This is a genomic window from uncultured Roseivirga sp. (genome assembly GCF_963973945.1).
Classification (GTDB): domain Bacteria; phylum Bacteroidota; class Bacteroidia; order Cytophagales; family Cyclobacteriaceae; genus Roseivirga.
This window is the reverse complement of the sequence record NZ_CAXBBV010000018.1, coordinates 1-57,671: the sequence shown is the minus strand read 5'-3', so window position 1 is coordinate 57,671 and position 57,671 is coordinate 1. Positions and strand designations below refer to the sequence as shown.

Genomic DNA, 57,671 nt, shown 5'->3' with positions numbered 1-57,671 from the left:
TGTCACTTGGCAGGTATAAGTTTGTGTCAATAAATCTTTAACCGGGATAAGACTATAGATCATTTATTCTGAATAGTGAAGAAAATGAGCAATAAGGAAACAGAAACATATTACCCTAAAAGCCGAACAGACTGGCGTAAATGGTTAGAAAAAAATCATGAGTCGGAACAATCTGTTTGGTTGGTTCATTTTAAGTCGTCCACAAAAGTTGCTTCTCTGACTTGGAGCGAAGCTGTGGATGAAGCCCTTTGCTTTGGCTGGATTGACAGCACCAGAAAGACTATAGACGAAGAAAGGTACATGCAGTATTTCAGCAAAAGAAAACCGAATAGCATGTGGTCAAAAATAAACAAAGAAAAGGTAGATCAACTCATCCAAAACAACCAAATGACCCAAGCTGGTTTGGCGAGTGTAGAAATCGCAAAACAGAATGGCTCTTGGACATTCTTAGATGAAGTTGAAGCCCTTGTTATTCCAGAAGACCTAGCAGCAGCATTGGCCGATCACGAAGGCGCTATAGACTACTTTGACGGCCTAAGTAAGTCAGCTAAAAAGATTTTGTTGCACTGGATAATCTCTGCTAAAAGGCCTGAAACCAGACAAAAGAGAGTTTTAGAAATCGCAGAAAACGCTAGTGAAAATTTGAAACCAAAACAGTTTAGGTAAATTATTCAAGAAATAAATGCTATAAACGTAACGTATAGGTAACGCTGGTTAATTCTTAAAAACAACCCGATTAAGATGTTAGAAGTAGAAAACCTAATATATCAATATGATGGTAGACAAAGAGAAGTCATGCTACACTTCCATAGTCTATTCACAAATCATTATAATTTAACATGTAAAATAACTTTCAATAACCCCTGCTACTATGGGAAAAGTTGGGTTTGTTATTTAAAACCAATCAAAGAAAACAAGATAGAGTTGGCCTTTTTTCGTGGAAACGAGTTATCTAATAATCAAGGCCTTTTAAAAAGCAATGGTCGCAAACAATTACTGAGTATCGATATTGAAAACCTTGAGAGTGTTCCGCATCAAACCTTGAATGAAATATTGCATGAAGCGATACTTCTTGATAAAACCAAGCCTTACGAATCAAAGCGAAAACCTACAAAACGATAAAATTATATGAGAAAGATAATTTCATTTATGTACATCTCCCTTGATGGTTTTATAGCAGGCTCTAACGGAGGAATGGACTGAATTATATAGTGGATAGAGAATAACAACAAACAATTGAATGAAATTTGACAAACATCTTCCGACTGAAAGACTGAAACCCTACATCAAATATTTTGTAGTGTCGGAGAATGAATTGGAAAATGAATATAAGATTTTTCCGTCTTCAGGACTTGTTATCGGTTTTCAGTACAAGGGCCAGCTTTCCATTGTGAAAGACAATACGGAAAGCAAACTAACAACAGCAGGAATTACGGGAATTACGGACAGCTTTAAAAGCTTCAAAAACACGGCAGATATCGGAACAGTTTTGGTTTATTTTACCGAAATCGGTTTTACTCATTTCGCTTCAACCCCCGCCAATGAATTGTTTAACTTAAGTTTATCGCTTGACGACATTTTTTACAAAAGCAGTGTGACAAAAGTAGAGGAAAGACTTGCAGTCGCTAGCACAGATAAGCAGCGCGTTCAAATCGTTGAACAGTTTTTAGGGTCGCAATTAAAAGACATTCAAGCTGACAAATTGATTGTTGAAGCGGTTAAACTCATTTACCAAACCAATGGAACCATTCGCATAAAGGAACTGAGTCAAAAATTATTGATTAGTCAAAGTCCTTTTGAAAAGCGTTTTAGAAAGGTAGTTGGAACCACAGCCAAAAAGTTTGCTTCAATTGTCCGCTTCAACGCAGTTCTTGACAATCTAACTCAAACAAAAACGCTGACCGAGATTTGCTATGAAAACAATTTTTTCGACCAAGCTCACTTCATAAAAGACTTCAAACAGTATACGGGCGACACGCCTGAAAATTTCAAACGGTTTTTGTAGAAAAACGATTTTTTACAATTACAGAGGTGCTAAACATTGCAATTTCCCATCGTAATCATAAAGCAAAAGCGATGAAGAAAATAGCCTTAAATCAACTGTCGTTTTCGGATTTGAGCATTATGGTTGCGCTAATTCAAAGAATTGTTTAACCGGCAAAAACTAAGAAAAATGTTTACAGTAGAACAAATCAAAGCGGCTCACAGCAAAGTAAAATCAGGTGCGGACTTCCCTGCTTATATTAAAGAAATCAAGTCATTGGGGGTTACCCATTACGAAGCCTATGTAACAGACGGGCATATTGACTATCACGGAGGCAATGATTATACAGCAAATATTCCTGCAAAGTATGACTCCTTTGTAATTACTGACACCGTAAAGAGCGAAGAATTTAAAGCAGCGTTAATAGCTCATCAACAAGGCAAAACAGATTTTTTGACCTTCATCAAAATGTGTGCGGCAGTTGGTATTGAAAAATGGGCCATCTGTATGAACAAAATGACCTGCACCTATTACGACAAAAAAGGAAATGAAATTTTGGTAGAAGAAATTCCTCAATAAAACTACATGTTACGAAGCAAACAGACTATTTTGATGGCCTAAGTAAGTCGGCCAAAAAGATTTTGTTGCTCTGGGTAATCTCCGCGAAAAGACCGGAGACCAGACAAAAGAGAGTTTTAGAAATCGCAGAAAACGCCAGTGAAAACTTGAAACCAAAACAGTTTAGGTGAGAAACCACATCGCTAATATTATTGGTATGATATAAGGAAGTTTTGATAAATTACGTTGCATATGAATACCATAAGCTAAATCCATAGACAACGTTAATAACAATAAAAAACTAATTATGAAAAACAAGTTAGCAAAGCTCGGAATCTTAGTATTCTTATTTTCCTGTTCATCTACTAAACAAATTTCCAAGAATACACAACAGATATTAAAGGACAACAACACTTTTTTAATTACTGAAATATCTACAGATAAAACTTATGGACTGTCTCCTAAAAACCCTGTGGAAGTTGGAGGTGCTAAAGATTCGGAAGACCCATTAAACGAAAGAAGATATCTAAATTCCCTAACGGGACCAAATGGAGAGTCAATTTCGTATTATCGAGCAGGTAGTTGTTGTCCTGTAAAAAGTAAAAATGGATTTATGGGAAGTGCTATGTTGGATAACTATAGGGTTACGTGGGAGAACTCAAAAGACACTGTTTCAATATATATCAATATGTATGACTCTGGTGAACTGAAAGCCCCTTTTGGCTTTGGATTAAAAAAGTAACTACTACGAATAAATTAGACGACTGTGAGCCTCCTGTCGCAGGTTCTCCGAACCTGTGACTAGCTATTAATCAAGGACTCAGTCCGCTTTCTTTAGCTCCTCCTCTCCAAGCCAACAGACTCTCGCGGTTTCGTTTTTCAAACTCAACCTCAGGGTGACGGTAAGTGATGGGGGCTTGCTGTTTACTCATTCAATCTGTTTTTCTGAAAAAGAGATTCGGAGCTGAGTGACCATAGAGCAAGTTATTTGCACTCTCCTTTTCATCCTTAGTGGTAGCGTGTTCGCAGAAGCTTCAGCGGATGAAAAGCACAGGAATTAGAAACTGTATAGCAAATCGAAAAATTAGATCCTTCGTACCTCAGGAAAAGAAAATAGGCCGTTTACTTCCAAACAATTATTCGCAGTGAAGTAAGAGTAAGCCTCATTGTTTTTTGATTAAATGTTATGCTGTTAAAATTAAGCTCAACTGCAGTTATATGCACCCTGCTTTTCATCCTGAGTGAAGCGAAGGATCTAAAAATAGAATCGTCAATCGGAAGATTGAAAGTTTTTGACCAATTTCATTTATGTCAAACTGGTCGATTTTTGTGTAAATCACTACCAACAAAAGCAAAGAGACCACCTCTCGGTAGTCTCTCTTGGATTAGACAGCAGTCAAACACATCTGACCCAGTCTCTTTAGTGATTTCAGTCTTCTAATTATTCCCTTCAATTATAGCTAAAGTTTGCTCTACCCAGTCTTTGTTGGCATCTAACTTAATCTCCGGGGCAATTCCTTCATTTTCATAGGGAATAAAAGAGGCCTGACGCATATCGGTTGGTGCATAAGTAAACATACCCGATGGCGAAGTGTAGGTTCTACCGTAATTAGTACCATAGCCCAACGCGCCATAAGTGGTTTGCCCTAAATGAACCGTGTTCTTTAATTTTCTTAAGCGTCCTGTGGTGAGTTCTCCGTTACTACCCGTGTAGAAGTTCGTCAGTACATACACCTGCGCTTTGCTCTTCTTTATGGCCTTTATAATCGGCTTAGATATTTTATCCGAGCCACCCACATTGTTTCTCAAATCAACAATTAAGTAAGGCGAGTTTAGTTCGTCTTCGATTTGAGTGATCAATTGATCTCTATTTGTCCGCATGGTGCTTCTATTAAAACTATTCATCCAAACGTATTGCACATCATCATTTAAGCGAGTCAGCTTGAAGCTTTCAGCCTCCTCAGATGTAACATTTACAATATCATAAGCCTCATCGCTTCCTTCTTTTCTCGTAGTAGAAAACAACTGCCCATTTTCGAAAAGCTGTTCTTCAGCGAAAATCAAATTCTTATATAGTTGACCATATAACACAATATTAAAACGTGAAGGCGAATCGGTTTGCTTGATGTAAGCGTAGATCTGCCCAGGCTCCCAAATGCTGATCTGAGATTCTAACACCACTCCTACCAAGCTATCGGCATCGATACGGTAAACACCTAATTTCATCAGGCTACCAGCATTGTAGATGCCTTCAATACCTGCTGCCGGTTTAGACTTCAGTTGGGTTTTCAGTTGCGTTAAATCCAGGTCTACCTTAGGGTGATTTTTGAAGGCATCGCTGGTTCTGTAGCTCTTTATAAATGTAGAATCGAAGATATCGTCCATCGTATAATCCGGTCTCGGCTCGTACACTTCGGCATGCTTATCATTCACAAAATGTTCTAGCTGATTGAGCTTCCAAAAGCAATCCACTTTGGTCATTTCATTGGTCATTTGCCCACGGAGTTTTTGGTATAAATTCTCGAATTCAGTTTTCTTATTTCCTTTTACCTGATGCTTAAATGAGTTCATCTTCTTCATCTGCGCATAGACAAAATCAAGCTCGGGTTTGCAGTCGCAATTGGCTTGTGCCGAAAGGTTAAAACTTAAAGTAATAAGGAAAATTAGGGTCAGTAAATTTTTCATGTCTGTTTGTTTATGTGTTTGACTGGTTCAAACGTACAAACAGAAATCGGCCTTTAAACCTATTTAATAAAGCTTGTGGCGAAATCACACTATTCTGTGGTGGAATTGACGGCTGTTTCTACAGCAGCCTGATAAGTTTTTGAAACAGGTACTTCAAGGTCGCCTGTGAGCATCACATTTACCTTACGGTTTCCGGTTTTCCATTGCCTAAAATGATAAGCATTGATCAAAAAAGAACGGTGGGTTCGGATCAATTCTGGCCGTTGCTCCTCCACGGCTGTCAGCTTATTTCTGATCAGCTGCGTCTTTAAATTCCCTCCTTCGTTAAAAGTCACTTCTACATAATTATCGGACGACTGAATGCAAATAAGGTCGTTCAATTGCAGCCGCAAACTCTCGTAATTTCCAGTGCCTTTGATTTCGATTTTATCGTTCTCTAAGCGCTTCTCTTTATACTTGCCGAAAGACCAACGACCAATGGCCACGATAGGGAAAACGGTGAGTGCCGCAGGCAAATAAATGGCAGTAGCAAAATAGGAAATGGTGTAAGCGTATGGGTCAGAGTTCACCACCAAATAATAGTACACCAAGCGGGTAGCCACAAAACCGATGATGATGACGAAAGACATAAAAGTGAGTTCCGCCCAAACAGGCCACTGCCCTACTTTTTTAAACAGCCAATACTGAAAGGGCAAGCAAATCAGATAACAAATGGAGCCAAAAAGACCGTAGAGCGGCAGATAAGTCAGCTTCTCATTCAAGTAAAGTTGACCTACATCAAGCGGTTCGGTAAAGAACAGAAAAACGAATACCCAAACCGCCAAGCCCAATGCAGTTAGCACATGATGTTTAATGGAAGGGTCGAATGGGTAATGCTGCTTTAACATATCTGGCTTTGGCTTACAATGATATTGGAAAAGCCGCTCTTTTCAAGGTTGAAAAATAGAAAACTATCAAAAATCGGATCAAAAGCCCCTTTTTGGATTAAACATTAGTCAAGCGCATTTGTCCACCCCGTTGATTAATGGCCACTACCTTCAATCCTAATCCGATTTCACATCAAGTGCTCTATCTCCAAAAATGGTTAAAACCATTACCAGATATTAGCACAAGTAGCCCACGGTTTAAACCGTGGGCTATAGAAAACCCAACCAGCATTAACCGTTTTAACGGTTTATTATTCCCTTCTTGTAGACGCTCCTCACCTCCTGTCGCAGGTTCTGCGAACCTGTGACACCCTATGGGCCAAAGGACTCAGTCCGTATTTATTAGGGCCAAGAATTACCGCCATTGATCGCGCTCAACACATACAAATCACCATAAATTTGTTTTTAGACCTTTCCTTCGTCAAGGAAAGAAAAGAGGCAGTTACGGTTGTGGAAGCATTACCAATTGCAAGAAATTTTTCACACACCACATGTCAGAGACACTCCCTTTTGTATTCTAAGTTGAAGCGAGAAACTAATTTATTTTGGTTCACTTTTACAAAAGCCGTAGTATGCTTAAGAAAATAAATTTCAAAAATGCTGTCATATTTTTTAAGGCCTTGTCACTAATATTAATAGACAATGGAAAACTTCGAACATCAGCACAATGCGCCAATGACTTTTGAACAAATACTAGAAAGCAACAAAGAGAAAATCTACAGGATCAGCCGTGTTTATGCCGTTGCTCCTTTAGAGCCGCAAGATTTGTTTCAGGAAGTGATTTATCAAATTTGGAAGTCCTTCTCCACTTTTAAAGGCAATTCAGGCATTGATACTTGGGTCTATAAAATTGCGCTGAATGTTTGTCAGCGATCTAAACTGAAACTAGACAAAGGCAAAGAGAAAACGGTAAGACTAGACTCTTTGCAGTTTGTTCCGGCAGAAGTTGGCCCAGACAAAAGTCAGCAAGAAAGGTACAAGGCACTGCACGACTGCATTGCTACATTAAACGAAGCGGATCAATCCTTATTAGTGCTACTGCTCGAAGGTTTACCTTATAAGCAAATTGCTACCATTACTGGTTTGACTGAAAACCATGTAGCCGTAAAAATGAAACGTATTAGAAAATTATTATTCGACTGTATCACCCCAAAATTGGCATAAGATGACAGAACAAGAACTAAAAGAAATATGGATGAGCTCTTCGCAAGCCGAGAGAATCCAAGTCGATTTATCAAAATTGGTGATGGAACTCAAGAACAAACTGAATCATATTGAAAAGGTAATCAGGAACAGAGATATCCGTGAGATTATAGCTGCATTTATCGGCATCCCAATATTTGTCTATTTTGCTTACGACATTCCATTTCCCATTACCCGAATTGCCAGTATACTCACTGTGGTGTGGTCAGTTTATGTGATTTATCGCTTTAGAAAACTTCAACTCAGTAGAAAAAACGAAGACCTCACACTGCCCTTCAAGGCTCAATTGGAAAACCAAAAAACCAACATGATGGCGCAGCACAGGTTTTTAGATACTGTTTTGTACTGGTATGCTGGCCCTCCTTTTCTACTGAATCTTGCATTTATATTAGGTTTAGGCAATCCAGAAATATTCAATTATTCCTCTGGCTTAAAAGAACATTTACCTTTTGACTCAGGAAGTAAAATCACCTTGATTGTGGGTCTGACGGCCTTCTATACTTTTGTAGTGTGGCTAAATAAACGAGCGGTAAAGAAAACGCTTAACCCACTCATTGCCGATATCCAACGCATTCAAGACCAGCTGGAAACCGAAGAATAAACTTATTTCGAACTCAATTTCACAACACATGAAAAAACTAATCGCATCATTCATCATTCTCAGTATTAGCACTATAGCTTTCGCACAAGGAGAGAAGGAGGTTTCACAAAAAACTTCTTCAGCATTCCAAAAGCATTTCAATCAAAATGAATACAAAGCTATTTTCGAAATGTTTTCTCCCGAAATGAAAACAGCTTTGCCTTTAGATCAGACTTTAACCTTTCTTGAAAATGTAAAGTCACAGGCAGGAACACTCAAAAACTTAGAATTTATTAAATACGAACAAGGTATGGTGGCGCTATACAAAGCTCAATTCGACCGTACTATACTCGGTCTGAATATTTCAACAGATCAAAACTCAAAAATTAACGGCATGCTTTTAAAGCCTTATCAGGACGATAGTCAACCGATATTGGAGCGTAACATTTCGAGTTTAATCCTGCCCTTCAAAGGTGAATGGACAGTTTTCTGGGGAGGCGATACCGAGGCGCTTAATTACCATGTGGCTACGCCTTCTCAAAGAGGTGCTTTTGACTTCTTAATTATGGATGAAAACGGTAAATCATTCAGCGGTGATGGAAGTAAAAACGAAGATTACTTTGCTTTCGGAAAAGAACTTATTGCACCTGCCGCAGGCGAAGTGGTTTTGGCGGTAGATGGAATCAAAGACAACAAACCGGGCATCATGAACCCTGCTTTTGTGACGGGTAATACAGTAATCATTAAAACAACGAATAATGAATACCTCCTTCTCGCTCACTTTAAACAACATTCTATCAAAGTAAAACAAGGAGATAGTGTAACTCAAGGGCAGGTATTGGGACTTAGTGGAAATTCGGGTAATTCTTCTGAGCCGCACCTTCATTTCCACATTCAAAACATGAAAGAAATGAGTCAGGCAACTGGTGCTAAAAGCTATTTCAAAAGCATTAAGGTAAACGGAAAAGTAAAAACAGATTACTCTCCCATTAAAGGTGAACGCATTTCGAATTAAGAGAATTTAACTCGGATTGAGAACGGGGTTTCAGCTTTAGCCAAAACCCCGCTCTCATTGCCAAATAAAATGTTCCTTTCGATTCTTACTTCTTTGCGGGGAAATAATTTGATGGTAACATTTTATATACGCCTTGACTGGAGAAATAACCAAAAGTCATGATGGATAGCGGATCTTTCAATTCACCATTGGGATAAATTAAGGCACTATTCCCTGTCAATTTAATAGAACTCAGTGTTGTTTGTAATTCCTTAGTTTCTGGCCCAACATAAAAAACCTCAATCACACCATCAAAGCGCAATTCAAATAACTTCATCTCTTCATTGTAGATCAAATTAATGTTCGCTTCTGCTTTGTCGGTTGTTTTCACCCGAATAGTACTAGCCCTACTTCCCTTTTTATTGTCAGCAAATCTGGCTAAAAAACCCTCCTCAGCCAGCCGATCGTTTATCAAGCTCATTAAAAAATGTCTTATCGATCCATTATAAGCAAGCGTCCTATTTGCTTCCCATAATTTGGTGACCTCAACACTTTCTGACTCTAACTCTGTAAAAACAGGAAATCCATAAAAAGATTTCCCCATTTTTGCCATATAAAATGAGAAGTTGTAATAGTCAATACTATATCCAAGGAATTGATTAACAAAATTAAGGTCATAGTAGGAGCTGTACAACGCGCTTCCCGAGGTCAAGTCTTTAGTGTCAATAATTTCATCATTAGTCAGATGGACATCTACCTTTTTATAACCATCACCGAGCACCATGGTTAAAAAACTCTCCATTCCTTTACTCCTTAATCGAGATAGCTTACGATCACCTTTCGCTTCTAGTTGAAATGGAGCAAGTTCAACTACTGCATGATTCAGCTTTATTATCAAAGAATCGGGGAGTTCATTGGGTTCATAGACTAAAATTAAGTTCTCATAAGCAATGTGAGAAACTACAATATTGAGTGTTTCATAAGGCATTTTTTTTATCTCAAAAAACCCATCTTGATCCGTTATACTTCCTATTGATGAACCAACCAGAGCTACAGTACAAAAGCTAATGGGATTTCCACTATCCTTCTCAATCACCCTTCCTTTGAGAACTGCTGCCTTTTGCCCAAACCCCATCTGTGCACCTGAAATCAAGCCGCCAACAACCAACATTAAATTGAATATAAATTTAAGCCCTACCATAAGTATTACTTTTCTACTTTACAGCTTTTCACTAAACCACTATCCACTTAAAGTACACATTTTCAACTCATTTTACGACCAGTAAAAACAACGTATAACCTAGTTCAATGTATTGAGTTACAGCATCATTTCAAAACCATAAAACACTTCGATTAGCAAACCACCTTATTAGGATTAAATTTTTTATGACTAAAATCACTTTAACACAAGCCAGATTTTAGCACTAAAGCATACAACCACATTACTTACTAAAAAGTAGAACATATTGAAATTTGTTTCTTATGTTTGTTCTACAATCTAGTAAGTTATGAAAGAAACACGCTTAGGAGACTTTGAAGAAACGCTCCTACTCTTGGTAGGCATTTTAGATAAGGAAGCTTATGCTTTTAAAATTGCCGAAGAGTTTGAGTCGCAAACCACCAGGGCCGTATCCATTGGCGCAGTCCATTCTACCCTCAACCGTCTTACAGAAAAAGGATTTCTAGAATCTGAAATGGGTGAATCTACCGCTGAGCGTGGTGGACGTAGAAAACGAATTTACACCATAACGGCTTCTGGTCAGAGAACGATACAAGAGGCTAGAGATTTTAAAATTGCTTTATGGAATCAGTTTCCGGCTTTTGCTGGGAACCTGAAGTTCAACTTTTGAGCGCCCTGCATCACTTACCGTCATTGCGAGGGAATGGATGTTCGATAGATAAATCCATGACCGAAGCAATCTGACTGACTATAAAGAAGAAGTAGAGGTTGCTTCGTCACAACCTTCTGCTATCGCGAAGTTTTTTTCTCGCAATGACGGTTCATAAACAATGAACAACACAAAAAACCATATCACTCCTCCTCGCTTAGCTGAAAAGCTACTGCTCTGGTTCATTAAAGATGAACTGGCTGAAGAGGTATTGGGTGATTTGGATGAAAAATTCTATACAACATTAAATCAACATTCAATAAGCAAAGCCAAACGCAACTATTGGTTTCAGGTCATCCATTACTTGCGCCCCTTTGCTTTTAAATTCTTTAAAAGAAACTCATTAAACAACAACACTATGATTAAGCACAACTTTAAAGTGAGCTACAGACAAATGCTCAAAAACAAAGGCTACTCTTTCATTAACATTATTGGTCTCGCCATGGGCATAGTAGTAGCAATGCTTATTGGCCTATGGGTTCATGATGAGCTTAATTACAACAAATATCATAAAAACTACACACAGATTGCTCAGGTATTACGAGCCGAAGATGGCGGAGATGGCAGCATCTCAGTAAGCAATTCACTCACCACTGGTATGGGCACGCTAATCCGAGAATCTTTTCCTGACCAAATTGAGCATCTTTTCATGGTCAGGTCGAGGACACAAGCACCAGTAATTGGAAACGGAGAATTGAAGTTTAGACAAATTGGAGCTTTTCTTCAGCCAGAAGGCCCAGAAGTACTAGGGATCGAAATGATTTATGGAACCACTCAAGGGCTCAAAGAGAAACGGTCAATTCTTCTTTCTCAATCCTTATCTGAAAAACTCTTTGGAAAAGAGAACCCTGTTGGACAGAGTGTTCAACTCAATGCTTCTTTCGACTTGCTGGTGGGTGGTGTTTACAAAGATCTCCCTAAAAACTCCAAATTCTCTAACGCCACTTTCTTTTCCCGTCTCTCGTTATTGCTTGGAGAAACCACCGAAGCCTTTAATGTATGGAACAATTACAATATTGATATTTATATAAAGTTAGCAGACAATGTAGATCAAAATCACCTTTCATCTTTAATTGCCGACAAGGTGAAAGGTCATTATAACGATTGGGGCAAAGAATCTGGCCAAACGCTTTTTCTCCACCCTATGAAGGACTGGCACTTAAAGTCGCAATGGAAAGATGGAAAAAACGTATTGAGTAATGAAATGAAATTCGTTCGGCTTTATGGTATAATTGGTGCTTTTGTATTGCTATTGGCCTGCATTAACTTTATGAATTTAAGTACCGCACGGTCTGAAAAAAGGGCCAAAGAAGTGGGCATTAGAAAAACACTAGGTTCTATGAGGAAACAGCTCATTTCTCAATTTTACATTGAGTCTTTCCTTTATACTTTAGCGGCTTTTTTAATTTCTCTCTTGCTACTTAAAATATTACTACCGTGGTTTAACGAGACTTCAGGGAAAGCCATTGCCGCACCTTGGGCTATTTCTGAGTTTTGGTTACTTGGTATTGGCTTTATGCTTTTTACAGCACTTGTTGCTGGCTCCTACCCCGCTGCTTACCTTTCAAGTTTCAAACCATTAATGGCGCTCAAAGGAGGATTAAGGTTTGGGAAGAATGCATCCATTCCACGAAAAGTGCTTGTTGTTTTTCAATTCACCATTTCCATCGCCTTAATTATTGGCACTATCACGGTCAACAATCAAATTCAAGCCGCTAAAGACCGACCAATTGGTTATTCACCCAAAGGCATGATCACACTGGCTCCAGCATCTCCAAACTTTAGAGAGCAGAGAGAATTATTGAAGAAGGAAATCCTAAACACAGGCATGGCTTCGGCTGTTGGTTTTTCTGATTACTCCGTAACCAGTACGCTGGGTTGGAATCATGGCTTCTCTTGGGAAAGCATGGATCCAAATTATGATAAGTCATTCAATACAATCACTATTTCAAATGGTTATGCTGAGGCAGTAGATATGGAGTTTATTGCAGGTCGAGATTTCGACCCTAACTTTAAAACAGATGAAAACTCTATCATCATTAACGAATCTGCCTTAAAAGAAATGAAACTTGAAAATCCGATTGGTACTGTGGTTCGATATAATCCAAGCTGGAGAGAAGCTAAAAGCTATACGATTATTGGTGTAGTTAAAGATATGATTAAAGGGTCACCTTTTCAGCAAACAGATCAATCCATTATGTTTTTAGATCAAGATCAGGACTACATAAACTATATGTATGTCAGACTAAACCCTGATATAAGCGCAAGCCAATCGTTACCAGCCATTGAAAAGGTTTACAAAGAGATTTTGCCCGAAGCACCATTCGACTATCATTTTGCGGATGACGATTACAACAGAAAGTTTGAAGCAGAACTTAGAATTGGAAAACTCGCCAGTTTTTTCACACTATTGGCTATTCTTATCAGTTGCCTAGGCTTGTTTGGGCTATCGGCTTTTCTTGCAGAACAACGCACCAAAGAGATAGGGATAAGAAAGGTACTAGGTGCAAGCGTAGCTAACTTATGGAAGCTTCTTTCTAAAGATTTTGCCTTGCTGGTCGTTGTATCGTGCTTTATTGCCATTCCAGTATCTTATAAGGTACTACAAGGTTGGTTAGATGGCTATGAAGTAAAGACTCAATTATATTGGTGGGTATTCGTCATTGCAGGAGCAGGTGGACTAATTGTTACCTTGATTACAGTTAGTTTTCAAGCTATAAAAGCGGCCATGGCCAATCCAGTAAAGAGTTTAAGGTCAGAATAACCTCATTATCCCTTTTAGTAAAGTTACTTGTGATGATCTAACAAAGATTTCTCCTTCCTGTTATTAATTTTAAATTTGTAACCTTCTAGGCTTGATTTTTGTTTAAGTTAGATAACTTAGATGATCTAAGCTTTTAATTCTTACTTGTTTAACACGGGTAAATAAAGAATATGTTTATGAAAAGTACCTCCTCACTATTTGCTATTGTGGCGGTCTGTTTGTTATTCACTTCTTGTGAAAACGAAGAACCACCTATTTCTTTTGCCTCTAACCCTGGGTTCTTTACCAAATGGGTTCTTTCAAAAGAAGGAGCTACTTGTAATCAAGGCGGCACATACACAGGAAGTAATCAAAATCATAAGACAGAACTAATTATTTTACCAAATTTAACCTATAACTATGTAATAGATGGAGAACTCGTACAAACCGGCAGTTTTTTTGCTCAAAACGGGAATATTACATTCACGCCTTCAATTCACCCTAATGATATTAATCTATATTCAACCTATATCTTAACTGGGCCCAACTTATTCATCACAACCACTGAATTACTCAACTCAGGAAGCAGAGAAATATGCAATGTAAAAAGAGTTTACACCAGAGAGCGTTAACAAGACCAAGACATCAAACAAACCTAATGTAAGTTTATAAATATTGAAAATTACTTGTTAACACGATAGATCTTCCAAAAGCTAAATGGTTCTCCCTCTAAAGTTAGTCCTTGTAAATCGATTAAAAATTCAGAAGCTTCATCACTATTCCAAAACTCTATTTTATTATCTCCATTCTCATTTGTCAAATTCATAACCTTCCAATCTATAACTAATCTTTTATCGACCTGTGTATGTTCAGGTAATTTAACGTCATATTTTGGTGAGTAAAAATCCTTCGATTTACTATACCCATTCTTAAGCATTAAAGTATAAACACCTTTGGCTTTATCCGCCCCCATGGCTACAACTTCCGCACCTGATTTACTATAAAATGCTAAAACTCCACCAGCACCTTGACTACCAAAAACCGCTACAGATGGCCCTTTATAAACCTCAACTCTATCGATACTCGTAGCTGGTAAAGCCGAAATATCTTCAATTCTAACTGGAGAATCATCTAATAAAATCATAGGGGATAATGCTGACAATTCTCCTTTACTACTATCAAAACCAATTGCATCTCTAATATGGATAAATAAAGCTGACCCCACAAGTTCTATCTTGACTCCAGGAATTCGCCCTTGCAAAGCTTGAAATGGATTGTTAAAAGCACTAGTGCTAGTTCTATTAAATGAAACAGTATAATCACTAGCTCCATATACGTTATTTTCATTTCCTTTTTTTTGCTCCCCTCTTTCTGCCTCAACAACAAAACTCCCTAAATCCATAAATTTCGTTGAATCAAAACCATTAACCGGGTTTATAAATTTTCTATAAAACGCATCTTTATTAAAACTGCTCAATAAATCGCTTTCCAAATCAAATGTTTCAACTGAATTAAAAGCCGCTTCCATAGCAGGCGGCTCAGAAATCATGGAGTCTATTTCAAGTACAGCTGTTGAACGATTATTTCGCTTCTTTACTTGAATTACAACTTCGTGATCTTCGAAGTATTGAAGGTCGGTAAAATTAAAGCGTCCATTCTCATCCGACTTAGCTTCAGCCAAGAGAGGAGGGGTCGTATTTTTATTTAAAAAAGTAACAGTAGCCCCCTCTTCTATTTTACCATTAATTGATTTTTTAACTATACCATCAATTTCAAGTCCTTTCTCAGCAACAAAGCTTGGTTCAGATTTTTCTTCCTTAAGAACATCATCCCATGTAAACCTTGACCAACCTTGAGTTAGCAAAAGTAAATCTAAATGACTCTTAGCTTTGGTGTTATTTAGATCAAAATAGTACATAGGGTCTTCTACAAACCCCTTCAAGTCTGAAGTGAGTAACAAATCGGAAACAATTGTATTATCTGGTTTTTGGTCAAATGTCTTACCGAGATCGATAACACTAACAGAAAACACCCCTTGAAGTGGGTCGCCATTCGGATTCCGCAAATTAACATTTGCCTCAACTTTACTCCTAAAAGAGTATTCACTTTGAATTCCGGTGACATCAACCTGAACTGATTCTTTAGAAACAAAAATCAATCTATCTGAGAGCACATTTGCATCAGAATCTAACAACGAAATATGCGCTAACCCTGATAAAAAGTGGCTCAAAGGTAATTCAATAACGGCTGTTTCATTCTCCAGATTAGGTTCAAACGCATACACAACCTCACCTCTAGTATGAATTATTATAGAGTATTTCTGAGTCCTATCTACACCCTTGCTTCTGACCCTTATTTTTAAGCTATTTTCAAGATTATCGACCCACAAAACAAAACCTTGCTCTTCAACCTTGGGAAGGTTATATTTTTTTTCTCTTCCATCAATTAATGCATAATAAGTATCACCTATAACAGGAGTGAAAGAAAAACTTCCCATACCCCTATGTTGTGAGTTAATTTTACCAACCTCATACCCCTTCTGATTTACAATCTTACCAGTAAAATTAATCCCCTTACCTCCAATGTCAATCGCTTTAAACCCTAATCGACTTCTAACTCCTCCTACTAGATAACCACCCTCTGGAAAGAACTGTAAATCGACTTCATCAGACACTACTTCTTTAGAATCCCAAAACTTATCTATTACCACTATCTCCTTTTCAAAAAAATAACTTTGATCATTATTCTTCATCCAATTACTATAGCCTTTAACAAAATAACTGCCTGCTGGTAGATCATCACTTAACTCTAAAGAACCATAACCAAATCCTGAGTCAGAAAAAATCTTTCTTTTATCTATTAACAGCCCATCCTTATTATACAAATCCACATACACTATAGTACTAATCGGTGAAGGAATATTATGAGACCCAGCTACCGCATAGGTTTGAAACCAAACTACCTCTCCAACAGAATAGTATTTTCGGTCGGTGTGGATATAAATTTTCTCTACAGGGTTAGATATGTTAAACTCATCTAAAGCTACGCGAATAGCCTCTGGAGAGTACATCTTCTGAGAAATTAGTTTACCCTGAAAGCAGGAAAAACAAATCACAAACAACACAAACTTAATAAAGCATTTAACCATATTGCGAATATCCTAATTAATATTATAATAACAAAATTATAAAAAATAAACTACCTGCCTACTTTCCAACTAATTGACCATCAGACAAAACTGATCTATGATTATATTCAAATTGTAACGAAGTGCTTGACAGAAGTATTTAAATAGATGATTCAAGTTTCTAAAATTCACCACCCCAATCATATACACAATTTTCATAGTCTATCTAAGCAATTTGTAAAACAAAAACATGATAAAGAGCCCTAAGTCATACAAAACAGACACAACAAAGGCATCCATAACGTCTAAACAAAATAGCTATAAACCAATTGATTGCAGACATTAAAACATTGAAAAAAGAAAGTAGTTTGCCTTAAACAATGTTCGGCCACCCAAACAAAACGGTTTGATTTTAGGCGTATAAATGGCTAATATCAAACCGTTTTTCATATATCGCTTTTGTCAAATCCATGATCAAACTCAGAGCACTTTCTATTTCGCTACTTGCTTTTTTTATCTTCACTGGCTGTTCTACTGAAAAAGAAGAACCAACAAAAACAGTAGTAATTCAGGGTGAGCTTATCAACTTCGATAACGCCACCAAAACCCTAAGCGCCAGAGGTAGCCTAGCAAGTTTAACAGGCATTCAAAACGTTGAGCTTTCTGTAGATGCTAACAATCGTTTCTCTACTTCTTTTGTATTGGAAGAAGAAGGTTACTTTAGTGTGGGAAGAAATCAACTCTACTTAAGCCCTGGTGACAGCTTGGTGGTGAGTCTTGATTATATGGATCCGAACAAGGCTACTTTCGAAGGTAAAGGAGCAGAAGTAAACCGTTATTTAATGGACGTTCCGTTTCCGAAAAGCGGTTCCTACCTTTCTGGCGGAAGAGAAGTTAAATCTCCTGATGTACAAGACATCGTTAAACTAGCCGACACAGAAAACGCGGTCCGATTAAGCAAACTGGAAAACGTGAAAAATGCTTCCGCGAAGTTTATAGAATTTGAAAAACTTAGACTCGATTTAGATTACATCAACACTTTAGAAAGCTTCCCGATTTACGCCAGTTTTAAAGATTACTTTGAGTTTAGTGATGAAAATTGGATTAAGGCCATGACGCCAGCCAAAGAAATTCTGAATGAAAAAACAGCCAACTTAGACCAGAATAAATACATGGAACACCCCAATTTCAGAGATATGCTAGGGGTATTCGGTAACGAGAAGTTCAGAAATAGTGGCTTTTTTACTGATTTCTCCCTAACACCTGAAATGAAGGAATTCCAAAAAACAGAGTCCTTTCTATACTCTCTCAAAAATGCGGGTTTAGTAGATAGTATTGTAGTTCAATCGAAAACCGTAATGGCCGAATTGAAAAACCCCGACTACCAAAACGCCATTGAATACACCCTGTCTTCTTACAATAGCCTCGACCCCGGACATGCCGCCTATGATTTTGTAATGAACACCGAAAGCGGTGAAAAGCACCCGCTTTCTGAATACAAGGGCAAAGTCATTTATGTCGATTTTTGGGCAACATGGTGCGGCCCTTGTATAGCGGAAGAACCAGCTTATGAACAGCTAAAAGAAGACTACAAAGGAAAAGACATCGAGTTTCTTTCTGTTTCCATTGACACGAACGTTAAGGCCTGGGAAAACTACATTCAGAAGAAAGGCTGGACGGAAAAGACCTATTTAATCAGTCAGGCAGAATTGGCCGATTACAAAATCAACGGCATTCCGCGCTACCTGCTTATTGACGAGAATTTTAATATTGTTACTGCCTTTGCTCCTCGCCCTTCAGAAGAGAAAGTACGCACCATGATAGACGAGCTGCTTTAAAAAACATTCAATCACCACAACCAAAAGGGAACTGCTTAGGTGGCTCCCTTTTTTTATGTCTTGTCGTCACCATCTTCAAAATCATTTTTATATATCGAGAATTATAGATATGTTTGAGCCATGGATTTAAAGCTAGCGACTGAAATAGCAAAATGCCTTTCAAACCCAACGCGGTTACAGATCATGGAATGGTTGAAGGAGCCAGAAACTCACTTCCCCCCACATGAAACATTACAGCATTTTAATGATGGAGTATGCGTAACCTACATTCAAGAAAAGGCAGGTCTCTCTCAGTCTACCATTTCGACTTACCTAACCAATATGGAAAAGTGCTCTTTATTGGTTTTAACACGTCATGGTAAATGGTCATACTTTAAACGCAATGAAGAGACCTTAAAAGAGTTCTCTGAGTTCATATTATAAAAAATTTAAACTTTCAAATCTATATATAGAGATATGTAAATGCTATGAATATCGTGTATGACATATTAGGATGGACCGGGTCCGCACTAATAATTTCTGCTTACGCTTTGACTTTAAAGGAACAAAACCGCTGGTTGAACCTCGGGAAATACCTCAACCTACTGGGCGGCCTTTTAATTGCCATCAACTGTTTCCATTACAACGCAATTCCCCCATTTGTAACTAACTTACTATGGAGTGTGATTGCCACTTTAACTATTTATAGATCAAGAAAGAAAACACTATTGAAAAGTTCAGTTCAAACGAAATTATAAGAGATGAAAATATTAATTATCGGAGGCAATGGTACAATCGGAAAGAAAGTATCGGCCCATTTTAGAGAAAAGAACGAAGTATTTGTTGGCGCAAGAACCAATGGGGATGTACAAATTGACATTGCTGATATTGCATCCATTACATCTGCTTTAGAAGGATTAGGAAAATTAGACGCCATTATCTGCATTGCTGGCGAAGCCAAATGGGCCAACTTCAATGAGCTTTCAGAAGAAGATTATTATATCGGATTAAGAAGCAAATTGATGGGGCAAGTCAACCTTGTCAGAATTGGTCAGAACTATCTAAACCCAGAAGGTTCGATTACACTTTCAACAGGTATTTTAGCCGATGATCCAGTGGTCAAAACTACGAGTGCGGCCATGGTCAATGGCGGAATTCACAGTTTTGTACAAGCGGTTGATCTAGAAATGGAAAATGGCATTAGAGTAAATGTGGTCTCGCTCGGTATGGTAGAAGATGCTTACGACAAGTACAAAGACTATTTCCCTGGCCATAACCCAATTCCGATGAACAAAGCCATCAACGCTTATGTAAGAAGTGTAAATGGTAGAGGTCGTGGCGAAGTGATCAGGGTTTATGAATAGCAGTATTCACCATCTAAAAAACTCCACTAGCAATTCTCTGAATTCTTCTTTTCATTTAAAATACCTATACTCATTCGACCATATATATCGAAAAACACTATGAAAAACCTATTGCAAAAAACCACCTCCTTACTTGTACTCACTGCTGTACTTTTTGCCTGTAAGCCAGAAGTAAAAGTAGCACCCGATAGCTTTACAGTAACTGGAACCATCGAAGGGCTCGACACTGAATACATGTCGAGAAGCTATAAGGATGCCGAGGGAAATAGAGTTTCTGACTCCATTTTTGTGGAGAATGGAAAGTTTACCTACACCGCAAAAATCAGTGAACCGGAATTTATTGTTTTTTGGCCGAATGTAGAAAACACCATCAAAAGAACCGACAGAGGCTATTACCCAGCCAAATCTTCTCAATTTGCTTTTCTAGCAGCTCCCGGAGATTACATCGAGTTTAAAGGAGAGGTAACCGATTTTGTAGACGCCTACCCTACCGGAACTCCAGCTAATGACGATTTGGCGAGCATCAACAGCAAAATTTTTCCGCTATTGAATCAAGCTGTGAACATGCAGTTAGAGCAAAACAAGCTAGAAGACACCGACCCACGTTATCAAGTGCTTACCGATTCGATGAACCTACTGAATGAGAAAGTAGACGAAATGAAAAAAGAGTTTGTGGCCTCTAACCCAAAGTCAGAAGCCGCTGCTTGGTACTTGTCAGATATGATGGTACGCAGTCAGGTATCACAAGATGAAGCCATTAAAATCTTTAAGTCTTTCGACAAAGGCTTGGCAGGATACACTTACTACGAGGCTGTAGCGCAAAGAGTAGAAGGAATTGAATCTACTATGGAAGGAAAAATCATTCCGAATTTCACCAGTAATGCCACACCAAATGGCGAGACTTTTGAGCTTTACAGTTTAAAAGGAAAATATGTATTGGTAGATTTCTGGGGAACATGGTGTGCGCCTTGTATTGCCGAAATGCCAACCGTAAAAGAGTACCAAGAAAAATACAAAGATCAGTTAGTCATCTTGGGCATCAACAGCGGAGACAGCATGGAAAAGATGGTTCAGTTTCTTGATAAATACGACTACGATTGGCAACAAGTACTAGCCCAAAACGAAACTGAAGATCTTGTGCTAAAACTAAATGTAGCGGGCTTCCCTACCAAATTCATTTTAGACCCTGAAGGAAAAATCATTAAACGCTTTGTAGGCAGTACCGAAGAGGCTTTTGATGTGCTAGATGAGATTTTAGAATAGTACTTCATCAGGTAAACAAAAAAAGAAAGGCCATTCTAACAATTAGAATGGCCTTTCTACTATTTCTGACCGATGGACTCATCCATTAAAGAGAATGATCATTAGTTCCATCCCCCACCGAGCGCCTTATAGATATTGACCATGGCGTTCATTTGCTGCATTTTAGTTTCAACCAGTTCAAACTTAGATTCTAAAGCATCGCGCTGTGTCAATAATACTTCCATATAATCTGCCCTTGCCGATTTGAAAAGGTCATTTGAAATACTGATCGACTGTGAAAGCGCATCAACTTCTTTCGCTTTCAAGTCATAGCTCTGTTTTAAATTTTCAATGTTTGAAAGCTGATTGGCTACCTCAACAAAAGCACCTAAAATCGTTTTCTCATAATTGAAAACAGCCTGAATTTGCTTTGCATTAGCATTGTTGTAAGTCGCTTTAATCTCATTCTTATTGATCAAGGGCGCCATAAGATCACCCGCCAATGAGTACAGTAATGACTCAGGGGCTTTAAGCAAAAAGCTTGGATTAAAAGCTTGAAGACCAACACCAGCACTAATCCCTACTGAAGGATAAAACCTAGCTCTGGCCACTTGCACATCTAACTTCGAAGCTTGTAGCTCTAATTCTGCCTGTCTAATATCAGGTCGATTTGCTAGCAACTGAGAAGGAATTCCTGAATGAATTTGCTCTGGAATCAAATCGTTGAAAGTTTTAGAATCACGCTCAACTGATTGAGGGTAACGACCCACCAAAAAGTTAATTCGGTTCTCCGTTTCAATAATTCTCTGCTGAATATCAAACTGTAAACTACGAGTATGGTATACCTCAGCTTCGAATTTACGCACGGCCAGTTCTGTAACTCTAGCGGCTTCTTTCTGTAGCTTTACTATTTTCAACGCATCACTCTGAATTACAATGTTCTGTTTGACAATGTCCAACTGATTATCCAAAGCCAATAACTCATAATATGAATTAGCAATTTCAGCAATAAGATTAGTGACCATGAAGTTCTTCCCATCTACAGAAGAGAGGTAACGTGTTAAAGCTGCTTTTTTGGAATTACGCAGTTTACGCCAAACATCCACCTCCCAAGTAGCATAAGCCACCACCATAAAGTCACCCAAAGGTTCTGGAAATTCTCTACCTGGTTCAATGTCAGTATTCGCCTCTAGTGCACCATTACGAGTATATCGTCCTACTTTATCTACTCCCGTTCCTGCTCTTAAATTCACCGAAGGTAAGTATTCACCTTTCTTCGCACTTACCTCGTTTCTTGCAATCTCAATTTCTTGAAGAGTAATATTCAATTCTTGATTATTGCTTAGGGCAGTATCAATTAATGATACCAAGTAAGGATCGGTAAAGTATTCCCGCCATTGCATATTGGCGGTGTTAGTGGTATCCTGATCGCTGTAATAACGGTCAGGCACATCTGTATTAGCCACTTTTTGTGCTAATTCTGGAGCCGTACAAGCCGAAAAGGCCATTAACAAACCGGCTACGACTATGTATTTATATTTCAATCTATTACGCATTTTTAAATCGTTCTTCGGTTAATGGTCTGTCGTGTTCATCTCTAATCAATTGACGGCCTTCTGCCATTTTCGCAAAAATGAAATAGAGCCCTGGTATTATAATTACCCCGAAAATTGTTCCGAGCATCATACCCCCTAATGCCGAAGCGCCAATTGTTCTGTTTCCAATTGCACCGGCTCCAGTGGCTATTACAAGCGGAATCAAACCAGCCACAAAGGCAAATGATGTCATTAAAATTGGTCGGAAACGCGTTTTTGCTCCCTCAATAGCTGCTTCAAGAATTGTAAACCCTTGCCTATGTTTCTGCACAGCAAACTCTACAATTAATACAGCATTCTTTCCAAGTAAACCTACCAGCATAATCAGTCCAATTTGAGCATAGATGTCGTTATCTAAACCCATCAATTTGAGTAACAGAAACGAGCCAAATACCCCCACTGGAATTGATAGAATAACCGCAAGTGGTAAAAGGAAACTTTCGTATTGAGCTGCCAAAACAAAGTATACAAAGGCCAAAACAATGATAAAAATGTAAATAGCTTGGTTTCCACTACTGGCCTCGTCATATGACAGTCCTTCCCAAGCAATATCATAACCCTTAGGTAAGGTTTCCTTGGCCACCTCATTGATTGCCTGAATAGCATCTGCAGTAGTATATCCTTTTGAAGGTAAGCCCCTGATAGAAGCTGAGTTATACATGTTGTACCGTGTTACCTCATTTGGCCCTTGTTTCTTCTCAATTTTCATAAAAGCTGAATAAGGCACCATTTCTCCATGATCGTTTTTAACAAAGAGTTTTAATACATCTGAAGGAAGTTTTCTGAACTGAGGATCTGACTGAACATACACTTTGAAGAAGCGCCCAAACCTAATAAAACCTTGCTCATAAGTACTACCAATCAGTATGTTGAGGTTTTCCATGGCATCATTAATAGAAACCCCTTTTTGCATTGCCAATTCATTGTCTATCACCAATTCATATTGAGGATAGTTGGCAGCAAAGAATGTAAACAGACCTGTCAACTCTTCACGTTTACCCAAATCCTCAATAAACTGCTTATTGATTTTATCAAATTCTTGGTAATCGGTATTGGTAGTTTTGTCTAACAAACGCATAGAAAAACCACCCGAAGAACCAAAACCAGGTACTGCTGGCGGCTCGAAAAACTCTACCACAGCCCCAAGCCCTTTCGACTTTTCTTCCAGCTCTTCCATGATTTCCTTCACGGATTCTTCTCGATCTCCCCAAGGTTTAAGGTTAATGAGACAGGTTCCTGCATTAGAGCCCCTTCCCTCGGTCATAATTTCATAACCTGCCAATGAAGAAACCGATTCTACCCCGTGAATTTCTTCACAGATTTTCTGAAGTTTTTGAGATATCTGATTGGTTCTTTCCAAGGTGGAACCTGGAGGGGTTTGAATAATTGCATAAATAGTACCTTGGTCTTCGCCCGGAATAAAGCCTGAAGGAAGTACTTTGCTTTCTAAGTATATGCCCGCACAAAACGCTATCAAAATACCGAAAGTCACCACTCTTCTGTTTACAATCCGCCTTAACAAGGACGTATACTTCCCAGTCATTTTCTCAAAGGCATTGTTGAACCCATCTAGGAGCTTGTTCATTACCGTTTTTTTCTTGGGCTTACCATGATTGTTCTTTAAAATCATGGCACAAAGCACAGGCGTAAGCGTAAGCGCCACCACACCAGAAAGTACAATGGCAGAAGCCATGGTAATAGAAAACTGCCGGTAAAAAATACCCACTGGGCCAGTCATAAATGCCAGCGGTACAAAAACGGCTGTCATTACCGCGGTAATGGCTATAATGGCACCACTGATTTCATGCAACACTTCTTGCGTAGCCACATAAGGCGAAAGATTTTTCTCTTCCATTTTGGCATGCACTGCTTCCACCACAACGATGGCATTATCTACCACAATACCAATGGCCAACACCAGCGCAAACAGCGTAATTAGGTTAATGGAAAGACCAAAAAACTGCATTACGAAAAATGCACCAATTAACGAAACAGGAACGGCAAGTGTAGGAATCAAAGTAGATCGCCAGTCGCCTAGAAATAGGAAAACCACCACAGCAACAAGGATAAAGGCTTCTCCTAAAGTGTGCAGCACCTTATCAATTGATGCATCTAAAAATTGAGATACATCATAGCTGATTTTATAGTCCATTCCGGGAGGGAAATTGGCTTTCATTTCCTCCAGTTTAGATTTCACCTCCGCAATTACATCACTGGCATTACTTCCATAATTCTGCTTTAATACAATAGCGGCAGAAGGATGCCCGTCCAAATTAGAGTAGATATCGAAAAACTCACTTCCCAATTCAGATTTGGCTATATCCTTTAGGTGAATGCTTTCCCCTTCAGAATTAGCCCTAATGATGATATTATCATATTCCTCAGGTTTGTTAAACCTACCTTTATAGGTAAGTACATACTCCAACGATTGAGCTGCAATACCAGAGCTTTGGCCAATCCTGCCCGGCCGACCAATAATGCTTTGCTCTGCCAAGGCTTCCATTACTTCTTCCACAGAAATATTATAGGCACGCATTCTATCTGGGTTCAGCCATATACGCATGGCATAAGTTCTACTACCCAAAATCTGCGATCTGGCAACCCCTTTAATCCTGTTAATTTCGGGGATCATCTGAACGTTGGCGTAATTGTAAAGGAACTTCTCATCCATACTTTCATTGTCCGCATACAGGTTGACATACATCAGCATACTTGGCTGAATCGGTGTAATGATTACCCCTTCCCGTTGCACTAATTCTGGCAGCAACGGCATTACTTGGTCTACCCGAGTTTTCACCCGGATAACCGCCAAATTGGGATCTGTACCGGGTTCAAAAACCACGTTTATGGTAGCCTCTCCAGCACTTGTAGCATCTGTGGCCATATAGCGCATATCTTGAACACCATTGATTGAATTTTCTAAAGTGATGAGGGTAGACTTCACCAAAACATCGGCACTAGAGCCAGGGTAAGCAATAAATATACTTACAGTGGTTGGTGCTATTTGGGGAAATTGAGAGATAGGCAGCTGCTTAATGGCCAGCCCTCCTATGAAAAGAATAACGACCGAAATCACAATTGCGAAGACGGGTCTGTGTAATATTTTATTAAACATTTTTTCTGATTTTAAGGAGGTAGATTATTCAGCGTATAAATTCAGATTAGACAACACAGTCAATGGCTGCACAAAGTCATAGCTGATCTCATCGTTTTCCCTAACCAAGCGTAGGCCTTCAAGAAGGATTTTATCGTTTTCTGACAACCCCTCTGAAACCGCAAATACATGGGGCATTTCAGCCGCAATTTTAATTTCTCTAGACCTAACTACATTGTGTTCGTCTATCACGAATACATATCTTTTGTCTAGAATTTCGAATGTAGATTTCTGAGGAATTAGCAATGCGTTTTCCAGTGGCACACTCATTAATACATTACCCGTTCCGCCATGGCGCAATAGGCCATTCGGGTTTGGAAATGTTGCCCTGAAAGCGATGTTTCCGTTTTCATTATTAAAATCCGCTTCTATGGTTTCTACAACTCCGGCCTGATCGAACTGCTTATTATTGGCCATTAAGAGCTTTACGTTAACGGCCTCGACACTTTGTATTTGCGACTTATAATCCAAGTATTCTGCCTCTGGTACATTATAATACACCCACATTTGACTATTGTCAGAAAAGTTTGAAAGCAGTTCACCTTCTTCTAATAAACTTCCTTCACGAACATGAAACCTATCGATGATTCCATCAAACGGAGCTCTAATTTCTGTGAACTGTAAATGAACTTGTGCCAATGACAATTCGGCCTTGGCTTTTTCTAATGTTGCCTGCGCTAAAGCCAATTCATTTGGAGCTACCACATTGCCATCGGCCAACTTTTTAGTGTTTTGATATTCTATTTCTGCAAAATTGACTTCCGCTTGTGCCTTTTGTAATTCGGCTTCGTAGAGCTTAGGCATAATCTTAAATAGCAGTTGGCCTTGCTTTACAGATTGGCCTTCATCAACATAAATTTTCTGCAAGTAGCCTCTTTCTTGAGCGCGCAACTCAATATGGCGAATAGAGCGAATTTGACTTACATAATTTTTGGTTATGGAAGTATCCATTCGAGCAGGACTTGTCACTGAAAACTTGGTTTCAATTTCGTGAACTTCCTTTTTTGTTTCACAGCTTGTGGATAGTAACAATGCACACAAACTTGTAAGCATGAGAATTTTCTTCATCACAATTTTGGGATTTAAAACAATAAGATTTTAAGGGTATTTCTTTTGAGATTAGTGCAAACAAGCACAAAATGATCTCCTGTGACTTTGATAAATCACTTAACAATTAGAATTTTAGACTAAGTTATCAGATAGAAACCTAACCTATTGACAATAAGTATTATATGCGGAAAACCTGATATACAATATACCAGTGGCGAGAAGTTAAATAGGAAAAACGTTGTGTAAAAGTTACTTTTTTAACCCTTCGGCTAGAGAAAAAGCCAAGCAACAGTAAGCACAAAATAGCCGCCATATATGCGCTACCCGCAAGGTGCTTTTTTGAAGAAGTTAGTTCTTCTTCAATCTCAGTTTCAACAACATCAACATTGAAGGTCTTTTCAAAATCTGATAACGGAGCTTCTGAAATAAAAAGCTGATGATCTTGAGCAACTAGAGGTATAACTTCAGTGCTTTCATTCAACAGTTCAGAACACGTTGCAGAATCCTGATTTAGTTGTGCGTATGGATAGCCCCAGACATTCAATACCAGAATGCCTATTGCTAAAAAATACCTGATACGCAGATTTTTCATCAGGCGCCAAAGCTACACTACGTAAATTATAATGCCAAGCATAGATTTGTTAATTATTTATGAGTTGATAAAAATTATAATCCGCTGATTTTGAGGAAGCATCGAGGTTAATCTAAAGTGCCCATTTTCATGAAAAATCAACTCTACGGTTCGAATTTATATCCTTAAGAAAGTTATGGAACTAAGTTTAGACAAAAAATTGAGTTGATTGGGTTTTGAATTTAACCGCAAAAAAGACAGAGAGTCGTAAAGAGGGAATAACCCAACGAATCATCGTTTGCAACTAAAGATACCTGGCACTTTCAAGGCTCCCTCTAACCATCGTTTACAACGAGGATTATCGCTACTGTCAATACTCTTCACCAGAATATCTACTACACTAGTCCGTTATTCGCACACTACTTTTAATCCTGCCCCAGGAACTAAAGATATTCGCCCTTACAGGGCTTATTTGATCTTATATTATACAGGGAACGGGCTACGCCCGTCCCTACAATATGACGCCCTTTCAGGGCTTTCGGTTCAAAATATCTAGTTTATTAAAAGCGATAAAGAGCCAAAGAATACCACCTCTACCAGCCCTGAAAGGGCGTCATATCCAAACGAAGGGTGCAACCCTTCGTGAAAAGCACCTCTCCTATTTAAGCCCTGAAGGGGCGTAATAAGCTATTCTCTGCAATTTTCTCAAAACATTACTTACATTTGATAGTATCATATGACACTATCATGAAGCCGCCTTACGAAATAACCAACCTTATTTTAAAGCTCATCTCCTCCATTTCGGAGAGAATTGGCGAGATCAATGCTTCACATCTAATCAAACCCCAAACCGAGTTAAGAAAAAGGAATAAAATCAAAACCATTCAGTCATCTCTTGAAATTGAGGGGAATACGCTAACGGTTGAACAAATAACAGCCTTACTAGATAACAAAAGGGTAATTGCTCCCGCTAAAGACATTACCGAAGTAAAAAATGCCATTACAGTATACGATAGCATTCAGGCTTACAAGTTTGACTCCATCAGCGACTTCAAAAAAGCACACAAAACATTGATGTATAATTTGATTGATTCGGCAGGCGAGTTTAGAAAAACAGGCGTTGGAGTGGTCAAAGGATCAAAAGTTCAACATTTAGCACCACCAGGCCCAATTGTAAATGGTTTGATGAACGAGCTTTTTAAATACCTTAAGCAAAACGATGACATCCCCCTGATCAAAAGCTGTGTTTTCCACTATGAACTAGAGTTTATACACCCTTTTGTAGATGGGAATGGAAGAATGGGACGCTTATGGCAAACCGTTATTCTAACCCAGCATAACCCCTTGTTTGAGTTCATCCCCGTTGAATCAATCATTAAAGAAAAACAAGATCAATATTATTTATCCTTAAACAGGGCAGATAAATTGGGGCAAGCCACTCCTTTTATTGAGTTTATGCTAAGCGTAATCCATGATGCGCTGGCCATTGTTTTAGACAGTCAACGACCGAGCCTTTCAAACCATGATCGCTTGATGATTTTCAAAGAGAAATTTACGGGGTTAGAGTTTTCGAGAATAGAGTACCTCAAACATTTCAAAGAAATATCTTCGGCAACCGCCAGTAGAGACTTAAAACTTGCTGTCGAAAAAGGCATCCTACTTAAACATGGGGATAAAAGGCTTACCAAGTATAAGTTTAGTTGAGCCACTTCTTCTACTCAAAAAACCGTCATAAGGATTTACCGCAAAGGACACAGAGAATCGCAAAGAAAGAGCGCATAATTCGTAGAAATCAAGCCGACTCAAGGCAAGTAAAGAGGCAGTTATTTGCACTCTCCTTTTTCATCCTGATCCCGATCGCTTAGTGGGAAGAAAAATGTATCCCGCCCTTACAGGGCTTATTTAATTTTGTGCTATACTGGGAACGGGCTGCACCCGTCCCTACAATATCTCGCCCTTACAGGGCTTTCAGTACAAAATATCTAGTTTCTTAAAAGACATAAGAGTAAAGGAATAAGGCTTCCCCCAGCCCTGAAAGGGCGTCATATCCAAACGAAGGGTGCAACCCTTCGTGAAAATCACCTCTACTATTTAAGCCCTGAAGGGGCGGAATAAGTAACGCGCACCACAGCCCAAGAAGTTATACTAAATGAAACTTTCTTTCTATTTTTGATTGGTGCTGAGAAATTGAAAACAACGTTAAAGAGGTTCCTCTTTCTACCCTTAAGAAAATTGTGGAGCTGGGTTTTAGGTGGAGAAATTGAGTTGTCGATAAAACTTTAATTTTAACCACAAAGGACACAGAGATGCGCAAAGCCTCTGAGTAGGCTGATAATAGAATATTTGTAGATCACTGCTTGAATATTTTGGCACTCTTTAGTTTCATTATAAAACCTTGGTGTTAATTTAAATGAACTGAAAAGAAATTACGATTATGGGGATTTTGAACAGCCTATTTAAGAAAAAAAACGAACCCAATTTATCAGAAATAATAACTGAAATTCCTGAAAGTTGGAGTGTACTCACTGGGCACAATAAAGGCAAACCAATGTTAGTGCGGAAGAACCTTGCATGCAACCGAATTGCTGGAAATAAAAATTATCCTACGAGTTGTGGAATTGCATTTAAACTTTTATCCCCAAATGCTGATGGTTTACCTGATATTGAGAACGAACCTGAATTAGATAATCTGGAAGATGATATTTTTGACTTTTTACAATCGGACTTGAATTCAATTGTCCCAATCGTTATAACGACCTCTGGATTTAAAGAGTTTGTTATCTACACAAAAGATTTCGCAGAATTTGAAGTGAGACTAAAAAAACTGAAACTGAAATATCCGAAATATCAACTCACAACCTATAACAAACCTGATCAAAATTGGAATACTTATAAATCGTTTAAATAAAAAAATGTCGCAGGTTCTCCGAACCTGTGACGATTATAATTCAGGACTCTGTCCTGATTTACTCACACCATAAAACAAATAGACTGTCGCGTCACAAACCTTAGCTCTGCTCGGTTAATTTCATGCTTGCGGTATGCAGGCTCACAGTGACGGTGCTGAGCCGTGGCTTATATAGAAGCCATGTCTATTCATAGTCCTTTGGTGCAAATCCCCCACCTACCGCCCCCGAGGGCAGACATCAGTGCAAATATTGGATTTCGGATGTCTCACTCATCAAAGGGAACAATCAATATAAACTACAATTGAGGTAAAAATAATTCACACCATCTCTTGCTTCCTTTTTTATATTAACTACATTTAAGGTAAATAATAAAGCAATGGGTAAACATAACCTTGGTGAATTCGAAGAAATCGTGCTCTTAACCGTGGCCATTTTACATGGTGAGGCCTACGGAGTAGCGATTATCGATGAAATGGAATCGCGCTTAGGCCGCTCGGTGAGCATTGGTGCTTTGCAAACGGTATTAAGAAGATTGGAAGACAAAGGATTTCTGACTTCTGAATTTGGCGAAGCCACCAAAGTGCGGGGCGGAAAAAGAAAGCGTTTTTTCACGGTAACCAGTTTAGGCAAAACCACTCTTCGCGAAGCCAAAGAACAACGCCTAAGCTTATGGAAAGCCATTCCAGAAATAGCACTTAACGATTAATCGTCATGCGGTCACATGACAATATTCAGCCTTCAAAGTTTTGGCTCAGGTTCTTCAGGTGGTTCTGCAGAGCCGAGTACAAAGAAGACATTGAAGGTGATTTATTAGAACGGTTTGAGGCGAATGCCGAAAACCACGGAGTACAAAAGGCAAAAAGGTTATTCAAGAAAGACGTGCTAAAGCTGTTCAGGCCCAGCATAATCCGAAAATTAGAAGGAAATCAAAAACTCAATTATTACGGTATGTTCAAACACAACTTATTAGTCAGCTACAGAAATTTTCTGCGCTACAAAAGCGCATTTCTAATCAATCTAATTGGCCTTTCCAGCGGATTGGCCTGCACCCTACTCATCTACCTTTGGGTAACCGATGAACTCAGCGTAGACAAATTCCACAAGCTCGATGACCAGCTTTATCAAGTCATGCTTCACCATGAAGAGTCGGGCACGCTCAATACGCAAGAAGACACACAAGCCATACTGGCCGAAGCCTTGGAGCAAGAAGTGCCAGAAATAGAAATTGGCTTACAGGCCACCCCCTCCTTTTGGTTCGGTAAAATGCCACTAACGACTTCCGAGAAAACGATTAAAGCTTCGGGCAGATTTGCCGGAAAACGCTATTTCGAGCTTTTTACATTTCCGCTGATTTATGGTTCAGCCACCAGTGCATTAGAAAATAAAGAGTCGATTGCTATTTCTGAAAGTTTGGCTACAAGCCTATTTGGTGACCCAGGAAAAGCAATGGGGCAAAACATAAAATGGCAAGTGCTCGAATTCAGTAGAGAGCTTCAAGTTTCGGGAGTTTTCGAAGATGTTCCCGCCAATTCTACTGAAGAATTCAACTTTGTTTTACCCTTCGATATCTTCGCTGATATACTGGGCGAAGGTAAACATTGGGGCAATTATAATGCGCTTACCTATGTCAAATTGACCAAAGGAACAGATGTTGACCAGCTCAATGAAAAGCTTGCGCCATTTGTGAAAGAGAAAGCGCCTAAATCTAATGTAACTCCGTTCGTTCGCCCCTATTCCGATAAGTACCTGTACTCCAATTATGAAAATGGTGTACAATCGGGTGGTAGAATAGAATATGTAAGACTCTTCTCTATTATTTCAATTTTCATTCTGATGATTGCCTGCATCAACTTTATGAACCTTTCTACGGCCAAAGCCTCACGAAGAACCAAAGAAATTGGCGTAAAGAAAGCCATTGGTGCCAGACGCGAAGCTCTGATTTGGCAGTATTTAGAAGAGGCATTTCTCATGACCTTTATTTCTATTCTGGTAGCCTTGGTATTGGTCGTGCTTATTCTTCCTCAGTTCAATGTGATTACGGGCAAGCAAATCGCTTTTCAATTCAGTTCTAATTTGCTCATTTTGCTTTTCGCCATTCTAGTAATCACTGGATTGATAGCGGGAAGTTACCCTGCGCTTTACTTGTCGGGATTCAAAGTAACTACCATTCTTAAAGGGAAAATTAAGAATTCATTGGGTGAACTTTGGGTCAGAAAAGGCTTGGTTGTTTTTCAGTTTACTTTATCTGTAGTACTTATTGCAGCCGTATTGGTGGTTTCAAAACAAATAGAATTCGTTCAGAACAAAAACATAGGTTACAATAAGGAAAACCTGATTCTCTTTGCCAACGAAGGCAAAGTGACAGAAAACCTAGATGTTTTTTTCGATCAGCTTAAAAACACGCCTGGAGTAATCAATGCGGGTGGCACGCAACATACCATTATTAGTGGCGGAAGTTACACCACCGATGTGCACTGGCCAGAAAAAAATGAGGCAGTGCAAACCCGATTCGGTAATATGACGGTGACTTATGATTTTATAGAAACGCTTGGCGTAGATATTATTGAAGGCAGAAGTTTTTCTAGAGAACTAACCACAGACATTTCTAAACTCATCATAAATCAGGAGGCAGTTAAGGTAATGGGGTTCACCAATCCAATAGGCCAAACCGTAAGACTTTGGGGCAAAGACATGCAGATTATTGGCGTGGTGAAAGACTTCAATTTCAGTTCTTTACATGAGCCAATCACCCCAATGTTCTTCAAATTAGAAGACCAAAGAATGATGAACATTTTGGTTCGGATTGAACCCGGACAAGAACGAAGCACCATTGATAGAATCTCAAAGCTTTACAAAGAATACAATGCTGGCTTCGATTTCAATTACACCTTTTTAGACCAAGATTACGCAATTCAATATGCTGCAGAAGGACGTGTTGCTACACTTTCTAAATATTTTGGAGGAATAGCCATTATCATTTCATGCTTAGGGATTTTTGGATTGGCTGCTTTTACCGCAGAAAGACGCTCTAAAGAAATTGGCGTAAGAAAAGCTTTGGGCGCCAGTAATTCAAACATCGTTAGGTTACTCTCTGTCGATTTTAACCAAATGATTGTATTGGCCATTCTGATTGCGCTTCCTCTAAGCTATTTCTTACTGAAATCATGGCTGGATGAATTCGCCTATCATATTGATCTTGAAATCTGGCATTTCTTATTGGCTGGCCTTGCTGCGCTCGTCATTGCATGGCTTACCGTAGGCTTACAAACCTTTAAGGCCGCCAGGGCAAACCCAGTAAAGAGCCTTAGAAGCGAATAAATCACCTATTCATATAATTAAAAAATCAGGTTTGAATAGGTCAATTCAAACCCGCAACAGATATGTAGAATAGTATTCCCCAAACAGCAAAGCAGTAAAAACTTAAAATTTAAACAACACAATTATGATTCAAAATCAGTTTACAAAAACAACAAAGGGTTGCTATACCCTGCTATTAAGCGCTATCGTTTTTCTTTTTAGCTCAAGTGAACTTAGAGCGCAATCAACCCCTAACAATCAGGACGAATTGAACCAAGTCATACTCCATTTCGACAGTCTTTTTTGGAAAAGTTATAACACTTGTGATGTCAAAAACATGGGTGAATTGCTCACAAATGACATTGAGTTTTACCATGATAAAAATGGTTTAACTACTTCAAAAAAGGCCCTTCTGGAAAGTATATCTTCCGGACTGTGCTCGAATGAAAATTCAAAGCTAAGAAGAGCAGCAGTTGAAAGCAGTGTTAAAGTCTATCCTATGAATAACTATGGAGCCATTATTTCAGGTGAGCATATTTTCTATGTCAATGAGACTGGTAAAGACGAATATGCAGAGGGGAAAGCCCAATTTACCCATTTATGGAAATTCGAAAACGGAAAATGGAAAATGGCTCGTGTTATCAGCTATGATCATAAGTCAATGCCGTACACCAATACTAAAGCGGCAGTGACGGTTTCATATAAACTATTGACCGAGTATGCTGGCCAATACAATGCTCCACAAACTGGACTGGTAACAATAACTAAAAAAGAAAATTCATTAGAGATGTCAGCAGGCTCAATGCAAATTGTCCTTAAGCCGCAAAATGACCATCTCTTTTTTCACGAACAGAGCAGCCTTACTTTTGAGTTTGTAAAAGATGTCAATAACAAAGTTGTCAAACTCATTGTAAGAGAAAACGGAGCGATTGCTGAGGAAGCAACGCGCATTAATTAACTCCTAAGACATGGCTCTCACCATATCTACCACCATGGTGAGAGTCAATTGCAAGAACCAACAACCGACAGAATCATTCTAGTCTAGTGTTTAAATATCAACTGATATAGTACTACTTTTGCGGGCTAAGTAATGAACATGGCGAAAGAGGAGCCCACCAAATTAAGTCCAGAACAGATTCGCCAATGCATTGAGGTATTGGAGAGCCTAAATGCCAACACCAACCAAATCTTCGATATCCCCAAAGAAGAGCGATTGGCTTTAATCATGGCCGCTGGTGCATTTTCTCGCCCTAGCAAAGAAGAACTTTTGAAGCGCAAAAGAGGCGCTAAAAAAGTAATCAAGAAGAAAATAGCAGCTAAAGACAAGGACGCAAGAAACGCCACGGGAATTAGAAGTGCGCGGGAAGCCTCCATCTTCATTGCTCCCACCATGATTGACCTTACAGGCAAGGAACATGAAAAAGAAGTCGAGCTGGAATCGCCACGAGAATGCTACGTGTGCAAAACCACTTTCAATAAACTTCACCATTTCTACGACACCATGTGCAAAGAATGTGGTGACTTCAATTATGCCAAACGTTTTCAAACCGCAGACCTCACCGGCCAAGTGGCCTTGGTCACAGGCTCTAGGTTGAAAATCGGCTACCACATTACTTTAATGATGCTGAGGGCTGGCGCTACCGTAATTGCCACTACCCGCTTCCCCATCGATTCGGCTTTACGCTTTTCTAAAGAAGCCGATTTCAAAGAATGGGGACACCGCTTGAACATTCACGGCTTAGATTTAAGGCATATTCCGAGCGTAGAAATCTTCTGCAATTTTATAGAGCAGACTTACGACAGGCTCGATATATTGATCAACAATGCGGCACAGACCGTGAGACGACCTTCTGGTTTTTACTCGCATTTGATGCCCAATGAAAGACTCAAGTTTGAAGAGTTAACACCCTTCGCCCAAGACCTTCTGGCTGATCACAACGACTGCATACAAGAATTAAGAACTTTAAGTGCTGGCTTTACTGAAGGCGAAAACAAGAATTTACCTGTAAGCTGGCACGGCAAACAATTGGGTATTGGACTAAGTGCTTCGGCTCAGCTCTCTCAAATCCCATACAGCATCGACAATTCACTTACTGCTAAAGAAGTCTTCCCCGAAGGGAAACTAGATGCGGATTTACAGCAGGTGGATTTACGAAAAACGAACAGTTGGCGATTGAAGCTTGGCGAAGTGCACACCAACGAAATGCTGGAAGTGCAATTGGTGAATTCCGTTGCCCCTTTTGTATTGTGCAACCGTTTGGTAAACCTGATGAAAAAGGAAAATACTGGCATTAAGCACATTATCAATGTGTCGGCCATGGAAGGTAAATTCCACCAATTCCATAAAGAACCGCGCCATCCACATACCAATATGGCCAAAGCCGCTTTGAACATGATGACGCTTACTTCGGCATCGGACTTGGCTAAATTTGGGATTTACACTAATGCCGTAGATACAGGTTGGGTAACAGACGAAGACCCTGCGGAATTGGCCAGAAGAAAAGAAGAACTGCATGATTTTCAGCCGCCATTAGACATTGTGGATGGTGCTGCCAGAGTAATGGATCCTTTATTTGATGGAATCAATACGGGGAAACATTGGTGTGGAAAATTCTTGAAAGACTACAAACCTACTTCTTGGTAAGTTAATCATTCGGCCTCGTTCACCCTTTTCCAATACACCGATTTACCGAACATGGGCATTTTCATATAGCCCCTCACCTCCAGTTGGTCGCCATCCAATTTGAGAATGCAATCGTATGATTTTCCCTTTTCAGGGTCGTATACTTTTCCTTCCACCCACTTTGAATCTTTGAAGGTAAAACCTTCTATCAAATCAATTCCAATGAGTGGCCTTTCCTTCAAACTTTCAATCTCATTATTAGCATCACGGATGACATGATCGCTATTGGCACTTGCTTTCAACCAAATAATTTCACCAGCATAGTGGCCCGCTTCTTTGTAAATTCTCACTTTCGCCTTCTTCCCTTCCGTCCACCAAACACCCAAAATGGTATCGGCAGTATCGGATGGTGTTTTAATAACAGACATCGTTAAAAGAAATATTGTAGCAATAAATTTCATAGGTAATAACTCTGTTTCAACCTGATCACCCGGCCTGTTGTTCTAAAACACGAGGGCTTTGATCAAAGATTGAGTGTAATCAAAAAACCTACTAAGGCCTTTAATCATTCGCGAAATAATCGGCTTATACGTAGAGCTCAAAATTATCAGACATATTTTTGGTCTTGTCTGTTTATAAAAAAGACTTCACCTTCGCCCAGCAATTCTATCTCACATTAAATAATATTAACTGGAATAGACAGTTCTCTGAATGAATAAATTACTATTTTTGAACGAGTTTAAGCAATCGTGAATAAGCAAGAAAAGAAAGTCAGAAGGAAGAAAAAGGTTGGTTCATACCAATACGGCAGTGTCATTTTTAGTGTGGCCTTGGCCTTATTTGTGGTGGGGCTTTTCGGAATGCTCCTATTACATACCAACCGCCTCACTTCGGTGATTCAGGAGAACATCGAGATTCAGGTATACCTCAACAAAAACACGTCAGAAAATCAACGTAACCGCATTCAGCGTGAGATATCTACAAGTCCTTACGTGCTCAAAAAAGAAGAAAAGCCTCAAATCACCTTTATTTCGAAAGAGGATGCGGCCAAGCAATTTGTTAATGATACTGGCGAAGATTTCTCAGAATTCTTAGGCGATAACCCACTGCGCGATGCCTTGGTGGTAAACATTGCTCCTGAGTTTCAAACCAATGCTAAACTAGATAGTATCGGCAATAAAATCGAAGCCATTAGTGGGGTTTATGAAGTCACTTTTGTAGAAAGTCTTGTAGATTCCATCAACAAAAACCTTAGAAACATAGGGCTAATCCTTTTGGGCTTTGCCACTATTTTGCTGATTGTGGTGGTTATGTTAATTAACAATACCATTAAACTGGCCCTTTTCTCTCAGCGATTCTTAATTCGAAGTATGCAATTGGTGGGCGCTACCAGTAGCTTCATCAAAAAACCATTTCTAAAAAGAGCACTTTTTCATGGCGCCATAGCTGGAGTTATTTCCGCACTATTGCTTTATGGATTGCTTCAATTTGCCAATACCAAAATAGAAAGGTTAGTAGAACTTCAGCAAGAAGTTTTCATCTTGGCGCTTTACGGCTTACTCATTATTCTGGGAAGCTTTATTGCCTTTATCAGCACCTATAGGGCCATGAACAAGTATTTAAAAATGTCACTAGACGAACTATACTAATATGTCTGAAAATAAAAAGAACTTCGCCTTCGGGAAAGAAAACTACAAATGGATGCTCATTGGATTAGGCGTTTTGCTCTTGGGCTTTTTCGTTATGTCTTTAGAAAGCAACCCACAAGGCCAAGGTTTTCTTGGGCTTACTTTAGGGCCAATTATCATCCTTGCCGGTTTCATCATTGAGTTCTTTGCCATATTCAAGAAAGATAAGAACGATTAATGACCATTATTGAATCGATTATTCTTGGCATCGTTCAAGGATTAACAGAATTTCTTCCTGTAAGTAGTAGCGGACATTTAGAAATAGTAAAAGCCATTTTAGGCGACACTAGTGTTCCTGAAGAAAGTTTATTGATGACAGTAGTGCTACACGCTGCCACTGCCCTAAGTACCATTGTAATTTTCAGAAAAGAAATCAGTGAATTGGTCATGGGCCTTTTCCAGTTCAAGAACAACGACCAGTTCAAGTATTCCTTAAAAATAGTAGCCTCAATGATTCCTGCAGCCGTTATTGGCGTGCTCTTCGATGAAGAAATTGAATCGCTATTTGGCGGACAACTGTTATTGGTGGGCTGTATGCTTATTCTCACTGCAGGCCTTCTATTCTTAGCCGACAAAGCCAAAAAAACCGACAAAGCAGTATCAATGCCCAACGCAATCACTATCGGTATTGCACAGGCCATTGCCATTTTACCGGGCATTTCACGTTCTGGCGCTACCATTTCTACTGCCGTACTTTTGGGCATCGACAGAGAAAAGGCCGCTCGTTTCTCCTTCTTAATGGTGGTTCCATTAATCTTAGGAAAAGTAGCCAAAGACATGCTTAGTGGCGATATCGCTTCTAGCCAAATTGAAAGCGCTTCCCTCATTGTTGGCTTTTTAGCTGCTTTTCTAGCTGGCCTTGTAGCTTGTAAGTGGATGATCGCCTTGGTGAAGAAAAGTCAATTGAAATATTTCTCATTCTATTGCTTTGCCGTTGGTTTAGGTGCAATAATCTACACCTTCATATAATGCCGAAATCTTTAGAAATAGATCCATCCCTCAGTAAAGAAGAAAATTTCAAAAACGGTCAGGTCATTCTAATTGACAAGCCTTTAGAATGGACATCTTTTGGGGTAGTTAAGAAAATCAGGTACAACATAGGGATTAAGAAAATTGGCCATGCAGGCACTTTGGATCCACTTGCTTCTGGACTTTTAATTCTTTGTACAGGAAAAAAAACCAAGTCTATTGAAAGCTATATGGCAGATGTAAAAGAATACACAGGCAGCTTTACGTTGGGCAGCACTACACCTAGCTATGACTTAGAATCTGAACCAACTCCCGCTGTTGATATATCGCATTTAACAGCCGAAGCAATACAGCAAAACACCGAAAATTTCATCGGAGAGATCACCCAAACCCCTCCTATTTTTTCTGCCATAAAAGTAGATGGAAAGCGCGCTTATGATTTAGCGCGTGCGGGTAAGGATGTAGAATTAAAATCAAGACAAGTAACCATTTCGGAATTTGAAATAGTAAGCTTAGATTTACCTAAAGTCAACTTCAGGGTTGTCTGTTCAAAAGGCACTTATATTCGTACGCTGGCCAATGATTTTGGAGAAAAGTTAGGCGTTGGCGCATATTTAAGTGCATTAAGGCGAACTAAAATTGGTGAACATTCGGTTGATGAAGCCTGGCAACTTGAAGACTTTATAAACTACGTGAAAACGATAGAATGAAAATTCATCTCGGAACAAACGACATTACGGAACTACGCAATGCAGTAGTCACCAGCGGCACTTTTGATGGCGTACACGTAGGTCATCAAAAAATACTTGCTCGCTTGCGCGAAGAAGCCGACAGAATTGGTGGAGAAACGGTACTAATTACTTATTGGCCTCATCCGCGCCAAGTGCTCAAACCTTGGGATAATTCTTTAAAATTGTTGACCACTTTCCCTGAAAAAGCTACCGTTCTAGAAAAGTATGGAGTAGACCATTTGGTAAAAATCCCTTTTACCCAAGAATTTGCCCAAATGAGCAGCGAAGAATACATCCGAGTTATTCTGACTGAGCGTGTTCATACCAAAAAACTAATTATTGGCTACGACCATCGCTTTGGGAAAAACAGAGATGGTGGATTGAAAGAACTTCAAGAATTCGGTCCAAAATACGGTTACGAAGTGGAAGAAATTCCAAGACAAGACATTGATGAAATTGGGGTTTCTTCTACCAAAATCAGAAGATCACTAGAAACAGGAGATGTAAAAACCGCCAACGAATACCTTGGCCGTCCGTATTCAGTAGCAGGAATGGTGGTGCACGGACAGAAAATTGGAAGAACCATTGGCTTTCCTACCGCCAACATTCACGTAAAAGAAAGTTATAAGCTCATTCCAGCCGATGGCATTTATGCCGTTCAGGTTTGTAACAAGTACACCAAAAGAGACGGTATGCTGAACATTGGCAACCGCCCAACCATTGGGGGCGATGACAAAACCATCGAAGTACATATTTTCGATTTTGATGAAGACATCTACGATTCGGAAATTAGTGTAGAGTTTATAGATTTGATTCGTAGAGAAGAAAAGTTCAGTTCGGTAGAAGCACTTAAAAACCAACTGAAGCAAGATGAAATTGCTGTAAAAGCCTGTTTATCAAATTATAAAGCAAAAAATCATGATCAATAAGGTAGTTGCTAATGCCGATGAAGCTGTAAAAGACATTCCTAACAATGCTGTATTAATGTTAGGCGGTTTTGGGCTTTGCGGTATTCCTGAAAACTGTATTTCTGCCCTGCTGAAAACGGGTGTAAACGGATTGACCTGTATTTCAAATAACGCTGGCGTTGACGATTTCGGGATTGGCTTAATGCTTAAAACCCGTCAGGTAAAGAAAATGATTTCCTCTTATGTAGGCGAAAATGCTGAATTCGAAAGACAATTGCTTTCTGGGGAGTTGGAAGTAGACCTTATTCCACAAGGCACCTTGGCCGAAAGAATCAGGGCTGGAGGGGCTGGAATCCCTGCTTTTTATACACCAGCAGGTTACGGTACCGAAGTGGCAGAAGGCAAAGAAACCAGAGAATATGATGGCAAAATGTATTTGCTCGAAAACTGGCTTAAGGCAGATTTCGCTTTGGTAAAAGCGTGGAAAGGTGATACTTCTGGTAATTTAATCTTTAAAGGGACGGCCAGAAACTTCAACCCAATGATGGCTGCTGCGGGTAAAATCACCATTGTCGAAGTAGAAGAACTGGTAGAACCGGGCGAGTTGGATCCTAACCACATTCACACCCCTGGTATTTACGTGCAGCGTATTTTTCAAGGAAAAGACTATGAAAAGCGAATCGAACAACGAACTACTAGGTTAAAGTGATTTGATAATGAATCAATGAGTTAATGAATTAATAGCACATCAAATTACCTTATCTTCAAAATACCAAATTTTCAAATTAACACCATGGCACTCGATAAAATAGGCATTGCGAAAAGAATAGCACAGGAAGTTCAAGATGGTACTTATATCAATCTGGGAATTGGTATTCCTACCCTTGTAGCCAATTTTATTCCTGAAAACATCAATGTTGTGCTTCAGTCTGAGAATGGATTATTGGGCATTGGCCCTTTTCCGGAAGAGGATGAAGTAGATGCTGATTTGATCAATGCAGGCAAGCAAACGGTAACTACTACCAAAGGCTCTGCACTTTTCAGCTCTTCTCAGAGTTTTGAGATGATTAGAGGCGGTCATGTTGATCTTACCATTTTGGGCGCTATGGAAGTGTCTGAAAATGGAGACATCGCCAACTGGAAAATTCCCGGTAAAATGGTGAAAGGAATGGGTGGTGCTATGGACCTTGTGGCTTCTGCCGACAATATTATTGTGGCCATGCAGCATTGTAGTCGCAGTGGAGACTCAAAACTTTTAAGCGAATGCAGTTTACCCATCACTGGTTTGCGCTGCGTAAAGAAGATTGTAACCGATATGGCGGTTTTGGATGTACTTCCCGAAGGTGGTTTTAAACTTTTAGAACGCGCCCCTGGCGTAACTGTAGAAGAAATCAAAGCAGCCACCGCAGGCAAACTAATCATCGAAGGCGATATTCCTGAGATGAAGATTTGACTTTAGTGTTTTCGGTTAAAAGATTGAATTGTAAGTCGCTCCTTAGGTTCCGAGACTTCTGAATTTCACGTACCACGAGTCAACCTTCCCTATATTACTGAAAAAGACCCTTACAGGGTGACGACAAAGCAATCTATTTGCACACACCTTTTTATCCTGAGTGGTACCGCGTTCGCTGGAGCTTTAGCGGATGAGAAACGAAGGAACTAGATAAACGAAGTCATCGACAAAAAAATGTCATACCCAACTTTCTTATGCATAAGAAAATTATGTATACTTGTGTATGTCATCGAGTAAACTATTAAAAGGAAGTCTGGCTACCATTGTTCTCAAGCTGCTGGAAGAGAACAAAAAAATGTACGGTTATGAAATCACACAACGAGTAAAGGAAATTACCGCAGGTGAATTCAAAATCACGGAAGGTGCCTTATACCCTACACTTCACAAATTAGAAGCCGAAGGAATGCTTTCTACCGAAACGCAAAAGGTAGATAATCGCATCCGAAAATACTACTCCCTTACCAAAGAAGGAAATGCCGAAGCCCAAACCAAAGTAGCCGAACTGGAAGAGTTTCTGTTGAATTTACAAAAGTTGTTGAACCCTAAATTAGGTATGGGATGAGCCTAACCACAGCACAGCACGACATATTGGTGAAGTACCTGAAAGACGTAGAGATCAAACACCAAGAACCTTTCGAAGAGTTTTACGATCATATTGCCACAGCAATTGAAAATGACAAACCAGAAGATGCAAATACTTTTTTAAGAGAAGTAATTCAACCTTCTTTTGGAGGAGTAAAGGGAATCAAAAAAATAGTGCTGAACCAAAGAAAGGCACGAACAAGAATGATCTGGGAAAAGGCTATAAGAGTTTTCTTTAGCTTTTTTGGCTGGCCAGCAATTGGTATTGTAATGGTAAGTTTCATTCTCGTTCAAACAAGTCAAAATACGCTTGGCTCTAAATTTACATTAATTGCTTCGCTAATTTTGGGTTTACTTTTACCCCTTATTGTATTTGCCTATGGTTCTATTAGTTTTTACATAGACTGTAAAAGAAGCAACAAGAATTATAGAAATTCTGACTTGAACAGTTCGCTGATGGTTCTCGTCCATCTACCTTTCACCATTCTTAATATAGTCGGAAACCTCATTATCCCCATGATTATTGGTAGAGATATTTTCAAAATATTCATCTTAGAAAACATTTGGCTTAGCACCTTCTTCTGTGCCTTTACTCTTTTATATGGCTTTACTTGCCTAAAGCTTATGAAAGAGCAGTTTATTTTTAAACTAGAGGCGATATGAAACTAGCGCATTATCAAATTGAGCATATTCGAGAATATATTGATGGACAAAATATTTGGTACGATGACATCAAGATTGAATTGATTGACCATATCGTTTGCAATATAGAGCACCAGATGGAAGACAGCGACATTAAATTTGTAGAAGCTGCTGCCATAGCCATAAAAGAAATTGATCCTGCATCTATTCAGAAAGAGCGATTGAAGGTAGAACACATTGCTACTTTTAAAGAGGTTTACCACGAGATAATTGACTTGTTCTCTGGTTCTAAAATTTACTTGGCCGTAGTGGCTATTTTGGCTGGTGTACTTCTGATCACAGTCAGTAACAACCTAGAGGAAACTCTGAGATTATTTAGCACAACGACTTTAACCACCCTCTTTGTAAATTTCTTTGCTCGCACTTATTTCAATCGAAAATTCAAGCCTTTATACAACTCGTACTTCATGAGTCGGCTCAATACTGTTTATACTTCTGCATTACTTTCTACCTCACTAATTGGCTTATTGTTAGCCGACTGGCTAGTTCAAAACCCGGTGGCTTTGATTATTTACATAAGCACCTTCAACCTTTACCTCATTGCAAGTTTTAAGGTAATAAATCGAACTTTTAACAAACTCAAGCACCATGTCGCTTACCGTTGAACAAATTGACCAAGTCAAGACCTTTATCAACAAAAGGGGCTTCAATACCATTGAAGTAGAAATGGAAGCGCTTGATCATATGGCAAGTAAAATTGAATCATTACTGGAAGAGAAGCCCGATATGAACTTTGATTTGGCCATTACCAAAGCTCATGCAGGCTTGGGCATTTTTGGTTTTGCTACTTTTGAAGAAGCTATTTTTGCTGGGTGTAAAGAGAGGTCTAAAAAAATCCGCAAGGCTGTACTGCGCGATTACTTACTAGGGCCTAAGCTTTTAATAACTTTGGCCATAATCTCAACCACTTTTCTCATTCAAAAATTTTTATTAAACCTTCCTTGGTCTGAAGAAGCTATGGCTGTTTTCATTTTTTCGGTTGTTTTAACCATGATTATTCTTCCATCTATCTATTTCATAAAAACAAAAAGGAAATGGGGCAAGAGATCTTTTTTGATATCAAACACCTTTGCAGGAACAAGTGGAGCAAGCCTAATCATATTCTACATCACGAGGTTCGTGCTTGAATTTGGCACACTGTCTCCGCTATTATTGCAAATCACATTTACATTCGTAATCCTGATGCTCAGTTTAATAGCTTTGATCAACTTTGCGATTATAAAAGATGCCATTGCGTTCACTGAAGAGAAATATTTAAAATATGCCTAATACACCTCTTACTCAAGAACAGATTGCAGCCATTAGGTCCTTTATCAACAAGCGTGGCTTTAGTACCATTGAAGTAGAAATGGAAGCGCTCGATCATATGGCAAGTAAGATAGAAGCATTGCTCGAAGAAAACCCAGACATGAACTTTGACTTAGCCATTACCAAAGCTCATGCTTCTTTTGGTATTTACGGCTTATCTACTTTGGCAGAATCTATTGAAGGTAGCTTGCTTCAGCGTTTCAAGCGACAGTTCTTTAAAGAACTTCTATCCTATTTTAACAGTACCAAAATATTTACCCCTATGGCATTAACAGCCTTGGGCTATTTCCTTATGACTCAATATCCACCAAACGATAAAGGATTGCTTCTTCGTTTGGGATTTCTTATTTATGGATTCCTCTTGGCTATTATCCCCTATTACATTCTTAGAAAAGGAATGAAAAGATGGAACAAGAAATCAAGCTTTGTCAAAATGAGCACTTATGGCTTGTATATTACTCAGTTTGGCTTTGGTCAAATTTTTGGCATTGCTACTGAAACACTTTATAAATCAGGCTCATTGACTTTCCCTTATGTGTTTGTAGCTGGCTTTGTATTAACCTCACTAACTATTTTTATTAATTATGATTTAATGAAATGGGGTATTGCCACGGTCAACGAAAAATGGGCAAAGTATATGCCTGAGGTAGCGGTGTAATTGTTAGGCCCTTCGTATCCTCAGAGAAAGAAAACAAGCATTTTGCCTTAAATCAACCTCAATAGAATAAAGAAATCTATTACATAGTGTATTATTTTTTCACCCTCCTTTTTTTATCTCTTTCATCATTCATATTTAGACGAAAAAGGCCTGCACACTTTTTATAGAAAATCTAATCCATGTATCTTGTCGGCCTATCTAAGGCAGAAAATTATGGAAGACAATAAGATGATTGGTTATATTAAAAATGTATTGGAAAACATGCCAACCGATTGGTTGAGTCTAACTACCCACCGCCTAGATATTTATGATGAAAAGCTAGCTAAAACTCAATTCCTTGAGCAGTTCGAAAAGCTTTATAACGAAAATAATTTTGAGACTTCAGCACTTAGTTCGCTACCAACTGCCTACGACTATATTCGCTTGGGTCACCCGTTGTCTTCTGTATTGGAATGGGCAGTTTCACGTTGGCATAATCTAAAGCCAGAAAGTGTAATCAGCTTTTCTTCAAAAACGGCTCCTATATTAGCCATTCTCAGAAAAAACTTACTAGAGAACAAACACACCCAAATCAATTACACAGACGAACTTCCGGCATTCTTCGATTCTGAAGTAGTAGAGCATATTTACGGATATAAGTTTGAACTAAAGAAAGTAGAAAGCGCAGCAGATGTTACTGCCCCGAATAGCTATCGGGGTAACGGCAGCATCGTTTTCATCTCGCAACAAGCAGCAGTTGGTAATATTGACCTCAACTCAGGCATAGACTTTTTTATTAACCTTCACGCTCAACTGGGTAGTGTTTTAGTGGCAAATGGCGCCTCGAACGAGCGCTATATTTCAGAGATTCAGCATGTAAGAAGGAGAGAAACAATTGCAATGACACCTGCCAACTGTCTCGTTGCACTAAAATCACTAGTAACACAATCTCCTGTTGAGTATCAAAAAACGAATGTAGAAACAGACAAATCAACTGTTTTAAACTTACTCACGAACATTACAGGAACAACTGCAAAACCACTAGTTGCTTCTAGTGGCCTGTCGATTCAATATGCAATTATGATGGGGCTCATCCACGATGCCATGGAAAATCATAGTGGAAAGGCAATTAAATTTATTGTTCCTCCAAATTGCTATGGCGGCACAAACGATCAGGCCAGACGGGTTGCGGCATGTCTTGATCATGTTGAGGTAGTTGATTTACCTGTTGATGGCGGTAATGATATGGTTCAAAGCATTGATGCCGTTCTGGAAAAAATCGCTAAAGAAGATGCTATTCCTTACATTATTGCTGAAATACCAACAAACCCTAGAGTTGAGGTTCCAGACCTAATTAAATTGAAGGCTGTTTTAAGCAAAGAGCGCAAAACAGCTAAAGGCGGGGTGGCTATTGACCCAGTCTTTATTTTAGATCAAACATTCTGTCCTAATGTGCTTTTTTTAGGCGAGGGTGAAATTCTATCAACAATGAGGGCAATTTCTTATGCCAGTGGATCGAAGTTTCCGAGTGGTGGAAAATGTACTGCGGGGTATTGTGTAGCCAACAACAAAGCCGAAGGTTTACTTAAAAAAATAGAACAACATTTGATGCTTTGTGATAATGAGGCCACTGCACTTCAGTATGAAATCTTAGCCAAGCAATTGCCCTCAATGAATCAGCGGATTAAAGATGCCTATAGGAATACACGTGAATTTGTAAACTTTATTCACAAAACTTTGCCCGAGGCTAAAATCAATTTTGTTTCGGAAGAGTTGGCAGAGCAGGGCTTTACACCTTCTGTGTTTTCATTAGACCTTCCTACAAAAGGAAACACTGACGCTGAGAGAGAAGCCTATAAGAGAGCACTAAATCATAAGTTGATTAATTTAATGATTACCGAAATTCCGAATGAAAGTAAGTATTGTGTTAGTTATGGGCAGCTAAAAGGCTGTTATTGGACCATACCTGCCACCTCTACACAAGGCACAACCAAGGAAGGTGATAAAGATTATATTGCGCGTGTGGCGCTTTCTGGCAACATGGACTTAGAACATCATAAAAAGGTCTTTTCTGATTTTGTTGAAAGCATCTGAAACACTTAAATATGGCAATAGGTGCTCTGGTCTATCTTTCTCAATTAATGCTATAACACCTTATTGATTAAAGACTCTGTCGACTTTTAAATGCTTTATATCAAATTCAATATTCAGAACCTTTCAAAGTACCATGATTTTGAAAGACTGTATGAACATATGGTTGAGGTAAGACAACCAGGTTTTAAGTTTGAAGAAGAGGAAGGCCCTGAGTTTGATTGGGACGACATGACACAAGCCGAAGTAGATGATGCGGTAAAAAAATTATCTGCTTATTTAGATCAATCACCAGAAGAACGAAGGTACTTAACGCTTATACCAGACTATGTAAATGAGTTTCTAGAGGGTTATTTGCAAAAAGATAATAAAAGACTTGGTACTCTAGGCATTCAAGAAGTGCTATCCATCTTCAGTTATTTAGAATTCGACTTTGAAGTAGACATGGAGAGACTTGAAAATGTCAACGAACAATCTGGCATTGTTGAATTTTCTACAGGCAATTATCCTTTTGGAGGCTCAGACCGCTTTTTAATCACACTAAAAGCTTATGGTCTAACGCCTACAGAATACTTTGATGGCTTTAATATCTGCGCAATTGAATGGAGCTCCAATTTTGAATACCACACTACTGAGCTACCTGAAACTACAAAAGCGTATTTAAATAGGGGGTGAAAAAAGAGTCAGTTCTGCCCTTACACCATAGATATTCTTTAAATGAAACGCCAGAGCTATGGTTGTATCCAAGCTTAAACACAAATCTATCTCAGGAAAAGCAACTACAACCAAGTTAATTATTAGCGTGTCTAGTTTAGTTGAACAACCATTTACTGATGAGAAAACTTGCCCTACTTGTATTGACAACTATATGCATTGCATGCGATACGAATGAAGAAGACATAACTTCTGATACTTATGAAGTTACTATTGCAGGAACGAGTACTGACTGCAAACTTATACTCATTGATTTTAAAGAAAGTGACTTACAAAGAATTGAGAAAATAACTAATTCAAATGGATTAAGGTATGAGGCATACAATTTGGATAAGCAGAATTTCAGTACTGAGGGACAAGTTCTAACTGTTCGGCTGAGAAAAACACTGGATTCCGAGATTTTCGCCTGCACAACATTAGGAATTGGCTACCCATGGGTAACAATATTAGAAGCAGAATTAAAGTAATAGATTTCCACTATTTGTGAATAATCTTCATACAATCCTTTTCACTTGCATAAACACAAAAAAGTCTGCTGAAATAAATCAGCAGACCTTATATTTTACTTGATCAAGGGTTTAGCCTTAATCTCTATTTCCCTTATTCGGTCTTGAGTTTCCGCTGCGTTGGCCACCAGAATTACCTCTAGGGCCACCAGAACGTGACCCACCAGAGTTCCCTCTTGGGGCATTCCCTCCAGAGCGTTGCCCTCCAGTACCGCCAGACTTGCGTTGCCCTCCGCCCTGTCCGTCCGTTCTTCGCTGACCACCCTGGCCTTCATTTCTTCTTTGGCCGCCTTGACCAGCACTACGTTGGCCTCCACCCGAACCCCCTTTACGAAAATCTGGTTTTCTGCCTCCACTCGATCTTCTTGGTTCGTCTTTTGGCGCTGGAGGTGTAGCACTTGGCTCATAACCTTCCATAATTTCAATATCAAGCTTTTGCCTTAAGAGCTTCTCAATACCATGTACTAAATCATGCTCATCATGACTTACCAAAGAAATGGCTTCGCCACTTGCTCCTGCCCTACCTGTACGACCAATTCTATGCACGTAATCTTCAGACACGTTCGGCAATTCAAAATTAATTACGTGAGGAAGTAAAGGAATATCCAAACCTCTGGCTGCAATATCGGTCGCTACTAAAACGCGCGTAGTTCCATTCTTAAAGCCTTCCAAAGCCTTGGTTCTTGCGCCTTGGCTTTTATTACCATGAATCGCTAAGGAAGCAATTCCATTTTTTGTGAGTTTTTCGCTTAGCTTGTTGGCTGCATGCTTGGTTCGGGTAAAAATCAATACCTGACTCCAGTTGCCTTGAGAAATCAACTTGGTTACCAAAGATGTTTTCTTAGGCTTATCTACATGATACACCTTCTGAATAACCAATTCCGCTGCAGTGTTCTTTGGTGTAGCTTCCACCAAAATTGGGTCAGTCATAAAACTGCCTGCCAATTGCTTAATTTCTGTAGAAAAAGTAGCGGAGAACAATAGGTTCTGCCGCCTTGCTGGCATTAAGGCCAATATTTTCTTGATGTCGCGTAAAAAGCCCATATCGAGCATTCTATCGGCTTCATCCAATACTAAAATTTCTACCTGACTTAAAGACAGCATTCTTTGGTTGTACAAATCGAGCAAACGACCTGGTGTAGCTACCAAAATATCCACTCCGTTGCGCAAAGCACGTACCTGAGGGTTTTGATTCACTCCACCAAAAATCACAGTAGACTCGATACTTAGGAATTCGCTGTATTCTTTTACGTTTTCATATATCTGAGCAGCAAGCTCACGTGTTGGCGTTAAGATCAAAGCCCTCACTGGTCTTCTCTTTGCTTGTTTGGATTCAGATAAAATCTGAAGCATAGGCAGAACAAAGCCTGCCGTTTTTCCTGTTCCTGTTTGAGCTGACGCTAAAATGTCTTTTCGCTCTAAAATGGGTGGAATTGCTTTTGTTTGGATGGGAGATGGCTCAGTATAACCCTTTTTTGTGATCGCATGTAAAAGCGAATCAGAAAGCCCTAATGACTTAAATGACATATAAATTAATTACGAAACAAGTGAACGAGAGCGCCCACAAAACGGTGAGGCTTGTCACTTGGTGATTTGACTATGTTAAAATATTAAGCAGAAGAAATGTCTGGTCAATTTCACAAGCCATTTCGAAGTGCGAGGCAAAGGTACACCGAATTTTCGCCATAGTTGGGTTTTATGGATAGTTTCGAAAAAACATAGTGGGGAGAAGGGCGAAAATCTCTGTGCAATTCACAATTTATTTGAGAGATATGGACCTGTGCTTCCCCATAAATTTAAAATCAATGACTACCTGCTCACATCACTTTTAATGCTCCAAAAATATTTTTTCTTTTAAAACAGCTTGATATCAATGATTTAACCCATTTAATTAATCAGTATATTCCACTTTTATATAGAACTTTACAAAACACATTTTTTGATACTGTCTATATCGTATTTTTGTAACCAAACTCTATTCAAGTAAGCCGAGAGAATTTGAAAGACTATAAAAAGTTAATTGACGATACCCTATTCTTTATTGCTCAAAAGGGCTGGGCTATAAATGAGTCTTCATTTTATGATTCGCTTGCTATATTCTTAAGTGAGAATTTAGAGATGGCCTACGTGCTCATTGATAGGATCAGTAACCAAGAAGGTAATGTAGAGACGATAACATTTGTTGACTCAGGGAAAGTGAAAACAAACGTTTCATACCCCCTCCTAAACACTCCTTGTGAAAATGTTGTGGGTAAAAACCTCTGCGTTTATGCCAGTAATGTGCAGCAGCTATTCCCTAAAGACGATATGCTGGCCCCCATGAAAGCCGAGAGCTATATTGGCATTCCCCTATGGAGTTCGGAAGGCGATGCCATTGGACTTATTGCTTTGTTAGACACCAAGCCCATTACTAATGCTTCGGAGATTGAAACCATACTGCAAATTGTAGCCGTTCGGGTTGCCCATGAAATAGAAAGAAACAGTTATGAGCAAGCGCTTATATCCAAAAACAAGGAACTGGAAAGGCAGAATAAAGAACTAGAACAATTTACCTATATCGCTTCCCATGACCTTCAGGAACCATTACGCACATTAACCAGCATTAATCAACTTCTTCAAGAAGAGTTTAAAGGAAGGTTAGATGAAAGGGCCGAAACCTATCTGAAGTTCATCAACCAATCGGCTCAGAGAATGCAACTCCTAGTTAAAGGCTTATTGGATTATTCAAAAATTGGGAAACTAGGAGATTTCAGTGAAATTGACTGTAACGAGGTACTTAAGGAAGTACTATCTGATATTTCCCTTTCCATCCAAGAGAGCAATGCGAAAATTGTAATTGAAGAACTGCCAATACTGAAAGGCTACAAAACAGAACTAAGACAGCTCTTTCAAAACTTGATTGTCAATGCCACAAAATTTGTAGAGAAAGGTACAACACCTGAAGTATTTGTTTCGGCCAAAAGTCTAGGGCAAGAATGGCTTTTCTCTATAAAAGACAACGGGATTGGCATTGAAGAAAAAGATAGGGAAAAGATTTTTGTCATTTTCAAAAGACTTCACAATAGAAGTAAATTTGAAGGGACAGGCATAGGTTTATCTAACTGCAAAAAGATAGTAGAATTACACAATGGGAACATTTGGGTAGATTCAGTGTTAGGGGAAGGAAGTATATTCCATTTTACCATTGCCAAAACTTAGAATTTGTGAACAAGAAGCTAAACTGCATATTGCTGATCGATGATGATGATGCCACCAACTTCATTCATCAAGTGATTGTAAAAAAAGCCAAGATAACAGAGAAAATAGTCACCACCTTTAATGGAAAACAAGCCCTTGAGTATTTAACCAACAGCGGTAAATACGCTAATACAGAAAATACACTTCCCTCTTTAATTTTCCTTGATATCAACATGCCAGTAATGGACGGTTGGGAGTTCATTAGAGCTTACCAGGGACTGCCCGAAAGCATAAAAAACCAGGTGGTAATTGTAATGCTCACCACATCATATGATCCCGATGATAAAGAGAAGGCTCAACAGATTCATGAAATTGCTGAATTTGATAAAAAACCGCTGACTTTTGAAATGCTGGATAAAATCATTGAAAAATATTTTTCAGAGGATATCTAATTAAAGAAGAACTTGGTTGAGGAGCTGGATTAACAATTAAACCCCTACCTCAAAAACAAATCAGCATACTCAGTCCCTACTCTAAATGAAGTACACATGTCCGTTGTAACTATAGTGTGCCTTTTTGCGAGTCTTTTCCAATAACGATATGCTTTACGATTTCCTTCAATTTGAGTCGAATGATTATAACCAGGTATAGGAGGTTGTTCTTCTAAAGATTGAAAATCACCTTTCTTTACGCGACTCCAGTTGAGTTTATCTATTCGATTTCCAACAATCACGAACTTCTCCCCTAATCTGAACCATTGCGTGCAGCTTCCATCGCCAGCTTGAATTACAATCTGTTTGAGGTTTGGTTCACCTTTAATCATGGAGTCCACCTTAAAAAGAACATTAGAATAACCATCGCCTTCATTTGAAATAAGAGTTCTCAAGCTCTTATCAAAATGCAGTACTTCAATGGCACTACCTATAAATACGTAATCATATTTTTCGATAAGCCGCTTCACCCTAGCTTCATCTATTCCGTCACAAACACATGCATTCATTACTTGCGGTAAACACAGCAAAGCTATTCTCATTGGCAGGATGAAGTATCTCATCATAGGGCTATTCAAATTCATTTGAACTTACAAAAGAATCGACAACTAATCTATTCGTTAAACAAAAAAACCTGTCAGTATAGAAACTAACAGGTTTAAAAATCATAGTTTTCTTTTTCAATCAAAAACTCTCTCTCAATTCAAAAGTCTTGCGCATTCGGTTGATCATCTTTGTAGATTCTTCGAAGTTTAGCGTTTGCTGACCATCTGAATAAGCCTCTTCTGGTTTTTCATGTGTTTCGAAGATTACGCCATCGGCACCTGCCATAATACTGGCCAAAGCGATAGGCTCTACAAAGTCACGGATACCAATTCCATGCGAAGGATCTGAAATCACTGGCAAATGCGTTTTCTCTTTCAAAACAGCAATCGCATTCAAGTCCATTGTGTTTCTTGTAGCGCTTTCATAAGTACGGATACCTCTTTCGCAAAGCAAAAGCCTTTCATTTCCTCCACTGAAAACATATTCCGCAGAAGAAAGCAATTCGTCAATGGTGCCAGAAATACCACGCTTGATCATTACGGGTTTATCCACTTTACCCAGTTCATCCAGAAGATTGAAATTTTGGGTGTTTCTTGCGCCTACCTGATAGATATCAGTGTATGGATACATTTCAGCAATTTGAGAAACCTGCATTACTTCGGTAATGATTTTAATGCCTGCTTCTTTGGCCAGTTGATACCACAGCTGCAAGCCTTCAATACCCAATCCACGGAAAGAATAAGGTGAACTTCGGGGCTTGTACACACCTCCGCGCATAATAGAAATGCCGTTTTCTTTCAAATGCCCAATCACCTTTCTGATCTGGTCTTCACTTTCGATAGAGCACGGCCCAGCCATAATTTGGAAACCGCCTTCTTCAATGACAACACCATCGCCAAGGTCGATAATGGTCGGTTTTACCTTCCACTTTTTCGATACCAGTTTATAGTCGTCCGATACGATATGAATATCGCTGATGCCTTCCATATGGCCGATTTCACGGATATCAAAATCCTTTTTCCCCGTACCAATCAAGTATTCTCCTTTTTGGGTAATCACGGTGGTCGGCTTATATTTCAAGCCTTTTACTCTATTGACAATAGCCTCTTTTTGAGCTGCGTTAATGTCTTTTTCGAATTGTATAATCATGGTATTTAGTCATTGGTCAATAGTCATTGGTCGATAGCGAGAGCTATAAACTTGACTATGGTGTTATATTTTTAATTTACGATATACGATTTATGATGTACGCTACACACATCATTATTTGCAGTATGATTTACTAAATGAAATAGCAATTGAGTTAACACCTCTTACACTATTTTCTAATAACTAATAACTCCTTACCTGTTTCACTGATCCCCTGATCTACTGCTTCACAGATTTAACAAAGCCACTTATCTTCTCTTCTAAATTCCCTTCTTCCGAAATGGCTTTAATAAAGGCGCTGCCAATAATGGCTCCGTTGGCATTTTCGCAGGCTTTGTCAAAGGTTTCTGCATTTGAAATACCAAAACCTATGAGGGTCGGGTTTTTCAAATTCATATTTTTCACACGAGCAAAATAGTCGGATTGATCTAGAGAAATGCTGGCCTTTGCCCCCGTGATACTCGCTGACGATACCATGTAGATAAAGCCGTTTGAATTTTCGTCTATCTGTTTGATTCTAGCCTCAGAAGTTTGTGGAGTGATTAAGAAGATATTATACAAGCCATGCTTTTCGAACATTGGCTTATAAATTTCTAAATACTCAAACATCGGTAAGTCAGGTAGAATCACCGCGTCTACTCCTACTTCTTCGCACTTGGCACAAAAGTTCTCTACCCCAAACTGCACAATTGGGTTTACATAACCCATCAGCACAATCGGTACCGAAACTTTGTCTCTAATGTCTTTCAATTGATTGAAAAGCACTTTCAATGTCATGCCGTTTTCCAAAGCCACCCCATTGCTCTCTTGAATGGTCGGGCCATCGGCAATGGGATCGGAATATGGAATTCCAATTTCAATTAAGTCGGCACCCGAAGTTTCAAGCGCTTCTAAAATTGTAGTCGTATCGTTCAGCTGAGGGTAGCCCGCAGTAAAATACACGTTCAATACGCGCTCCTTTTTGTCTTGAAATAATTTATCTATTCTGTTCATTGTTTTTAGTGCTTAGTAATTCGTGCGCGGTGCTCAGGGATTTTAAAACTGGGCACTGGGCACTATAAACCATCAACCGATTAATATTTCCCCCATTTAATGTAGGTCTCTAAATCCTTATCTCCTCGGCCAGAAAGGTTGATGACCACTACATCGGAAGGATTGAATGTCATTTGATTGAGCGCGGCAAAGGCATGCGCGCTTTCCACCGCTGGAATAATTCCTTCTGTTCGACTCAGTAATACTCCCGCCTTCATGGCTTCTTCATCCGTAACGCTGTAGAATTTCGCTCTGCCCGTTTCAAATAAATGGGCATGTACTGGGCCAATTCCAGGGTAATCCAGTCCCGCAGAAATTGAATAAGGCTCTACAACTTGACCGTCTTCTGTCTGCATTAAAAGCGTTTTACTACCGTGAAGAATGCCTGGTTTTCCTAAAACCGTAGTTGCTGCAGATTCTCCCGTATGATTTCCCAAACCAGCGGCTTCCACCGCTACTAACTGCACATCTTCTTCATTATAATAATGGTAGAAAGCGCCAGCGGCATTGCTACCTCCACCCACGCAAGCGATCACGTAATCTGGGTTTTCCTTGCCCTTCTTTTCCAACAATTGGGCTTTAATTTCTTTGCTAATGACCGACTGAAAACGAGCTACCATTTCAGGGTACGGGTGAGGCCCCACTACCGAACCGATAATGTAGTGTGTATCAGTTGGGTTATTGATCCAGTGACGCATGGCTTCGTTGGTGGCATCTTTTAAGGTTTTGCTCCCGCTTGTGGCTGGCCGAACTTCAGCGCCTAAAATGCGCATCCGCTCTACGTTTGGTTTTTGACGCGCCATGTCCACTTCGCCCATGTACACAATGCATTCAATGCCCATCAGCGCGCAAACCGTAGCGGTTGCTACCCCATGCTGACCTGCACCAGTTTCTGCGATAATTTTCTGTTTGCCCAGCTTTTGCGCCAGTAGAATTTGGCCTACAGTATTATTCACTTTATGCGCTCCTGTATGGCAAAGGTCTTCTCTTTTAAGATAGATTTCCGCACCGTACTTTTCAGACAAACGTTCTGCTAAGTATAAAGGAGTTGGGCGCCCTACAAAATCACGAAGCAAATGATTGAATTGCTTCTGAAAATCAGGTGCCTGAACAATTTGCTCGTAGTTCTCTCGTAGCTCTTCAATGTTTGGATAAAGCATTTCAGGAATAAATGCTCCTCCAAAATTTCCGTAATACCCTCTTTCGTCTACTTGTATTTTCATTTCCTTTTGTTTTCTAAACTTTATTTGGCCAGCCACGAAGGACTACGCTTTTCACTCATCATTCTTCTTTAGTCGCTTGGACAGATCCTGAAACAAGTTCAGGATGACTGTTCGAACCGTCATTGCGAGGAACAAGCCATGCGCGAGCAATGGTTTGTGACGAAGCAATCTGCCCGTTTCGTCACGGTTCCATTATTAAAAACAGAACCATATACTCAATTGAATAAATCAAAACAGCCATTATAACTGGCAAAATCATTAACCTTTTATCTATGTTAAGGATCTTCACTGGTCTTCCGAAGTATAAATAGGCTAGTATTACAGTACTCAATATCAATGAATAGTAGGCAATATTGAACTGAAAAAGACCTAGTTCTGATGCTCTTTCAAAAGACGTTATTAAACGATACAAATGAGACAAAGCCATCAGGAACCAACCTATTCTTCTTAGCATCAACAAAGCTATAACCCCTGAAAAACTGAGTAAACAACCTAGCCATACTCTTCTGGTGATATAATTATATTCAAAAGCATTTGTCAACGGGTCAAATACCTGTTCAGTAATGAAATACAATGCTGCACCATAGAAAAGAAGAAGGGCTACCCCGAAGATCAAATACCCAAAGTTCACAGGCTTTTGCGTCTTTGGATAGAAGAACTTCACAACCCTAACAAAAGGATTGATTTCAAATTCTTTCATATGTCCACTTTCTTCCGTCACTATAACTTATTCTTCAACTCCTTCAACCTCTCCACATCCTTCAACCCAGGTTCAATCTCAAACTTTGAGTTGACATCAATCGCATAAGGTTGAACTTTCAAATCGCTTAACGATTCAATGTTTTCTAGGTCAATCCCTCCACTTAAAAAGTAAGGAATTTCCCCATCGTATTCATTCAATAACTCCCAATTAAACAGCTCTCCATTCCCTCCTCTTTCTTTTCCCTTGGTATCAAAAAGGAAGAAATCGACATGAGACTTATACGCTTCCAATACATCGAAATCAAAGTTTTCTCCCATCGAAAACACTTTCATTATCTTAACTCCATTTGCTTTTAGTTCAGCACAAAATTTTGGTGCTTCGTCACCGTGTAACTGCACTAAATCCAGCCCAAATTTGGCTACTTTTCCCTTCACAAAATCAAGTACTGCGTTTACAAACACTCCTACCTTTTTTGTACTGGAAGGAAAAGCATTTAACAACTGAGCATCCAAACCATCCGCCACATCACGTTTTGATTTTCCGTAGAAAATAAAGCCCATATAGTCAGGCTGTAGCTTTAACAGCTCGCTGATATTGGTGCTTTCTCGCATGCCGCAGACTTTTAGTTTCATGGTTAGTTATCAGTTATCAGTTATCAGTTATCAGTTATCAGTTATCAGTTATCAGTTA

55 protein-coding genes are annotated in these 57,671 nt (G+C 39.2%); 39 read left to right on the top strand and 16 right to left on the bottom strand.

The window, feature by feature from the left end:
* The first annotated feature begins 84 nt into the window (after positions 1-84).
* The 6 genes from AAC026_RS18960 (at position 85) to AAC026_RS18935 (ending at position 3,284) form a co-directional block, all read left to right on the top strand.
* Positions 85-666, top strand: a complete 582-nt coding sequence (locus tag AAC026_RS18960; protein WP_339701463.1) for a YdeI/OmpD-associated family protein — start codon at positions 85-87, stop codon at positions 664-666.
* Positions 667-741: 75 nt separating this feature from the next.
* A complete protein-coding gene (locus AAC026_RS18955) occupies positions 742-1,122 on the top strand; it encodes a DUF1801 domain-containing protein (protein WP_339608102.1) in 381 nt (126 codons plus the stop codon).
* Between the two features lie 118 nt (positions 1,123-1,240).
* Positions 1,241-2,005 carry a helix-turn-helix domain-containing protein gene (locus AAC026_RS18950; RefSeq protein WP_339608103.1) on the top strand — a complete coding sequence of 255 codons (765 nt, stop codon included), beginning with the start codon at positions 1,241-1,243 and terminating at the stop codon, positions 2,003-2,005.
* A gap of 168 nt (positions 2,006-2,173) precedes the next feature.
* Positions 2,174-2,563 carry a DUF1398 family protein gene (locus tag AAC026_RS18945; RefSeq protein ID WP_339701461.1) on the top strand — a complete coding sequence of 130 codons (390 nt, stop codon included), beginning with the start codon at positions 2,174-2,176 and terminating at the stop codon, positions 2,561-2,563.
* Complete coding sequence (locus tag AAC026_RS18940; RefSeq protein WP_339608113.1) at positions 2,560-2,733, top strand: YdeI/OmpD-associated family protein; 174 nt, start codon at positions 2,560-2,562, stop codon at positions 2,731-2,733. The genes AAC026_RS18945 and AAC026_RS18940 overlap by 4 nt, the downstream gene beginning before the upstream one ends.
* A 116-nt stretch (positions 2,734-2,849) precedes the next feature.
* A complete protein-coding gene (locus tag AAC026_RS18935; RefSeq protein WP_339701459.1) occupies positions 2,850-3,284 on the top strand; it encodes a hypothetical protein in 435 nt (144 codons plus the stop codon).
* A 695-nt stretch (positions 3,285-3,979) separates the two neighbouring features.
* On the opposite strand, the gene AAC026_RS18930 is transcribed toward AAC026_RS18935, so the two are convergent.
* Positions 3,980-5,227: a S41 family peptidase gene (locus AAC026_RS18930; RefSeq protein ID WP_339701457.1), complete on the bottom strand. Its 1,248-nt coding sequence runs from the start codon at positions 5,225-5,227 to the stop codon at positions 3,980-3,982.
* A gap of 89 nt (positions 5,228-5,316) precedes the next feature.
* Positions 5,317-6,114, bottom strand: a complete 798-nt coding sequence (locus AAC026_RS18925) for a LytTR family DNA-binding domain-containing protein (RefSeq protein WP_339701454.1) — start codon at positions 6,112-6,114, stop codon at positions 5,317-5,319.
* Positions 6,115-6,795: 681 nt separating this feature from the next.
* On the opposite strand from AAC026_RS18925, the gene AAC026_RS18920 reads away from it, so the two are divergent.
* From AAC026_RS18920 to AAC026_RS18910, 3 genes are read left to right on the top strand one after another with little or no spacing between them, the layout of a single operon-like run.
* Complete coding sequence (locus AAC026_RS18920) at positions 6,796-7,317, top strand: sigma-70 family RNA polymerase sigma factor (protein WP_339701451.1); 522 nt, start codon at positions 6,796-6,798, stop codon at positions 7,315-7,317.
* Between the two features lies 1 nt (position 7,318).
* Positions 7,319-7,957, top strand: coding sequence for a hypothetical protein (locus AAC026_RS18915; protein ID WP_339701448.1), 639 nt, complete (start codon positions 7,319-7,321; stop codon positions 7,955-7,957).
* A gap of 28 nt (positions 7,958-7,985) precedes the next feature.
* On the top strand, positions 7,986-8,951 hold the full coding sequence (locus AAC026_RS18910) for a peptidoglycan DD-metalloendopeptidase family protein (RefSeq protein ID WP_339701446.1): 966 nt from the start codon (positions 7,986-7,988) through the stop codon (positions 8,949-8,951).
* A gap of 85 nt (positions 8,952-9,036) precedes the next feature.
* On the opposite strand, the gene AAC026_RS18905 is transcribed toward AAC026_RS18910, so the two are convergent.
* Positions 9,037-10,101 (bottom strand): carboxypeptidase-like regulatory domain-containing protein, encoded by a 1,065-nt coding sequence (locus AAC026_RS18905; protein WP_339701443.1) that lies wholly within the window; start codon positions 10,099-10,101, stop codon positions 9,037-9,039.
* 337 nt (positions 10,102-10,438) lie between these two features.
* Here AAC026_RS18905 and AAC026_RS18900 point away from each other — a divergent pair, with 337 nt between their 5' ends.
* The 3 genes from AAC026_RS18900 (at position 10,439) to AAC026_RS18890 (ending at position 14,194) form a co-directional block, all read left to right on the top strand.
* Entirely contained in the window at positions 10,439-10,780 is a 342-nt protein-coding gene (locus tag AAC026_RS18900) for a PadR family transcriptional regulator (protein ID WP_339701441.1), read from the top strand.
* Positions 10,781-10,940: 160 nt separating this feature from the next.
* Positions 10,941-13,583: an ABC transporter permease gene (locus tag AAC026_RS18895; protein ID WP_339701438.1), complete on the top strand. Its 2,643-nt coding sequence runs from the start codon at positions 10,941-10,943 to the stop codon at positions 13,581-13,583.
* Between the two features lie 176 nt (positions 13,584-13,759).
* Positions 13,760-14,194, top strand: coding sequence for a hypothetical protein (locus tag AAC026_RS18890; RefSeq protein ID WP_339701436.1), 435 nt, complete (start codon positions 13,760-13,762; stop codon positions 14,192-14,194).
* A gap of 50 nt (positions 14,195-14,244) precedes the next feature.
* Here AAC026_RS18890 and AAC026_RS18885 read toward each other — a convergent pair whose 3' ends face one another.
* Positions 14,245-16,632 (bottom strand): TonB-dependent receptor plug domain-containing protein, encoded by a 2,388-nt coding sequence (locus AAC026_RS18885; protein WP_339701433.1) that lies wholly within the window; start codon positions 16,630-16,632, stop codon positions 14,245-14,247.
* 527 nt (positions 16,633-17,159) lie between these two features.
* Between AAC026_RS18885 and AAC026_RS18880 the strand changes: the two genes are divergently transcribed.
* From AAC026_RS18880 to AAC026_RS18865, 4 genes are all read left to right on the top strand, one after another.
* Positions 17,160-18,527: a TlpA disulfide reductase family protein gene (locus AAC026_RS18880; protein ID WP_339701430.1), complete on the top strand. Its 1,368-nt coding sequence runs from the start codon at positions 17,160-17,162 to the stop codon at positions 18,525-18,527.
* A gap of 120 nt (positions 18,528-18,647) precedes the next feature.
* Positions 18,648-18,950, top strand: a complete 303-nt coding sequence (locus tag AAC026_RS18875; RefSeq protein ID WP_062592995.1) for a helix-turn-helix domain-containing protein — start codon at positions 18,648-18,650, stop codon at positions 18,948-18,950.
* Between the two features lie 317 nt (positions 18,951-19,267).
* Entirely contained in the window at positions 19,268-19,870 is a 603-nt protein-coding gene (locus tag AAC026_RS18870) for a short chain dehydrogenase (protein ID WP_339701427.1), read from the top strand.
* A gap of 99 nt (positions 19,871-19,969) precedes the next feature.
* The gene (locus tag AAC026_RS18865; protein ID WP_339701424.1) at positions 19,970-21,133 is read left to right on the top strand and encodes a TlpA disulfide reductase family protein; all 1,164 of its coding nucleotides are present in this window, start codon (positions 19,970-19,972) and stop codon (positions 21,131-21,133) included.
* A gap of 101 nt (positions 21,134-21,234) precedes the next feature.
* Here the strand turns inward: AAC026_RS18865 and AAC026_RS18860 are convergent, their stop codons facing one another.
* The 4 genes from AAC026_RS18860 to AAC026_RS18845 all read right to left on the bottom strand — a co-directional run bounded on the left by AAC026_RS18860 (position 21,235) and on the right by AAC026_RS18845 (position 27,503).
* Positions 21,235-22,668, bottom strand: coding sequence for an efflux transporter outer membrane subunit (locus AAC026_RS18860; RefSeq protein ID WP_339701421.1), 1,434 nt, complete (start codon positions 22,666-22,668; stop codon positions 21,235-21,237).
* Complete coding sequence (locus tag AAC026_RS18855; RefSeq protein ID WP_339701418.1) at positions 22,661-25,822, bottom strand: efflux RND transporter permease subunit; 3,162 nt, start codon at positions 25,820-25,822, stop codon at positions 22,661-22,663. Before AAC026_RS18855 ends, AAC026_RS18860 begins: the two co-directional genes overlap by 8 nt.
* Positions 25,823-25,846: 24 nt before the next feature.
* On the bottom strand, positions 25,847-26,929 hold the full coding sequence (locus AAC026_RS18850; protein ID WP_339701416.1) for an efflux RND transporter periplasmic adaptor subunit: 1,083 nt from the start codon (positions 26,927-26,929) through the stop codon (positions 25,847-25,849).
* Between the two features lie 160 nt (positions 26,930-27,089).
* On the bottom strand, positions 27,090-27,503 hold the full coding sequence (locus tag AAC026_RS18845) for a hypothetical protein (protein ID WP_339701413.1): 414 nt from the start codon (positions 27,501-27,503) through the stop codon (positions 27,090-27,092).
* A 726-nt stretch (positions 27,504-28,229) separates the two neighbouring features.
* On the opposite strand from AAC026_RS18845, the gene AAC026_RS18840 reads away from it, so the two are divergent.
* The 6 genes from AAC026_RS18840 to AAC026_RS18815 all read left to right on the top strand — a co-directional run bounded on the left by AAC026_RS18840 (position 28,230) and on the right by AAC026_RS18815 (position 36,332).
* The gene (locus AAC026_RS18840; RefSeq protein WP_339701410.1) at positions 28,230-29,186 is read left to right on the top strand and encodes a Fic family protein; all 957 of its coding nucleotides are present in this window, start codon (positions 28,230-28,232) and stop codon (positions 29,184-29,186) included.
* 730 nt (positions 29,187-29,916) lie between these two features.
* Positions 29,917-30,390, top strand: coding sequence for a DUF695 domain-containing protein (locus AAC026_RS18835; protein WP_339701407.1), 474 nt, complete (start codon positions 29,917-29,919; stop codon positions 30,388-30,390).
* Positions 30,391-30,767: 377 nt separating this feature from the next.
* The gene (locus AAC026_RS18830) at positions 30,768-31,097 is read left to right on the top strand and encodes a helix-turn-helix transcriptional regulator (protein WP_339607969.1); all 330 of its coding nucleotides are present in this window, start codon (positions 30,768-30,770) and stop codon (positions 31,095-31,097) included.
* A gap of 5 nt (positions 31,098-31,102) precedes the next feature.
* A complete protein-coding gene (locus tag AAC026_RS18825; RefSeq protein WP_339701404.1) occupies positions 31,103-33,709 on the top strand; it encodes an ABC transporter permease in 2,607 nt (868 codons plus the stop codon).
* 124 nt (positions 33,710-33,833) lie between these two features.
* Positions 33,834-34,646 (top strand): DUF4440 domain-containing protein, encoded by an 813-nt coding sequence (locus AAC026_RS18820; RefSeq protein WP_339701401.1) that lies wholly within the window; start codon positions 33,834-33,836, stop codon positions 34,644-34,646.
* A 138-nt stretch (positions 34,647-34,784) separates the two neighbouring features.
* Positions 34,785-36,332 carry an SDR family oxidoreductase gene (locus AAC026_RS18815; protein WP_339701398.1) on the top strand — a complete coding sequence of 516 codons (1,548 nt, stop codon included), beginning with the start codon at positions 34,785-34,787 and terminating at the stop codon, positions 36,330-36,332.
* A gap of 5 nt (positions 36,333-36,337) precedes the next feature.
* On the opposite strand, the gene AAC026_RS18810 is transcribed toward AAC026_RS18815, so the two are convergent.
* Positions 36,338-36,739 (bottom strand): DUF2147 domain-containing protein, encoded by a 402-nt coding sequence (locus tag AAC026_RS18810; RefSeq protein WP_339701395.1) that lies wholly within the window; start codon positions 36,737-36,739, stop codon positions 36,338-36,340.
* A 321-nt stretch (positions 36,740-37,060) separates the two neighbouring features.
* Between AAC026_RS18810 and AAC026_RS18805 the strand changes: the two genes are divergently transcribed.
* The 15 genes from AAC026_RS18805 to AAC026_RS18735 all read left to right on the top strand — a co-directional run bounded on the left by AAC026_RS18805 (position 37,061) and on the right by AAC026_RS18735 (position 48,621).
* Positions 37,061-37,960 (top strand): permease-like cell division protein FtsX, encoded by a 900-nt coding sequence (locus AAC026_RS18805; RefSeq protein ID WP_339607964.1) that lies wholly within the window; start codon positions 37,061-37,063, stop codon positions 37,958-37,960.
* A 1-nt stretch (position 37,961) separates the two neighbouring features.
* On the top strand, positions 37,962-38,177 hold the full coding sequence (locus AAC026_RS18800) for a DUF3098 domain-containing protein (RefSeq protein ID WP_339701392.1): 216 nt from the start codon (positions 37,962-37,964) through the stop codon (positions 38,175-38,177).
* The gene (locus tag AAC026_RS18795) at positions 38,177-38,968 is read left to right on the top strand and encodes an undecaprenyl-diphosphate phosphatase (protein ID WP_339701389.1); all 792 of its coding nucleotides are present in this window, start codon (positions 38,177-38,179) and stop codon (positions 38,966-38,968) included. Before AAC026_RS18800 ends, AAC026_RS18795 begins: the two co-directional genes overlap by 1 nt.
* On the top strand, positions 38,968-39,678 hold the full coding sequence (gene truB / locus AAC026_RS18790) for a tRNA pseudouridine(55) synthase TruB (protein WP_339701386.1): 711 nt from the start codon (positions 38,968-38,970) through the stop codon (positions 39,676-39,678). The genes AAC026_RS18795 and truB overlap by 1 nt, the downstream gene beginning before the upstream one ends.
* A complete protein-coding gene (locus AAC026_RS18785; RefSeq protein ID WP_339609484.1) occupies positions 39,675-40,628 on the top strand; it encodes a bifunctional riboflavin kinase/FAD synthetase in 954 nt (317 codons plus the stop codon). The genes truB and AAC026_RS18785 overlap by 4 nt, the downstream gene beginning before the upstream one ends.
* Positions 40,618-41,316, top strand: coding sequence for a CoA transferase subunit A (locus tag AAC026_RS18780; RefSeq protein WP_339701383.1), 699 nt, complete (start codon positions 40,618-40,620; stop codon positions 41,314-41,316). The genes AAC026_RS18785 and AAC026_RS18780 overlap by 11 nt, the downstream gene beginning before the upstream one ends.
* An 84-nt stretch (positions 41,317-41,400) precedes the next feature.
* Positions 41,401-42,060, top strand: a complete 660-nt coding sequence (locus AAC026_RS18775; RefSeq protein WP_339701380.1) for a 3-oxoacid CoA-transferase subunit B — start codon at positions 41,401-41,403, stop codon at positions 42,058-42,060.
* A gap of 283 nt (positions 42,061-42,343) precedes the next feature.
* Complete coding sequence (locus AAC026_RS18770; RefSeq protein WP_339701377.1) at positions 42,344-42,682, top strand: PadR family transcriptional regulator; 339 nt, start codon at positions 42,344-42,346, stop codon at positions 42,680-42,682.
* Positions 42,679-43,365 (top strand): hypothetical protein, encoded by a 687-nt coding sequence (locus AAC026_RS18765; protein WP_339701375.1) that lies wholly within the window; start codon positions 42,679-42,681, stop codon positions 43,363-43,365. Before AAC026_RS18770 ends, AAC026_RS18765 begins: the two co-directional genes overlap by 4 nt.
* The gene (locus tag AAC026_RS18760) at positions 43,362-44,009 is read left to right on the top strand and encodes a hypothetical protein (RefSeq protein ID WP_339701373.1); all 648 of its coding nucleotides are present in this window, start codon (positions 43,362-43,364) and stop codon (positions 44,007-44,009) included. The genes AAC026_RS18765 and AAC026_RS18760 overlap by 4 nt, the downstream gene beginning before the upstream one ends.
* Positions 43,993-44,673, top strand: a complete 681-nt coding sequence (locus tag AAC026_RS18755) for a hypothetical protein (RefSeq protein WP_339701371.1) — start codon at positions 43,993-43,995, stop codon at positions 44,671-44,673. Before AAC026_RS18760 ends, AAC026_RS18755 begins: the two co-directional genes overlap by 17 nt.
* Entirely contained in the window at positions 44,666-45,370 is a 705-nt protein-coding gene (locus tag AAC026_RS18750) for a hypothetical protein (RefSeq protein WP_339701369.1), read from the top strand. Before AAC026_RS18755 ends, AAC026_RS18750 begins: the two co-directional genes overlap by 8 nt.
* 213 nt (positions 45,371-45,583) lie before the next feature.
* Complete coding sequence (locus AAC026_RS18745) at positions 45,584-47,443, top strand: cystathionine beta-synthase (protein WP_339701366.1); 1,860 nt, start codon at positions 45,584-45,586, stop codon at positions 47,441-47,443.
* Between the two features lie 90 nt (positions 47,444-47,533).
* Positions 47,534-48,115, top strand: coding sequence for a hypothetical protein (locus AAC026_RS18740; RefSeq protein WP_339701363.1), 582 nt, complete (start codon positions 47,534-47,536; stop codon positions 48,113-48,115).
* Between the two features lie 158 nt (positions 48,116-48,273).
* Positions 48,274-48,621 (top strand): hypothetical protein, encoded by a 348-nt coding sequence (locus AAC026_RS18735; protein ID WP_339701360.1) that lies wholly within the window; start codon positions 48,274-48,276, stop codon positions 48,619-48,621.
* A 117-nt stretch (positions 48,622-48,738) separates the two neighbouring features.
* Here the strand turns inward: AAC026_RS18735 and AAC026_RS18730 are convergent, their stop codons facing one another.
* A complete protein-coding gene (locus AAC026_RS18730) occupies positions 48,739-50,187 on the bottom strand; it encodes a DEAD/DEAH box helicase (RefSeq protein ID WP_339701357.1) in 1,449 nt (482 codons plus the stop codon).
* A 471-nt stretch (positions 50,188-50,658) separates the two neighbouring features.
* On the opposite strand from AAC026_RS18730, the gene AAC026_RS18725 reads away from it, so the two are divergent.
* Positions 50,659-51,858: an ATP-binding protein gene (locus tag AAC026_RS18725; protein ID WP_339701354.1), complete on the top strand. Its 1,200-nt coding sequence runs from the start codon at positions 50,659-50,661 to the stop codon at positions 51,856-51,858.
* Positions 51,859-51,863: 5 nt separating this feature from the next.
* The gene (locus AAC026_RS18720) at positions 51,864-52,289 is read left to right on the top strand and encodes a response regulator (protein ID WP_339701351.1); all 426 of its coding nucleotides are present in this window, start codon (positions 51,864-51,866) and stop codon (positions 52,287-52,289) included.
* Positions 52,290-52,333: 44 nt separating this feature from the next.
* Here the strand turns inward: AAC026_RS18720 and AAC026_RS18715 are convergent, their stop codons facing one another.
* The 6 genes from AAC026_RS18715 to AAC026_RS18690 form a co-directional block, all read right to left on the bottom strand.
* Positions 52,334-52,894, bottom strand: a complete 561-nt coding sequence (locus AAC026_RS18715) for a hypothetical protein (RefSeq protein ID WP_339701348.1) — start codon at positions 52,892-52,894, stop codon at positions 52,334-52,336.
* Between the two features lie 118 nt (positions 52,895-53,012).
* A complete protein-coding gene (aroF, locus tag AAC026_RS18710; RefSeq protein ID WP_339701345.1) occupies positions 53,013-54,023 on the bottom strand; it encodes a 3-deoxy-7-phosphoheptulonate synthase in 1,011 nt (336 codons plus the stop codon).
* A 219-nt stretch (positions 54,024-54,242) separates the two neighbouring features.
* Positions 54,243-55,016, bottom strand: coding sequence for a tryptophan synthase subunit alpha (gene trpA, locus AAC026_RS18705; protein WP_339701342.1), 774 nt, complete (start codon positions 55,014-55,016; stop codon positions 54,243-54,245).
* An 80-nt stretch (positions 55,017-55,096) separates the two neighbouring features.
* Positions 55,097-56,278, bottom strand: a complete 1,182-nt coding sequence (trpB, locus tag AAC026_RS18700; protein ID WP_339701339.1) for a tryptophan synthase subunit beta — start codon at positions 56,276-56,278, stop codon at positions 55,097-55,099.
* Positions 56,279-56,459: 181 nt separating this feature from the next.
* Positions 56,460-56,978: a hypothetical protein gene (locus AAC026_RS18695; RefSeq protein WP_339701336.1), complete on the bottom strand. Its 519-nt coding sequence runs from the start codon at positions 56,976-56,978 to the stop codon at positions 56,460-56,462.
* A 20-nt stretch (positions 56,979-56,998) separates the two neighbouring features.
* On the bottom strand, positions 56,999-57,613 hold the full coding sequence (locus tag AAC026_RS18690; RefSeq protein WP_339701333.1) for a phosphoribosylanthranilate isomerase: 615 nt from the start codon (positions 57,611-57,613) through the stop codon (positions 56,999-57,001).
* Positions 57,614-57,671: the final 58 nt, after the last annotated feature.

Coding starts and splice junctions, on each gene's coding strand:
- AAC026_RS18735 (WP_339701360.1), top strand. CDS start 48,274: ATGAGAAAACTTGCCCTACTTGTATTGACAACTATATGCATTGCATGC.
- AAC026_RS18785 (WP_339609484.1), top strand. CDS start 39,675: ATGAAAATTCATCTCGGAACAAACGACATTACGGAACTACGCAATGCA.
- AAC026_RS18845 (WP_339701413.1), bottom strand. CDS start 27,503: ATGAAAAATCTGCGTATCAGGTATTTTTTAGCAATAGGCATTCTGGTA.
- trpA (WP_339701342.1), bottom strand. CDS start 55,016: ATGAACAGAATAGATAAATTATTTCAAGACAAAAAGGAGCGCGTATTG.
- AAC026_RS18840 (WP_339701410.1), top strand. CDS start 28,230: ATGAAGCCGCCTTACGAAATAACCAACCTTATTTTAAAGCTCATCTCC.
- AAC026_RS18950 (WP_339608103.1), top strand. CDS start 1,241: ATGAAATTTGACAAACATCTTCCGACTGAAAGACTGAAACCCTACATC.
- AAC026_RS18875 (WP_062592995.1), top strand. CDS start 18,648: ATGGATTTAAAGCTAGCGACTGAAATAGCAAAATGCCTTTCAAACCCA.
- AAC026_RS18915 (WP_339701448.1), top strand. CDS start 7,319: ATGACAGAACAAGAACTAAAAGAAATATGGATGAGCTCTTCGCAAGCC.
- AAC026_RS18795 (WP_339701389.1), top strand. CDS start 38,177: ATGACCATTATTGAATCGATTATTCTTGGCATCGTTCAAGGATTAACA.
- AAC026_RS18800 (WP_339701392.1), top strand. CDS start 37,962: ATGTCTGAAAATAAAAAGAACTTCGCCTTCGGGAAAGAAAACTACAAA.
- AAC026_RS18740 (WP_339701363.1), top strand. CDS start 47,534: ATGCTTTATATCAAATTCAATATTCAGAACCTTTCAAAGTACCATGAT.
- aroF (WP_339701345.1), bottom strand. CDS start 54,023: ATGATTATACAATTCGAAAAAGACATTAACGCAGCTCAAAAAGAGGCT.
- AAC026_RS18925 (WP_339701454.1), bottom strand. CDS start 6,114: ATGTTAAAGCAGCATTACCCATTCGACCCTTCCATTAAACATCATGTG.
- AAC026_RS18825 (WP_339701404.1), top strand. CDS start 31,103: ATGCGGTCACATGACAATATTCAGCCTTCAAAGTTTTGGCTCAGGTTC.
- AAC026_RS18815 (WP_339701398.1), top strand. CDS start 34,785: ATGGCGAAAGAGGAGCCCACCAAATTAAGTCCAGAACAGATTCGCCAA.
- AAC026_RS18855 (WP_339701418.1), bottom strand. CDS start 25,822: ATGTTTAATAAAATATTACACAGACCCGTCTTCGCAATTGTGATTTCG.
- trpB (WP_339701339.1), bottom strand. CDS start 56,278: ATGAAAATACAAGTAGACGAAAGAGGGTATTACGGAAATTTTGGAGGA.
- AAC026_RS18695 (WP_339701336.1), bottom strand. CDS start 56,978: ATGAAAGAATTTGAAATCAATCCTTTTGTTAGGGTTGTGAAGTTCTTC.
- AAC026_RS18770 (WP_339701377.1), top strand. CDS start 42,344: ATGTCATCGAGTAAACTATTAAAAGGAAGTCTGGCTACCATTGTTCTC.
- AAC026_RS18865 (WP_339701424.1), top strand. CDS start 19,970: ATGAAAAACCTATTGCAAAAAACCACCTCCTTACTTGTACTCACTGCT.
- AAC026_RS18900 (WP_339701441.1), top strand. CDS start 10,439: ATGAAAGAAACACGCTTAGGAGACTTTGAAGAAACGCTCCTACTCTTG.
- AAC026_RS18850 (WP_339701416.1), bottom strand. CDS start 26,929: ATGAAGAAAATTCTCATGCTTACAAGTTTGTGTGCATTGTTACTATCC.
- AAC026_RS18885 (WP_339701433.1), bottom strand. CDS start 16,632: ATGTACTCTCCAGAGGCTATTCGCGTAGCTTTAGATGAGTTTAACATA.
- AAC026_RS18690 (WP_339701333.1), bottom strand. CDS start 57,613: ATGAAACTAAAAGTCTGCGGCATGCGAGAAAGCACCAATATCAGCGAG.
- AAC026_RS18745 (WP_339701366.1), top strand. CDS start 45,584: ATGGAAGACAATAAGATGATTGGTTATATTAAAAATGTATTGGAAAAC.
- AAC026_RS18830 (WP_339607969.1), top strand. CDS start 30,768: ATGGGTAAACATAACCTTGGTGAATTCGAAGAAATCGTGCTCTTAACC.
- AAC026_RS18775 (WP_339701380.1), top strand. CDS start 41,401: ATGGCACTCGATAAAATAGGCATTGCGAAAAGAATAGCACAGGAAGTT.
- AAC026_RS18870 (WP_339701427.1), top strand. CDS start 19,268: ATGAAAATATTAATTATCGGAGGCAATGGTACAATCGGAAAGAAAGTA.
- AAC026_RS18860 (WP_339701421.1), bottom strand. CDS start 22,668: ATGCGTAATAGATTGAAATATAAATACATAGTCGTAGCCGGTTTGTTA.
- AAC026_RS18920 (WP_339701451.1), top strand. CDS start 6,796: ATGGAAAACTTCGAACATCAGCACAATGCGCCAATGACTTTTGAACAA.
- AAC026_RS18760 (WP_339701373.1), top strand. CDS start 43,362: ATGAAACTAGCGCATTATCAAATTGAGCATATTCGAGAATATATTGAT.
- AAC026_RS18895 (WP_339701438.1), top strand. CDS start 10,941: ATGAACAACACAAAAAACCATATCACTCCTCCTCGCTTAGCTGAAAAG.
- AAC026_RS18730 (WP_339701357.1), bottom strand. CDS start 50,187: ATGTCATTTAAGTCATTAGGGCTTTCTGATTCGCTTTTACATGCGATC.
- AAC026_RS18905 (WP_339701443.1), bottom strand. CDS start 10,101: ATGTTGGTTGTTGGCGGCTTGATTTCAGGTGCACAGATGGGGTTTGGG.
- AAC026_RS18765 (WP_339701375.1), top strand. CDS start 42,679: ATGAGCCTAACCACAGCACAGCACGACATATTGGTGAAGTACCTGAAA.
- AAC026_RS18935 (WP_339701459.1), top strand. CDS start 2,850: ATGAAAAACAAGTTAGCAAAGCTCGGAATCTTAGTATTCTTATTTTCC.
- AAC026_RS18930 (WP_339701457.1), bottom strand. CDS start 5,227: ATGAAAAATTTACTGACCCTAATTTTCCTTATTACTTTAAGTTTTAAC.
- AAC026_RS18755 (WP_339701371.1), top strand. CDS start 43,993: ATGTCGCTTACCGTTGAACAAATTGACCAAGTCAAGACCTTTATCAAC.
- AAC026_RS18945 (WP_339701461.1), top strand. CDS start 2,174: ATGTTTACAGTAGAACAAATCAAAGCGGCTCACAGCAAAGTAAAATCA.
- truB (WP_339701386.1), top strand. CDS start 38,968: ATGCCGAAATCTTTAGAAATAGATCCATCCCTCAGTAAAGAAGAAAAT.
- AAC026_RS18910 (WP_339701446.1), top strand. CDS start 7,986: ATGAAAAAACTAATCGCATCATTCATCATTCTCAGTATTAGCACTATA.
- AAC026_RS18955 (WP_339608102.1), top strand. CDS start 742: ATGTTAGAAGTAGAAAACCTAATATATCAATATGATGGTAGACAAAGA.
- AAC026_RS18780 (WP_339701383.1), top strand. CDS start 40,618: ATGATCAATAAGGTAGTTGCTAATGCCGATGAAGCTGTAAAAGACATT.
- AAC026_RS18960 (WP_339701463.1), top strand. CDS start 85: ATGAGCAATAAGGAAACAGAAACATATTACCCTAAAAGCCGAACAGAC.
- AAC026_RS18810 (WP_339701395.1), bottom strand. CDS start 36,739: ATGTCTGTTATTAAAACACCATCCGATACTGCCGATACCATTTTGGGT.
- AAC026_RS18715 (WP_339701348.1), bottom strand. CDS start 52,894: ATGATGAGATACTTCATCCTGCCAATGAGAATAGCTTTGCTGTGTTTA.
- AAC026_RS18880 (WP_339701430.1), top strand. CDS start 17,160: ATGATCAAACTCAGAGCACTTTCTATTTCGCTACTTGCTTTTTTTATC.
- AAC026_RS18750 (WP_339701369.1), top strand. CDS start 44,666: ATGCCTAATACACCTCTTACTCAAGAACAGATTGCAGCCATTAGGTCC.
- AAC026_RS18890 (WP_339701436.1), top strand. CDS start 13,760: ATGAAAAGTACCTCCTCACTATTTGCTATTGTGGCGGTCTGTTTGTTA.
- AAC026_RS18820 (WP_339701401.1), top strand. CDS start 33,834: ATGATTCAAAATCAGTTTACAAAAACAACAAAGGGTTGCTATACCCTG.
- AAC026_RS18835 (WP_339701407.1), top strand. CDS start 29,917: ATGGGGATTTTGAACAGCCTATTTAAGAAAAAAAACGAACCCAATTTA.